General features: G+C 37.4%; 43 protein-coding genes, 12 tRNA genes and 1 pseudogene. 37 read left to right on the forward strand and 19 right to left on the reverse strand.

All coding sequences use genetic code 11. From position 1 onward, the window contains the following. Window positions 1-25 precede the first annotated feature (25 nt). The 13 genes and pseudogenes from AAHB15_RS27805 to AAHB15_RS30345 all read left to right on the forward strand — a co-directional run. Window positions 26-99: transfer RNA gene (locus tag AAHB15_RS27805), tRNA-Met, on the forward strand. A 3-nt stretch (window positions 100-102) separates the two neighbouring features. Then, window positions 103-179: transfer RNA gene (locus tag AAHB15_RS27810), tRNA-Asp, on the forward strand. Between the two features lie 50 nt (window positions 180-229). Further along, window positions 230-305, forward strand: a tRNA-Phe gene (locus AAHB15_RS27815). A 31-nt stretch (window positions 306-336) separates the two neighbouring features. Then, window positions 337-421 (forward strand) — tRNA-Tyr (locus AAHB15_RS27820). A gap of 4 nt (window positions 422-425) precedes the next feature. Next, window positions 426-499 (forward strand) — tRNA-Trp (locus AAHB15_RS27825). A 14-nt stretch (window positions 500-513) separates the two neighbouring features. Beyond that, a tRNA-His gene (locus AAHB15_RS27830) sits at window positions 514-589 on the forward strand. A gap of 24 nt (window positions 590-613) precedes the next feature. Beyond that, window positions 614-688 (forward strand) — tRNA-Gln (locus tag AAHB15_RS27835). A 7-nt stretch (window positions 689-695) separates the two neighbouring features. Beyond that, a tRNA-Cys gene (locus AAHB15_RS27840) sits at window positions 696-769 on the forward strand. A 12-nt stretch (window positions 770-781) separates the two neighbouring features. Beyond that, window positions 782-855 (forward strand) — tRNA-Gly (locus tag AAHB15_RS27845). A 7-nt stretch (window positions 856-862) separates the two neighbouring features. Further along, window positions 863-939, forward strand: a tRNA-Ile gene (locus AAHB15_RS27850). A gap of 17 nt (window positions 940-956) precedes the next feature. Then, window positions 957-1,031: transfer RNA gene (locus AAHB15_RS27855), tRNA-Asn, on the forward strand. Window positions 1,032-1,142: 111 nt separating this feature from the next. Then, window positions 1,143-1,216 (forward strand) — tRNA-Arg (locus AAHB15_RS27860). A gap of 475 nt (window positions 1,217-1,691) precedes the next feature. Further along, window positions 1,692-1,766, forward strand: a pseudogene (locus AAHB15_RS30345) (nucleotidyltransferase domain-containing protein); the annotation flags it as partial. A gap of 99 nt (window positions 1,767-1,865) precedes the next feature. Here the strand turns inward: AAHB15_RS30345 and AAHB15_RS27865 are convergent. Both AAHB15_RS27865 and AAHB15_RS27870 read right to left on the reverse strand, forming a co-directional pair. Further along, window positions 1,866-2,303 (reverse strand): VOC family protein, encoded by a 438-nt coding sequence (locus AAHB15_RS27865; RefSeq protein ID WP_342043749.1) that lies wholly within the window; start codon window positions 2,301-2,303, stop codon window positions 1,866-1,868. 307 nt (window positions 2,304-2,610) lie between these two features. Further along, window positions 2,611-3,450, reverse strand: coding sequence for a DUF2935 domain-containing protein (locus AAHB15_RS27870; protein WP_335574740.1), 840 nt, complete (start codon window positions 3,448-3,450; stop codon window positions 2,611-2,613). A 315-nt stretch (window positions 3,451-3,765) separates the two neighbouring features. Here AAHB15_RS27870 and AAHB15_RS27875 point away from each other — a divergent pair, with 315 nt between their 5' ends. Further along, complete coding sequence (locus AAHB15_RS27875) at window positions 3,766-3,954, forward strand: hypothetical protein (RefSeq protein ID WP_342043750.1); 189 nt, start codon at window positions 3,766-3,768, stop codon at window positions 3,952-3,954. A 94-nt stretch (window positions 3,955-4,048) separates the two neighbouring features. On the opposite strand, the gene AAHB15_RS27880 is transcribed toward AAHB15_RS27875, so the two are convergent. After that, the gene (locus AAHB15_RS27880) at window positions 4,049-4,540 is read right to left on the reverse strand and encodes an RrF2 family transcriptional regulator (protein WP_342043751.1); all 492 of its coding nucleotides are present in this window, start codon (window positions 4,538-4,540) and stop codon (window positions 4,049-4,051) included. 205 nt (window positions 4,541-4,745) lie between these two features. On the opposite strand from AAHB15_RS27880, the gene AAHB15_RS27885 reads away from it, so the two are divergent. Both AAHB15_RS27885 and AAHB15_RS27890 read left to right on the forward strand, forming a co-directional pair. After that, window positions 4,746-5,399, forward strand: a complete 654-nt coding sequence (locus AAHB15_RS27885; RefSeq protein WP_342043752.1) for an FMN-dependent NADH-azoreductase — start codon at window positions 4,746-4,748, stop codon at window positions 5,397-5,399. 29 nt (window positions 5,400-5,428) lie between these two features. Continuing rightward, complete coding sequence (locus AAHB15_RS27890) at window positions 5,429-5,872, forward strand: carboxymuconolactone decarboxylase family protein (protein WP_335574737.1); 444 nt, start codon at window positions 5,429-5,431, stop codon at window positions 5,870-5,872. A 589-nt stretch (window positions 5,873-6,461) separates the two neighbouring features. Here AAHB15_RS27890 and AAHB15_RS27895 read toward each other — a convergent pair. Then, window positions 6,462-7,091: a homoserine/threonine efflux transporter gene (locus AAHB15_RS27895; protein WP_342043753.1), complete on the reverse strand. Its 630-nt coding sequence runs from the start codon at window positions 7,089-7,091 to the stop codon at window positions 6,462-6,464. A gap of 141 nt (window positions 7,092-7,232) precedes the next feature. Here AAHB15_RS27895 and AAHB15_RS27900 point away from each other — a divergent pair, with 141 nt between their 5' ends. The 12 genes from AAHB15_RS27900 (at window position 7,233) to AAHB15_RS27955 (ending at window position 18,802) form a co-directional block, all read left to right on the forward strand. Beyond that, the gene (locus tag AAHB15_RS27900; protein WP_342043754.1) at window positions 7,233-8,060 is read left to right on the forward strand and encodes a TrmB family transcriptional regulator; all 828 of its coding nucleotides are present in this window, start codon (window positions 7,233-7,235) and stop codon (window positions 8,058-8,060) included. 456 nt (window positions 8,061-8,516) lie between these two features. Further along, a complete protein-coding gene (locus AAHB15_RS27905; protein WP_342043755.1) occupies window positions 8,517-11,291 on the forward strand; it encodes a sigma 54-interacting transcriptional regulator in 2,775 nt (924 codons plus the stop codon). 87 nt (window positions 11,292-11,378) lie between these two features. After that, the gene (locus AAHB15_RS27910; protein ID WP_342043756.1) at window positions 11,379-11,819 is read left to right on the forward strand and encodes a PTS sugar transporter subunit IIA; all 441 of its coding nucleotides are present in this window, start codon (window positions 11,379-11,381) and stop codon (window positions 11,817-11,819) included. Beyond that, on the forward strand, window positions 11,797-12,273 hold the full coding sequence (locus AAHB15_RS27915; RefSeq protein ID WP_342043757.1) for a PTS sugar transporter subunit IIB: 477 nt from the start codon (window positions 11,797-11,799) through the stop codon (window positions 12,271-12,273). The genes AAHB15_RS27910 and AAHB15_RS27915 overlap by 23 nt, the downstream gene beginning before the upstream one ends. Before the next feature lie 24 nt (window positions 12,274-12,297). Further along, window positions 12,298-13,092, forward strand: a complete 795-nt coding sequence (locus tag AAHB15_RS27920; protein ID WP_342043758.1) for a PTS mannose/fructose/sorbose/N-acetylgalactosamine transporter subunit IIC — start codon at window positions 12,298-12,300, stop codon at window positions 13,090-13,092. Then, a complete protein-coding gene (locus AAHB15_RS27925) occupies window positions 13,085-13,894 on the forward strand; it encodes a PTS system mannose/fructose/sorbose family transporter subunit IID (protein ID WP_342043759.1) in 810 nt (269 codons plus the stop codon). The genes AAHB15_RS27920 and AAHB15_RS27925 overlap by 8 nt, the downstream gene beginning before the upstream one ends. An 18-nt stretch (window positions 13,895-13,912) precedes the next feature. After that, on the forward strand, window positions 13,913-14,965 hold the full coding sequence (locus AAHB15_RS27930; RefSeq protein ID WP_342043760.1) for an SIS domain-containing protein: 1,053 nt from the start codon (window positions 13,913-13,915) through the stop codon (window positions 14,963-14,965). Between the two features lie 283 nt (window positions 14,966-15,248). Then, complete coding sequence (locus AAHB15_RS27935) at window positions 15,249-15,890, forward strand: helix-turn-helix domain-containing protein (protein WP_335574729.1); 642 nt, start codon at window positions 15,249-15,251, stop codon at window positions 15,888-15,890. A 36-nt stretch (window positions 15,891-15,926) separates the two neighbouring features. Further along, window positions 15,927-16,859, forward strand: coding sequence for an LCP family protein (locus AAHB15_RS27940; protein ID WP_342043761.1), 933 nt, complete (start codon window positions 15,927-15,929; stop codon window positions 16,857-16,859). A 45-nt stretch (window positions 16,860-16,904) separates the two neighbouring features. Then, entirely contained in the window at window positions 16,905-17,654 is a 750-nt protein-coding gene (gene tatC, locus AAHB15_RS27945; RefSeq protein ID WP_342043762.1) for a twin-arginine translocase subunit TatC, read from the forward strand. Between the two features lie 182 nt (window positions 17,655-17,836). Then, window positions 17,837-18,442: a sporulation membrane protein YtaF gene (gene ytaF / locus AAHB15_RS27950; protein ID WP_342043763.1), complete on the forward strand. Its 606-nt coding sequence runs from the start codon at window positions 17,837-17,839 to the stop codon at window positions 18,440-18,442. 234 nt (window positions 18,443-18,676) lie between these two features. After that, window positions 18,677-18,802 carry a hypothetical protein gene (locus AAHB15_RS27955; RefSeq protein WP_342043764.1) on the forward strand — a complete coding sequence of 42 codons (126 nt, stop codon included), beginning with the start codon at window positions 18,677-18,679 and terminating at the stop codon, window positions 18,800-18,802. Window positions 18,803-19,111: 309 nt separating this feature from the next. Here AAHB15_RS27955 and AAHB15_RS27960 read toward each other — a convergent pair whose 3' ends face one another. After that, window positions 19,112-20,743, reverse strand: a complete 1,632-nt coding sequence (locus tag AAHB15_RS27960; RefSeq protein WP_335574725.1) for an SWIM zinc finger family protein — start codon at window positions 20,741-20,743, stop codon at window positions 19,112-19,114. 206 nt (window positions 20,744-20,949) lie between these two features. On the opposite strand from AAHB15_RS27960, the gene AAHB15_RS27965 reads away from it, so the two are divergent. The 4 genes from AAHB15_RS27965 (at window position 20,950) to AAHB15_RS27980 (ending at window position 23,157) form a co-directional block, all read left to right on the forward strand. Then, complete coding sequence (locus tag AAHB15_RS27965; RefSeq protein WP_342043765.1) at window positions 20,950-21,084, forward strand: hypothetical protein; 135 nt, start codon at window positions 20,950-20,952, stop codon at window positions 21,082-21,084. Window positions 21,085-21,573: 489 nt separating this feature from the next. Then, window positions 21,574-21,762, forward strand: coding sequence for a DUF2187 family protein (locus tag AAHB15_RS27970; protein WP_098532512.1), 189 nt, complete (start codon window positions 21,574-21,576; stop codon window positions 21,760-21,762). A 155-nt stretch (window positions 21,763-21,917) separates the two neighbouring features. Further along, entirely contained in the window at window positions 21,918-22,154 is a 237-nt protein-coding gene (locus tag AAHB15_RS27975) for a hypothetical protein (protein WP_335574723.1), read from the forward strand. Between the two features lie 235 nt (window positions 22,155-22,389). Then, a complete protein-coding gene (locus tag AAHB15_RS27980) occupies window positions 22,390-23,157 on the forward strand; it encodes an SH3 domain-containing protein (RefSeq protein WP_342043766.1) in 768 nt (255 codons plus the stop codon). Between the two features lie 21 nt (window positions 23,158-23,178). Here AAHB15_RS27980 and AAHB15_RS27985 read toward each other — a convergent pair whose 3' ends face one another. Next, a complete protein-coding gene (locus AAHB15_RS27985; protein ID WP_335574721.1) occupies window positions 23,179-23,457 on the reverse strand; it encodes a hypothetical protein in 279 nt (92 codons plus the stop codon). Between the two features lie 243 nt (window positions 23,458-23,700). After that, window positions 23,701-24,252, reverse strand: coding sequence for a MerR family transcriptional regulator (locus AAHB15_RS27990; RefSeq protein WP_335574720.1), 552 nt, complete (start codon window positions 24,250-24,252; stop codon window positions 23,701-23,703). A 296-nt stretch (window positions 24,253-24,548) separates the two neighbouring features. Between AAHB15_RS27990 and AAHB15_RS27995 the strand changes: the two genes are divergently transcribed. Then, the gene (locus AAHB15_RS27995) at window positions 24,549-24,914 is read left to right on the forward strand and encodes a putative zinc-binding protein (RefSeq protein ID WP_342043767.1); all 366 of its coding nucleotides are present in this window, start codon (window positions 24,549-24,551) and stop codon (window positions 24,912-24,914) included. A 445-nt stretch (window positions 24,915-25,359) separates the two neighbouring features. Here the strand turns inward: AAHB15_RS27995 and AAHB15_RS28000 are convergent, their stop codons facing one another. Both AAHB15_RS28000 and AAHB15_RS28005 read right to left on the reverse strand, forming a co-directional pair. Further along, entirely contained in the window at window positions 25,360-25,539 is a 180-nt protein-coding gene (locus tag AAHB15_RS28000; protein ID WP_342043768.1) for a small acid-soluble spore protein H, read from the reverse strand. A gap of 372 nt (window positions 25,540-25,911) precedes the next feature. Continuing rightward, window positions 25,912-26,523, reverse strand: a complete 612-nt coding sequence (locus tag AAHB15_RS28005; protein WP_342043769.1) for a hypothetical protein — start codon at window positions 26,521-26,523, stop codon at window positions 25,912-25,914. 491 nt (window positions 26,524-27,014) lie between these two features. Between AAHB15_RS28005 and AAHB15_RS28010 the strand changes: the two genes are divergently transcribed. Further along, window positions 27,015-28,835 carry a M48 family metallopeptidase gene (locus tag AAHB15_RS28010; RefSeq protein WP_342043770.1) on the forward strand — a complete coding sequence of 607 codons (1,821 nt, stop codon included), beginning with the start codon at window positions 27,015-27,017 and terminating at the stop codon, window positions 28,833-28,835. A gap of 376 nt (window positions 28,836-29,211) precedes the next feature. Then, window positions 29,212-30,357, forward strand: a complete 1,146-nt coding sequence (ftsZ, locus tag AAHB15_RS28015) for a cell division protein FtsZ (protein WP_335574715.1) — start codon at window positions 29,212-29,214, stop codon at window positions 30,355-30,357. An 86-nt stretch (window positions 30,358-30,443) separates the two neighbouring features. Here ftsZ and AAHB15_RS28020 read toward each other — a convergent pair whose 3' ends face one another. From AAHB15_RS28020 to AAHB15_RS28035, 4 genes are all read right to left on the reverse strand, one after another. Beyond that, the gene (locus AAHB15_RS28020; protein WP_306418582.1) at window positions 30,444-30,881 is read right to left on the reverse strand and encodes a hypothetical protein; all 438 of its coding nucleotides are present in this window, start codon (window positions 30,879-30,881) and stop codon (window positions 30,444-30,446) included. 256 nt (window positions 30,882-31,137) lie between these two features. Beyond that, complete coding sequence (locus AAHB15_RS28025; protein WP_144567851.1) at window positions 31,138-31,464, reverse strand: hypothetical protein; 327 nt, start codon at window positions 31,462-31,464, stop codon at window positions 31,138-31,140. 448 nt (window positions 31,465-31,912) lie between these two features. Next, window positions 31,913-32,050: a hypothetical protein gene (locus AAHB15_RS28030; protein WP_335574714.1), complete on the reverse strand. Its 138-nt coding sequence runs from the start codon at window positions 32,048-32,050 to the stop codon at window positions 31,913-31,915. A gap of 92 nt (window positions 32,051-32,142) precedes the next feature. Beyond that, window positions 32,143-33,420, reverse strand: coding sequence for a C40 family peptidase (locus tag AAHB15_RS28035; protein WP_342043771.1), 1,278 nt, complete (start codon window positions 33,418-33,420; stop codon window positions 32,143-32,145). A 256-nt stretch (window positions 33,421-33,676) separates the two neighbouring features. On the opposite strand from AAHB15_RS28035, the gene AAHB15_RS28040 reads away from it, so the two are divergent. After that, on the forward strand, window positions 33,677-34,486 hold the full coding sequence (locus AAHB15_RS28040) for a C40 family peptidase (protein ID WP_342043772.1): 810 nt from the start codon (window positions 33,677-33,679) through the stop codon (window positions 34,484-34,486). Between the two features lie 302 nt (window positions 34,487-34,788). Here AAHB15_RS28040 and AAHB15_RS28045 read toward each other — a convergent pair whose 3' ends face one another. The 3 genes from AAHB15_RS28045 to AAHB15_RS28055 all read right to left on the reverse strand — a co-directional run bounded on the left by AAHB15_RS28045 (window position 34,789) and on the right by AAHB15_RS28055 (window position 36,714). After that, on the reverse strand, window positions 34,789-35,220 hold the full coding sequence (locus AAHB15_RS28045) for a hypothetical protein (protein ID WP_342043773.1): 432 nt from the start codon (window positions 35,218-35,220) through the stop codon (window positions 34,789-34,791). Between the two features lie 285 nt (window positions 35,221-35,505). Continuing rightward, a complete protein-coding gene (locus tag AAHB15_RS28050) occupies window positions 35,506-35,949 on the reverse strand; it encodes a CBO0543 family protein (RefSeq protein ID WP_335575326.1) in 444 nt (147 codons plus the stop codon). A gap of 270 nt (window positions 35,950-36,219) precedes the next feature. Then, complete coding sequence (locus tag AAHB15_RS28055; RefSeq protein ID WP_342043774.1) at window positions 36,220-36,714, reverse strand: DUF1572 family protein; 495 nt, start codon at window positions 36,712-36,714, stop codon at window positions 36,220-36,222. Between the two features lie 565 nt (window positions 36,715-37,279). Between AAHB15_RS28055 and hpaB the strand changes: the two genes are divergently transcribed. Then, window positions 37,280-38,725, forward strand: coding sequence for a 4-hydroxyphenylacetate 3-monooxygenase, oxygenase component (gene hpaB, locus AAHB15_RS28060; RefSeq protein ID WP_342043775.1), 1,446 nt, complete (start codon window positions 37,280-37,282; stop codon window positions 38,723-38,725). Window positions 38,726-38,864: 139 nt separating this feature from the next. Here hpaB and AAHB15_RS28065 read toward each other — a convergent pair whose 3' ends face one another. The 3 genes from AAHB15_RS28065 to AAHB15_RS28075 all read right to left on the reverse strand — a co-directional run bounded on the left by AAHB15_RS28065 (window position 38,865) and on the right by AAHB15_RS28075 (window position 40,337). Next, window positions 38,865-39,101: a hypothetical protein gene (locus AAHB15_RS28065; RefSeq protein WP_342043776.1), complete on the reverse strand. Its 237-nt coding sequence runs from the start codon at window positions 39,099-39,101 to the stop codon at window positions 38,865-38,867. A gap of 500 nt (window positions 39,102-39,601) precedes the next feature. After that, complete coding sequence (locus AAHB15_RS28070; RefSeq protein ID WP_335575321.1) at window positions 39,602-39,775, reverse strand: hypothetical protein; 174 nt, start codon at window positions 39,773-39,775, stop codon at window positions 39,602-39,604. A 151-nt stretch (window positions 39,776-39,926) separates the two neighbouring features. Continuing rightward, window positions 39,927-40,337: a DoxX family protein gene (locus tag AAHB15_RS28075; RefSeq protein WP_342043777.1), complete on the reverse strand. Its 411-nt coding sequence runs from the start codon at window positions 40,335-40,337 to the stop codon at window positions 39,927-39,929. Window positions 40,338-41,072: the final 735 nt, after the last annotated feature.

The raw sequence follows: 41,072 nt of genomic DNA on the forward strand, positions 1-41,072 counted from the left end.
CTCCAAACTTAATAATTTTTACTATCGCGGGGTGGAGCAGTCTGGTAGCTCGTCGGGCTCATAACCCGAAGGTCGTAGGTTCAAATCCTGCCCCCGCAATATGGTCCGGTAGTTCAGTTGGTTAGAATGCCTGCCTGTCACGCAGGAGGTCGCGGGTTCGAGTCCCGTCCGGACCGCCATTTTTATCCCAGTAGGTTAACTCTACTGTTGATATATATATAGATTGTGTGGCTCAGTAGCTCAGTCGGTAGAGCAAAGGACTGAAAATCCTTGTGTCGGCGGTTCGATTCCGTCCTGAGCCACCATTACATTTAATGCTGTACTAATCCTATATTTGGAGGGGTAGCGAAGTGGCTAAACGCGGCGGACTGTAAATCCGCTCCCTCAGGGTTCGGCGGTTCGAATCCGTCCCCCTCCACCATTTTAGGGGTATAGTTTAAAGGTAGAACGAAGGTCTCCAAAACCTTTGGTGTGGGTTCAATTCCTACTACCCCTGCCAGAGAAAAGAATATGGCGGTTGTGGCGAAGTGGTTAACGCATCGGATTGTGGTTCCGACATTCGTGGGTTCGATTCCCATCAGCCGCCCCATTTTATTTTTTTTAAAAAAACTATTGGGCTATAGCCAAGCGGTAAGGCATCGCACTTTGACTGCGACATGCGTTGGTTCAAATCCAGCTAGCCCAGCCATTTTTAAGGCAGCATAGCCAAGTGGTAAGGCAGAGGTCTGCAAAACCTTTATCCCCGGTTCAAATCCGGGTGTTGCCTCCAAATCTTTATATTGCGGGTGTAGTTTACTGGTAAAACCTCAGCCTTCCAAGCTGATGTAGTGGGTTCGATTCCCATCACCCGCTCCACCAATATGGGCCTATAGCTCAGCTGGTTAGAGCGCACGCCTGATAAGCGTGAGGTCGATGGTTCGAGTCCATTTAGGCCCACCATAATAATATATTTTTGTTCCGCAGTAGCTCAGTGGTAGAGCAATCGGCTGTTAACCGATCGGTCGTAGGTTCGAGTCCTACCTGCGGAGCCATTTTTTTTTTATGGAGAAGTACTTAAGAGGCTGAAGAAGCGCCCCTGCTAAGAGTGTAGGTCGGGTAACCGGCGCGAGGGTTCAAATTCCTATTTCCACCATTCATATAATGCGCCTTTAGCTCAGCTGGATAGAGCATACGCCTTCTAAGCGTACGGTCAGAGGTTCGAATCCTCTAAGGCGCGTAAAAAAATTAAAAGGTATAAAAGCGCTTATATAAGCGCTTTTTTTGTACTTTTTTAACTTAGCCATCCCTAATTTATCTATTATTTTCATTATCTTATTATAAAACAAAAAGGAATCTGATTTGTTACCACAAGAAAGATTGTGTAGTGTTTTACTTAAAGTGGGGGGTTCTTTATTTACATAAGAGTAAAGCATTTTTTGTTGATCCACTAACGTCTCAGTTATATATAGTATCCGTTTCAAATCATTGATATGGTGCAGAATAGTTTTATTCCTTATACAATTGTCCGTACAGCTTGTTCCACGGCTTTGTTGACTCTTTGTTTTTGTCAAAGCCTGTTTTTAAGAGATATTTTATCCCAGGAAACATCAAATTTCAAAGCGCGGATGTAGGTGAATTCGCCAATCATTTAATTAGTTTAATCAATAAACCTCTTTAATGGCAGGATTTAATAAAACGTGGGGCATTGTTCTGAAACTGGTATTCCTTATCTAAATCCAGAAATTGCCCTTTTATATAAGGTGAAAAATATAAGAAAGGACCATCAAGCCTGTTGTGACCGTCTAGTTAAATGACTTGGTTTTTGCTAATTTAGAGACACTTAAATGGAAATTAGAATCTAAATCATTTAAAGTCCCATTCGATATTTATCTGATTTTTTCCGCCAACTCTAAAATAATTCCCTCAGGACCACGAACGTAGCATAACTTATAACTTTCTTCATATTGCTGTATCTCACTAAAGATTTCTGTGCCCTTCTTTTTCAATTTTGCAACAATAGCTTCAATATCTTCAACAGCAAAGCAAATATGTCGGATACCCAGCGTATTTGCAAAAGGTTGCTGATTATCTTTTTCATCTGACGGCGTATAAAATTTGACTAGCTCTATCCATGCCTGACCATCTGGCATCCCCAATCCTACACATGCCGTTTTAACATCATTAAGCCCAACTATTCTGTCCAACTGTTCTCCATCCAATTCCCATTCCGCTTGCACTTCAAGTCCTAAATCAAGAAAAAACGCTTTAGCCTCTGAAAGATCATTTACGTTTATACTCACATGATCTATTCTATTGATCTTCATTTCTCATACCTCCTATGTTCCTGTTATTTCAATACCTGTATTCGTTTAAGGCTTGTTTGTAGTTCTAATTCGCTTAAAACAGAAAATATCCTTCTGCAACAAACCTGCCAAGTTAGTGGAACAAGAAAAAGGAGCCGCAACTACAACTCCTTGTTTCGCTCAAGCACCCTTTACTTTAAGTGCAACTCATCACAATCTTGTAAATATTAATAAAAAAAGAGCTGCCGACGCAACTCGAGATTTAATTCAAGCACCCATGTTTTATTAACTCAACATGCACATTCTTTAACTTTTTCTGTTATCTAGGTTATCGAGTACCGCCTGTAAGATGTGCGTCAAACATATCAATGATTTCAAGGAACCTATCGGCTTCCCTGAAAACATGGTCTGCTAATAGAGGATGAATAATGCTTTTTATTTTGCATTGCTCAATTAAATCACGGGCTGTTTTCTTGAAGTCCCTAAGAGATGCGACCGACACCCGATTTTGATCAAGGAATTGATCTAAAAGAGGAACTGTTTGAGATTGTGGCTTCATAGATTCTAAGTCCCTTGCTTGATACAGTAATTGATCAAAATCATTGCTGAAATTCCGTGCTAGATCAACTAGTTTTCTTTCTGAGGGATCAAGAAGATGACCAATAAATTTGGCATGGTCTGCCATAATCCTTAAGAAGAAGACATTTTCTTTAATAATGGCATCTGGAAGCGCTTGTAATTTTCCTTCATTTAATTCAATTAATCGTTTTCTAAAGTAATTAGCCTCCCTACTTGTATGGTCAACTAATAGTGGGAAATTATTTTGCCCCGGTAATTTGCATGTGAGAATTAGTCCTAATACTTTCCGTTTAAATACGAAAATATTAGTTGCAGCTTGTTGTACCTCTGAATTAAATCTTCTTATTTGTTCGGGGTCTGTTTGATTATTAAAGGAGTGCGCAGTTTGTTCGATGTGTTCAAATAAGCGATAAAATTGATTAGCCTCTTGAATTAGTTGAGTATCTTCAGCTCTAAAACCCAATCGAAGAAATAAAGAATGTTCTTTCATGATCCTAGCCCAAAAACGAATTTCATTTAAAGAACGCTCAACAAACAATCCAGATGTAACACCTGTATCAGCATGCAAAGATGTATGATCCCCGTTCATTATCTAACCTCCCCGAAATAATCCCTTTGCTCTATTCATATTGACAAAGTAAATTGAATATGCCTTAAAGCAAAAGCTCCGTATTACTTTTGAAAATTATGAATAGAGAGGACTATCTTTGTTCTGCCTATGATTATCGTTAAAAAAATCTTTATTTCCACCAATTAAACTGCAACCATTAGCTCAAAAAAAGTCAAAATGAGCTCTGATCCTCAACTCATGCAACCGAGTAAGAAAAAGTACGTTTCTAACTGGAAAAAAGTGTACCAATTTATCAAGCAAAATTGTTTCATCTCTTTCAGAGGTCACAACTGTATGATAATAAAGGACTATCTCGCTAATGAGAAGAAACAATGGCTTCGATATGCGATAGAATTGAACGAATCAGAACATAAGTGGCTTCAATTTTTTGATAAATTAAAGGTGCCTGAGCGAAAGAAAGGAGCAGTCGTTTTGGAAGCTTTTCTTGTTGAAGTAACGGGGTTAGTTGAAGAGTGGTTCTAGTTATTATAGAAAATTGAACGATGGGTTTTCCTTGAAAATAAACAAAAAAACCTCTCTAAATTCCTGTTAATTAGGAATTTCACGAGAGGTTTTTTTATATGTTGATCTTCGAAAAATATTTCCGAGTATCTTTACGTATTTGTATAGGTAAGACACGATCAAGCTCTTCATTTAACCATGCCAGTGTTTTACTACGCAAGTATTCACGCATTTTTTCTTCCGCAGACAGCATAACTAAATTGATGGTGCAAGAGGAGGGAACTGAACAGCAGTTTTCTCTATACAAATATCCATTGTCTTTGATATTTTTACACTGGAAAATAGGTTTAGGACCTTCAACTGCTTCAATTACATCCCAAAAGGAAATATCTTCTGGGGACATCGATAACCTGTATCCTCCCTTTACACCAGGTACAGAACTTACAATGCCAGCCTTAGATAATTTACCAAAAACTTTTGAAAGAAATGTTTCAGAAAGTCCTTGGAATTCTGCCAAATCCTTTATCCCAACACTTTCATTGGAAGGAACATCAATTAAATAAACTAGACAATGTAAAGCATATTCAACTCCGACACTATACTGCAATATAAACTCACCTGCTTTTGATTTTAAAGGTTATCATTTTTATCTTAGGAATATTTAGAGTGTTAGTCAAATAAAAGCAATCTTTTTTGGGTAAATCATATTCATTTGACAAAAATAATTACAATGTATATTATAGACTATGCTAATCGACGATTAATATAGTCTATAATTGTATCCTGAAATTCAACTTAAAGGGGAAATACAAATGAACAAAACACTAATTATTAACGCACATCCAAAAACAGATGATACTTCTTCAGTTAGCTTGCAAGTTTTTAACCACTTTTTGAAAGCTTATAAAGGATTAATTCATGATAGCGAAGTAATTGAACAGATTAACTTGTACAGTGATGTAGTGCCGATGATAGATAAAACGGTTTTAAGTGCATGGGAACAACAAAAAAAAGAACAGGAGCTAACTAGCCAAGAACAAAAAGTAACGGAGCGTATGTCCGAGATCTTGCAACAATTTAAAAGTGCAAATACGTACGTCATCGTTTTACCTTTGCATAATTTTAATATTCCATCAAAGTTAAAAGATTATATGGACAATATCATGATCGCACGCGAAACTTTTAAATATACTGAAAATGGCTCAGTGGGTCTACTTAAAGACGGACGAAGAATGCTTGTCATACAAGCAAGCGGAGCAATCTATACCAATAATGATTGGTATACAGAAGTTGATTACTCTAATAAATACCTGAAGTCAATGTTCAATTTCCTTGGTATTGAAAATTATCAAATCATTCGGGCACAAGGAACTGCTTTACTAGAACCAAATGAAGTATTACAAAAAGCATATAAAGAAGCTGAAGAAGCTGCTTCAAGATTAGCAACTAAATTAATACTGTCTTAAAGGAAAAGAAATATAAGGAGGTAATTAAATTGGAACAACGAGTTGATTATTACAATGTAGCACCAGAAGCACTTAAAATCATGATGGAAATGGAGAAGTATACGAAAACAACAGGTATAGACCGTAATCTTCGTGAACTTATCAAAATTCGAGCTTCTCAAATAAATGGTTGTGCATATTGTCTTAACATGCATTCAGCTGATGCTAGAAAAATGGGAGAAACGGAAAAACGAATATATTGTATTAGTGCTTGGAGAGAGTGCACATTTTACACAGATGCAGAAAAGGTAGCTCTTGAGTTGACAGAGTACGTGACTTTAATCCCGACAAAACGTGTACCTGATGAACTTTATCAGAGAGTACGTGAACATTTTGACGAGAGACAATATGTTGATCTTATACTAATAATCAATCAAATAAACAGTTGGAATAGAATCTCTATATCAATGGGTAATATCGCAACTGAAAAATAATTACTCACAACAAACATCTATGTCACAAGTTGTAACGGTGGGCGGGGGGTGGTTGTCCCCCACCTCTTACAACCCGTACTTACCTTTAGGTATAGGGCGGTTTAACTATAATAGTTCAATTAGGGAAGCAGAAGAAGGAGCTAAGAGGTTTGATAACTAAAATTTAATTAGGAGAGTAAAATGACCAAGCCAAAATTATGGACAAAAAATTTCATTAGTAGTGCAATCGCGAATTTTCTTACCTTTACTACATTTTACTATTTACTAGTTTCTTTACCGATATATGCTTTGAGCATTTGCAACAATTAGCGCATAAAGCCGAGTCCATTAGTGGAGTAAAACAATCAGGCAATGCTATTATTACGGCATTTGTATATTTCCATAATCCATATTTTGCAGACCGTTGGGATAATGAGTTTTATAAGGAAATGTTTGAAGATGTATGGAGGTTAGTTGCTAATAAGCTCCCAAATGTTTTTAGTTAAACAATAATGTTAGTTGCATGTTTGAAGCAATTGAGGACAAAAAAGAAAAACCGTTCAGTTGTCTGAACGGAGAAAGTTGAATTAGGAGTATTAATAAATGAAATTTAAATCGCTGTTTTAATGCCAAAACCTACTAACATTAAGCCAGTTGATTTTTGGAATACTTTCTGGAATTTGGAGTTATTCAACCATTTTTTTGCGTAATCAATTACATAAACAAGGGTTAGAAACCACAATACAGCAAGTAAAGTAAGGATGGATGCTAACACAATCAATTGCTGATTTACATTTCCGTTCAAATCGATAAAATGAGGCATGATAGTTATATAAACCAAAACAGTCTTTGGATTAAGAACATTACTTAGTAATGCTTGCATAAAGGACTCTTTATTATGCCGACTTGAAGAATTGGCAGGTGTATTCGCTTGTGCTTTAATTTCCTCTAAAGAAAACACACTTTTAGCAAAAAAACTTTTTATACCCAAATAAATTAAGTAAGCAGCTCCCAAATATTTGATTGTACTAAAAAGAATTACAGACTTTGCAATGACAACAGATAATCCAAGAATAGCAATAAGCGTCCAAAAAGAAAGTCCCGTTGCCATTCCGAGAACCGTATAACGTCCAGCTTTTGGACCATATCTGAGCGTGTTTTTCACCAGAAGCATAGTATCTGCTCCTGGTATAACAACCATCATTGCAGCAATTGAAATGTATGTTAGTAAGCTCTCCATGTTGTTTCTCCCTTCCTTTTTTAATAGTGACTACCAAAGTAACTACTTATATGAGTATATCAGAAGCATTTGGAAATAATCAACAGATTTTGATAAAATATTAGTTACTAAGGTAGCGACTAATATTATGTTGGAGGGTTTATGAAAGAAATCATTTTTGAAACATTAAAGAATCTAAATTTTACCGAATATGAAGCGAAAGCGTATCTTACCTTATTGGAGGAATCTCCATTAACTGGATATGCAGTAGCGAAAAATTCTGGTGTACCACGTTCAAGAATATATGAAGTTCTAGATAGTCTCGCCATACGAGGAGATATTCTGGTTAGTCCTGGAAACACGCCACAGTATACTCCTGTTCCTGCAAAGGAGCTAATTAAAAACCGCCGGAGGGAAGCAGAAGAGAATTTTGAACTGGCAGAAAAATCATTAGCGGAGTTCGAACGTTCTGCAAATGACCGTGAAAATATCTGGAATATCACGGGACGCAATGAAATAATCGATAAGGTAAAAGATTGTATATTATCTGCAAAAAAAAGAATTCTCTTAGAGGTTTGGAAAGAGGAATTTGAAGAATTGGAGTCTGAACTAAGGCAGGCAGCAAAAAGAGGGGTCAACGTAACAATTATTGCTTATGGGGAAATCGCCTCTGATTTTGCTAATGCTTACCTTCATTATATGGGTCATGAAATTACAGAAGAGTATGGTGGACGATGGATTGTTATTAGTGCAGATGATTCAGAAGTAGTAGCAGGTATTGTCTCGCTGGGGAAAGATAGCCGTGCAGCATGGACAAGGCATGTAGGTTTAGTCATGCCAATTACAGAAGTCATGATTCATGATTTGTATCTTATGGAAATTATGGAGAAACATAGAGAACTTTTAGAGGGAAGTTTTGGGAAAAACCTCGTGAATTTACGCCATAAATTCTCTATTCACCCAGATTTTAAAAAACATTATGTAAAATAAATATAGTTAAACAAGGAACTTGAAAGATTTCCACTAACTTCACCCCTGATATATTACCAATTTTAGATAATATTATCGATAACTGGTTTTCTAATAATTATCAAGAAAAGTATATACATATTGGAATGGGAAGAGGACGATTATAGTTCTTGATTCCCCCCTAACAGCGGAACAAGGAGATAGTAAAGCAATTAATAAAATTAGTGCTGTTACGAGCGCAGCCAGGTAGAAAAATAGCAGGTCCCTTTTATAAAAAAGCATCGTTTGCCGTTAGGAGAATGGCAAGCGATGCTTAATCTCCCTGCGTTTCCCCCAACGCCCATCTATGCAAGCAAACCCTCTCAAGAAATTCTTCTAAAAAATAACTCAAAAAATTTCAGGATTTCTGTATAATAAAAGCAAATTATTTAAAATTTCAATCTATTAGTACAATCAATCTACAGAGGAGGAGGAGCCTTGAATTCAGAGATTGTAGTATACATGAAAGACGTAACCTCACAATTTTCCTTTAAAAACGGAATAAAGCTGGAACCGTATCAAACAGAGACAATCGCTAATTCTTTTGGTATGGATCGGTCTCGGGCAAGCAGACTTTTAAATGAGTTAGTCAAGAAAAGCATCCTTTTGAAAGTGAACACACGACCTGTTTGTTTCTTACATAAAGAGACATTGGAAAAAGAGTACGGAGGCTTAAATCATCATCAATATGATAGCTTTGAAACATTAAAAAGCGAAGTGTATACCGATCACTCCGAGGATCTATTTAAAAGCTTGATTGGATATGAAAAAAGTTTAAAGGAGCCGGTTGAGCAAATTAAAACCGCGATTTTCTATCCAGATAATGGTCTGCCTTTGATGCTCCTCGGACCTACGGGGGTAGGGAAGACCTTCCTCGCAAAATTGATCTATGATTATACACGGATGAAAAAAATCATTGGAGATCATGCTCCGTTTTACGTCTTTAACTGTGCCCAATATGCCAATAATCCGGAGTTATTATCTAGTTTCCTATTTGGACACACCAAAGGATCGTTTACGGGCGCTGTTAAGGACCAAATTGGACTAATTGAACAGGCTGACCAAGGGATTTTATTTTTAGATGAAGTCCACCGGCTGAATAAAGAAGGTCAAGAAAAATTATTTACCTTTATGGATCAAGGAACGTTTACACGTCTGGGGGAAACAGATGTGCTCAGAAAATCGAAGGTACGCTTAATTTTTGCAACCACGGAAAGCTTATCTGTCTTCTTAGATACGTTCCTAAGAAGAATTCCCATTACTGTGAATGTACCAAGCCTGGAAAACCGGGGACAGGATGAAAAATGCCAGTTTATCCACTACTTCTTTATGGAAGAGAGTAAACTACTTGGAGTCCCGATTGAAGTAACAAATAAAACACTAGATATTCTAGATAAGTACCATTTTGTTGGGAATATCGGTGAATGCAAAAATATCATCAAGTACACCTGCGGCTTTGCCCTTACAAAAAAAACAAAGCTGATGGACAAAATCCATGTAACCTTACAGGACCTGCCAAAAAAAATATATCAAAGTTCACCTCACTTATTTGACCATTACGCATCAAAGGAAGGCAGCGTAGTATTTTTTCCAGAAAGTAAACAATTCCTCAGTCATGTGAATGAAATGAAGATTAACCTGATTGAACAAACCTTTCAAAATTGCTTAAACTATTTTCAGAAATTAGATAAGAGTAACTGGCCTGAAAAAGTCTTCATGGAGAAATGTACAGAAGAAATAACGGTTATGATGGACAAGCTGATTTTTGAAAGACCAAACGAGTTTAATAATTTAATGATGGAATATACCGTTTCGTCTTTACAGGATATCTTCAGGTATCTGGAAGTGAACTACAATGTTAAATATGATGGCAATAGTGTCTATACCTTATCCTCCTACCTGTTTTTCAAATCCAATCCGTTTAGTTTAACGAAACACGAAGACATTTTATCGAAAAAAATGCTCCAGTATCTGAGGGAACACTTCAAAATGGAGTACTCGATTCTTACAAAGTTGATGTCCTATTTTGAAAGGAAAATGGACCTTCATCTCTATCTTGAAGACATCATCATCATGGTCCTATTTTTATGCAAAGCAAAAATAATCCAAACGGATAACCGTGTCAAAGCGATGATTATTGCCCATGGATATGCTACAGCCAGTAGTATTGCAAACGTATGTAACAGGCTGCTCGGGGTAAATGTGTTTGATTCCATTGATATGCCTGTTGAGTCTACGGTTCTCGATATTACGAAAAAAATGCTTCAGTACATGGAGGATAATGATACCGCAAGTGGTTTAGTCGTCCTTGTCGATATGGGCTCATTAAATTTTATCCATGACAAAATAAAGGATTCGATTGATGGACCGATGCTTTTTATTGATCAGGTCTCTACTTCCTTTGCATTAGAAATCGGAAATTATTTGCTGCAGGGGAAAACAGTCGAAGAAATGGTCCAGCCACTAAAGCAATATGTCCAGCCAAACATTAATCTCTATTATCCGGCTAAAAATAAGGAATACGCGATTGTAACCTCTTGTTTTACCGGGATCGGTACAGCTACCCAAATACAAGAATTACTGATAGAAAGTATTGGAGATTTATTGAATATTAAGGTGGTTGCCCATGATTTTGAACGATTGAAAAAGAATGGGATGAATGAGGCACCGCTTAGGCTCTATGATGTCTTAGCGATTGTCGGCACTGCCAACCCTAAAGTGGAGGGAATCAATTTTATCTCATTAGAGGATATTATCTCAGGCAAAGGCGAAGCGGATGTGGTTCGTATTTTTGGGAAAATTGCTGATGCTGAAACCATTCGAAAAGTAAATGACAAGATTATCATGAATTTCTCGCTCAGCCGGGTCATCGATTCACTGACGATTTTAGACACAGAAAAAGTGATCCGCCAAGTCGAAAAGGGAATCATCCAACTTGAAAACCAAATGAGACAAAAGCTCTCTAACGACAAAAAGATTGCGTTATTTGTCCATGTGAGCTGCATGATTGAGCGCTTAATTAGGAAGGCGCCGATCACGGAGTACCCGAATCAAAAAGTATTCGAGCAAAAGCACACAAAAGAAATTAAGATGATCCAAAATGCCTTCAGTGTGCTTGAAGATAAATATAGTGTGCAAATCACACTTCCGGAGATCGGTTATATTTTTAATATTATTGAGGCTAAAACGTTGCGGCAGAAGGAGTTTATTTAGAGGATTTTCTATTTTTAAATAAGCATGTCACTAGTTGGCATGCTTTTTGCATTATAAAAGAGCGAACATCAAAAAGGAGGATGTGGGATGAAACATTTTTTAATTGCCACGCACGGGGAGTTATCCAAAGCATTCATAGAAACAGTGGAGTTAATAGCTGGTCAGACAGCAAATGTTTCTTACTTTAGGATGACGAAGATGAAATCGGGCGATTCGGCAAAGGAGGAATTGAGACAGATCTTAACATCGAAAAAGGGGGAAGAACATTTTATCGTTTTGACGGATGTGTTTGGAGGCAGCGTAACAAATATTTGTACCGAATTATTACTGGAACTAAATGATTTTGATATTATCTCAGGCTTAAATTTACCAATGATGCTCACGATGATTTTAGCAGGTGAGGAGCAAAGCATTGCCGCTACGATCGAAGAGGGTATCCAGGCGGCCAAAGACGGCATTATTCATGTTAATAAATTACTAGAAGCACAGAAGGGAAGTTTGGTGGATGATCTCATTATTACGGATTGATGACCGCTTAATACACGGACAGGTAGCCTATGGCTGGACAGCATCGCTTGGGGTGAATGTCATTCTTGTCGTAAACGATGAAGCTCAAAAAGACCAGATGAAAGCAATGGCTCTCAACCTAGCGAAGCCCGCCAATGTGAATCTATATATTCGCGGTGTTGAGGAATCGGGAGAGATCGTCCAAAAGTTCGCAGCCTCACAAAAAAATAAGGTTTTAGTCCTCGTGAAAAATACGGATGATGCGTTAGCACTTGTAAAAACTTCCGGAGGAGCCCTAAAGGAGATTAATGTGGGCGGATTGCGTTATTCAGAAGGAAAGAGGAAGCTAACCGATTTAGTAGCTGTCGATGAACAGGATCTCGCCAACTTTAAAGAAATGATGGAGCAAGGTGTTGAACTGGAATTTAGAATGCTGCCGCGCGATAAGAAAAAGGGCTTAAAAGACTTACTATAAAAAAATATAAAGGCGGGGGTTAAGATGTTAGCTCAGGCAATTATGTTAGGAATCATTGCCGGAATTTGTATTTTGGATAGCAGGATATTTGGGGTCTTAATGTTAGAACGTCCGTTAGTTACAGGTCTACTGGTAGGGTTGGTGCTTGGCGACGTCAAGCAGGGTGTCATTATTGGCGCACAATTGGAACTGATTTGGATGGGGATTGCCGGGATTGGCGCAGCAACACCTCCGGACGTGGTTACAGGCGGAATTCTAGGAACAGCTTTTGCCATCCTATCAGGTCAAGGTGCAGAAGTAGCGTTAGTACTTGCGGTTCCAATCGCCGTCTTAGCACAGTCGTTAGGTGTATTAGTAAGGATCGTTAATGGTTACTTTTTGCATAAGGCTGATAAATATGCTGCAAAGGCTGATTTCCGTGGTGTGACACTAATGATGTGGATTCCACCGGTACTATTCTTCCTAAGCGTATTTGTTCCAACCTTCTTAGCCATTATGTTAGGGGCAGAAGAAGTAAAAGCGTTAGTCAACGCCGTACCGGAAACCATTCTTGGCGGATTAAAAGTAGCTGGAAATCTATTACCTGCTGTCGGATTTGCGTTACTACTCGACATGTTGTTTTCAAAGAAATTGGGCGTTTATTTCTTCTTAGGATTCTTGGGTGCATCTTACTTAGGATTAAATATAACAGCGATTGCGTTATTCGGTGCTTGTATTGCGGTTATCGTTAATTTACTCATAAATAACCAAACGAAAGACGGTCAGGCTAATGATGTGAACTACAATAATCTAACGCAAGGAGAGATCGACTTTGACTAGTGAAAAGAAGGTTACGAAAAAAGAATTGCGCCAGGTTTTTTGGAGATCATTTGCCCTGCAGGGTGCATTTAACTATGAGCGGATGCAGAATTTAGGATACGCCTACGCGATGATTCCTGTTATTAAAAAATTGTATGACAATCATGATGATCAGATAAAAGCACTCAACCGCCACTTAGAAATTTTTAATACTACACCGGCTATCGGAACGACGATTATGGGGATTTCAGCCGCACTTGAGGAACAAAACGCGAATGACCCTTACTTTGACTCGAATTCAATTAGTGCGGTAAAGGCATCATTAATGGGACCGCTGGCCGGGATTGGTGACTCGCTATTTTGGGGGACCTTCCGTGTGATTGCGGCCGGTATCGGGATTTCACTTGCAACCGCCGGAAACATTTTTGGACCCATCTTATTCTTACTACTTTATAATATCCCTCATTTGTTTGTACGGGTTGCCGGTTTAAAACTTGGCTACAGTGTTGGGGTTAATTCATTGGAAAGAATCCAAAAAGAAGGCCTAATGGAAAAAATCATGGCAATGACGACCACAGTCGGGCTGGTCGTAGTCGGGGGAATGGTCGCGACGATGCTAAATGTCACCACCCCGCTCAAATTTAATATTAACGGAGCAAAAGTAGTCGTCCAAGATATCTTAAATCAAATTTTCCCTAATATGCTTCCATTATTAGTGACCTTCGCCGTATATGGATTAATGAAAAAGAAAGTCAGCATTACAAAACTTACTCTAGGAATTATCGCATTTGGTATCTTAGTTCACTGGGCTAAAATTTTATAATAAAAGGAGATTATAATCATGAGAATTGAAGATTACATGCAAGAAACACCAGTAAAAATGAAGGAAATCATTCAAAAGGCAGATCAGCTATTCGCTGAGGTGAGAACAAAGGAAATTAACCGTATTGTGGTGACTGGTTCAGGAACCAGCTTTCACTCTGGACTTCAAACGCAAAAATTAATTCAGCATTTTGCAGGAGTTCTAGTTGATGCATACTATCCATTTGCGATAAACACTGAGACCTTTATTGGAGATTCTTCGAAAACCTTGGTAATCGGTATATCCCAAGGTGGAAGCAGCTATTCTACCTATAATGCTATGAAAATAGCAAAAGAGTCTGGTTGTATGACAGCCTCGATGGCTGGTCAAGTAGATGCATTAATCGACGAAGTAGCTGATTTTATCCTGACTGTACAATGTGGTGAAGAAACGGCTGGTGCAAAGACAAAAGGTTTCTATTGTACGAAGTTAAATCTCACTTTGCTTGCTCTTCAGTTGGCACGTGAAACTGGTAAACTATCAGCCGATGACTATGCGAAGGAAATTAACGATTTAGAAAAGACAACAGATCAGTTCTTGAAAACCTATGATGCAGCCCTTCAATGGATTGAGATGAATAAAGAAAAGTTGTCTCAAGCGAAGGATATTCGCGTGGTTGGTACAAGTGAAATTTACGGTGATACATTAGAGAGTGCATTGAAATTACTTGAAACGATGCGTATTCCGGTGACTGGCTATGAGTTTGAGGAGTTTGTTCATGGCATCTATAATGCAGTAAATCAGGATTCTACTATTATCATTCTGGATACAGGTGTAGAGAAGCGGGTTGAAAAATTGATTGAGGTGCTATCCGGTTGGACAGAGAATATTTATGTGATTGGCCGTGATGTTAAGGAAAGTCCGCAAAATATGAAAGCGGAGTTCATTAATCATCCATTTTATAAAACCTATGAATATATCATTCCTGTTCAATTAATCTGTGCTCAAATTCCGCCGTTAAGAGGAGTGGATCCAAGTATCCCGAAGGATCCTAGGTTCCACCAGAAATTGGAAAGTAAAAAAATTAGTTAGTTTTCTATTGGAGGTACTAGGCCCGGGGGCTTGGTACCTTTTTTGTCAAATAGTAAAGGATCATTTCGATGGTTTCTGGAAGATGCACTTAGACCTTTTCCCTTCTCCCTATGAAATAATGGCAATAAGTAGAGCAAAAGGCTTTGACAACCAAAATCGAATGTTGACAAATTGTCAACGAATATATATATTTCTTAGGAGGACTTTTTAATTTCCTTTGAAATATTCCATATTAATAGTTTCATAAGTATTTGTTAAATAAAGAATGGAAAGGTAAGCAAAAATGTCAGATGAAAAAATAGATAATAAACTTGGTTGGTTTTTAAAGAGATTGTTAAAAGAACGTTCGTTATCCATGCGAAAGTTTAGTGAGCTTACTGGTATAGACACAGCCACGATCTCAAGGATTGTAAACGGCAAACGTAAGGCGAATACGGGTCATTTACAAAAATTTGCTGAACATTTAAATGTCCCTCTATCAGAGTTATTTGTGATTGCAGGTTATTCAATGAAACAAGAGGGATTACAACAATCCGATATTCTCAAGTCTGTTCAAAGTATTCAAAATTTACTTGAATCCTCAAATATAATAGATAATCAATTTAGTATTGTTAGTGTGGAGCGTCAATTAGCTCATTATGAACAATATGCACAAACTGAAGAGGGAAAAGGAAATATTCTTAATAATTTTGGTGAAAAGCTGAAGAAAATTGCCAGCATTGGTCCATTTATAAGTCAGCTTAAAGACTTGTATGAGAAATTCCGTTTGAATAGGGGAACATCACGAGAACTTGCGATAATAGGAAGTGCACTAATCTATTTTATTGTATCAGTGGATGTCATTCCAGATTACATATTTCCAATCGGTTATATTGATGATGCTATGGCAATCCAAATTGTAACTAATTTATTGAATGTAAAGTAAAAGACTTAATTTACAATAATACCTGGAAGGTGTTTTATGGAAAGAGCGGGCAGGAGAAGAAAAGTAAGATGGAAAAGGGTTATTTCGTTATTATTTATTTTAATGGTTGCAGGCGTGAGTGCTTATACAGTTTATCAATATAAACAAGGTGTATCGCTGGCGACAGACGGCAAATTTAAAGATGATGGAAAAGCAGCCAGTGCTTTTCAAGGGGAGGAAGTAAAGTTTGGCAGAATCAATGTGCTCCTCTTGGGAAGTGATTCACGTGGGGAAGAACACGCAAGAACCGATTCAATCATGATTGCCCATTATGATCAGGAAACCCATCAATCAAAGTTGATTTCTATTATGAGAGATACTTATGTCAATATACCAGGACACGGTGAGCAAAAAATAAATGCAGCGTATGCTTACGGTGGACCAGAGCTCCTTAGACAAACTATAAAAGAAAATTTTAATATTGATATAAATTACTATGCAGTTGTGGATTTTGAAGGGTTTTCTAAAGTCGCAGATATAATTGCACCAGATGGAATTGAAGTGGATGTTCCTCATGAAATGACGTATGGAATTGGAACAACCATAAACGCTGGCAAACAAAGTTTACATGGTGATAAATTATTAGGATATGTCCGCTTCAGACATGATAAATTAAGTGATTTTGGTCGCGTTCAAAGACAGCAGGAAGTCATTAGAAAGTTGAAGGACGAGGCTTTGAGTATGGGGAGCATTATAAAACTTCCCAAAATTTTAGGTGTTCTTAATCCTTACGTTGATACCAATATGGATACAGCTACTTTATTCTCAGTGGGAAAAGACCTGCTTACTAATAAATCAAATGACATGAAATCAATGCGTATTCCTGTCAATGGGTCATTTACGAATGAAAAATATGATGGTGTAGGTGCAGTGCTAAGTATCAACCTTAATGAAAATAGGACAGCATTAAATGAGTTTTTATCATCGTAATAAAGATGGAAAAGATAATACATTTCTTACAGGCAGGCGTGGCACGTGATGGATAAAGAACTGAATTTTGTTGAGCATCTTGATGAATTGCGAAAAAGATTAATTATTTCTGCGGTTGCTTTCATTTTATTTCTTGTTTTAGGACTCGTTTATGTGAAAAATATATATCTTTTTTTCATGGGTGATTTAGGATACAAGTTAATGATTTTGGGACCAAGTGATATTATGTGGATTTATTTTCACATTGCCACAGTTGTTGCGGTAGCTGGGACTATCCCAGTGGCTGCATGGCAAATCTGGCTATTTGTCAAACCAGCCTTAAAACCATTGGAAAGAAGAGTTACATTAGCGTATATACCTGCTATGTTTTTTCTCTTTGTAGGGGGATTGGCATTTGGTTATTATTTTATTTTTCCAAATATCATGCGGTTTCTCATTAATTTGGGCAAGGATTTAATGACCACCTCTTTTACAGCAGATAAATATTTTAGTTTTTTAATTAATATGACTTTACCTTTTGGGGTAGCTTTTGAAATGCCACTTGTCTCCATGTTTTTAACCACTTTAGGTCTGGTTAATCCCTACAAGATAGTTAAACTAAGAAAATATACTTATTTAATACTAGTATTAATTGCATCCATGATTTCACCGCCAGAATTTATTTCTCACATTTCAGTGGCTATACCACTAATATTGTTGTATGAAATCAGCATTTTGTTATCTAAAATAGTTTATAGACAAAAACAAATTCCTGCTCTAAATGTTGATGAAAAGAGGGACAATCATATTTATTAGCATTTTATAAAAATGAAAATAGTTATTAATTAAAAAGGGACTCAAATTGAGTTCTTTTTTTTGTCTTAATGGATTCTGTAGGGTAGGGACAAATACTTTCTTTTAACATATTTAAAACCATTTGAATATATAAATACACATAAAGAACGACTTAGACCAATGGAAACCATAGGAGGAAAAATATGCACCTTTTATCTGTTTTATTAATTGGTATTGCCTCCAATCTTGATAATTTAGGAATAAGTGTTTCATATGGATTAAGATCAACACGAATTCCGTTTATTTCTAACTTGATTATCGGCATCATTTCTATGTTATGTGCTTATTTTTCAATAATAGCAGGAAGATTGATTTCAGCTTTTATCTCTATCCAAATTGCCAATCTGGTAGGAGGATTAATAATCATTTGCATTGGAATTAAATGCATACTGGAATCCTTATTTGAAAAAAATGAGACGGGTGAAGTGAAAATTGATTCAAATTATTCACAAGTGATAACTCATCCCGATTTAGCGGATGTAAATGATGATCAAGTTATCTCATTAAAAGAGTCGATTTTTTTAGGATTTGCGTTAGCTATAAATTGCCTGGCGATGGGACTAGGGGCAGGAATAACAGGAGTTTCTCCAGCTTTAACAACATTTTCGATTGGATTGTTTTCGGTTATATCCATTTGGTGTGGATTAAAACTTGGGAATAAGATTTGTGGGAAGAACATTGGCAAATACTCAAATATTGTGGCGGGGTTCCTGTTAATAATGATAGGTGTTTATGAAATGATTGTCTAAAGAAAAGTGAAGCCCAAAAGCCAAACAATTTATCCAGCCGGATGCTCAAAAAAGTGCGATGGTGTCTTCACATATTCAAGTGTTTAAACAGCGGAATAAGGAGATAGTGAAGCAGTTATTAAAAATAAAGTGTTTTGTGAATTGAGTTAGGGTGAATTGTGCCCGTGAAATAGAAAAAGTTATGGCGGTACGGTTACAATAAAGAAATAATTGTGCCCGTAGAAGGGAAAAGTCATGGCGGTACGGTCGCAAAAAGAAATAATTGTGCCCGTGGAAGGAAAAAGTCATGGCGGTACGGTTGCAAAAATAAATAATTGTGCCCGTGAAATAGAAAAAGTTATGGCGGTACGGTTACAATAAAGAAATAATTGTGCCCGTGGAAGGAAAAAGTCATGGCGGTACGGTTGCAAAAATAAATAATTGTGCCCGTGGAAGGAAAAAGTCATGGCGGTATGGTCACAAAAATAAATAATTGTGCCCGTGGAAGGAAAAAGTCATGGCGGTACGGTCACAAAAATAAATAATTGTGCCCGTAGCAAGAAGAAACCATGGCGATACGGTCACAAAAAAAGAATATTTGTGCCTATAGAAGGAAAAGGTCATGCAGGTTGGGGCAAAAAAAGCCAGTGACCACCGAAAAAATACCGGATAGCCCACTGGCAACCTTTTTTAAACATCCACCAACTTACTCCGCCGGCACTCCTCATGAAAAGCACGCAATCGTTTCGTCCGATCCATTAGCGTCTCCAGAAAATACTCCCAATCATCCACACGCTTCAACTTCTTATACAACGTCCGCAGCTTCTTCAAATGCCGCACCGCCATCTTATAGCTCGACCGGTTCTTCTGATCAATCTCCCGCTGCGCCGTCTGATGAAGCATCCCCAGCAGCACCTCAGGCCGCTCCTTCTCAATCACCTTCAAGCGATCCTTCGGCAAATCATAAAAATCCAGCCCAACAAACGCCTGAAGCTCGCCCCAGCGATCATATTGCTTGCGCTCAAACAACAAATACTCATACTCCCCAAAACTATATGGCAGCATCACAAGCAAAGCGCGCTCATACAAATCGAACCGCTCATTCTCTCCACAATAATTGGTCACACTTTTTATCGCACTTCGGGCAAACGTCACACAGCTATGATAACCGCCTAACGCCGCCAAATACGCCTTCACTTTTTGCAAAAATAACTCAATCAAAACTCCAACCCGGCGCCACGCCTTCAAAACGGACAAATACTCAATCCAATAAAGCAGATAAGGAACAATCTCCTCATCGGTAAACTGGCCGATCAGCTTCAGCGCCGCCTCATCATTCCCGATGAGCAGATTCAGATGAACCCCGGCCACCATCAGTACCAGCGGACTCTCCCAATCCTGAAGCCCTTTCAGTGCGGCCTCAATCTTCGTCAACTCAGCCTCACGCCAAGCCTTTTTTTTGAAAAATACCACCCACAAATGCCGGTACAAATGAATCCGCTCAAGCTCCAACCCATTCGCACACCGCAAGAGGTCAAACGCATCATCCTTCAGCCGCTCAATAAACTCATCAAACGCAAATGGCAGCGACTGTACGCCAATTTTAATAGCGAGTTCTTCCGCATCATCTAACAAATTGTGAAATAAGTGAAGATAGGCACGCCTTACCGTATCCTCATCATGCCCAAGAGATTCACTTAGCGCCGCCAGTTTTCGGAATGACACCACAATCGCAACCATTTCATATAGCAACCGCCATTCTTGCTCAACTGGCGCGCCCGCATGGATACGCCGCTCATAAATCCCGTACAACTCTGGAATCACATAAGGGCTCGTATACTTTTTCGATCCAAGCAGCGTGTCAAAGCTCACCTCAAACGACTGCACCCAACGGCTGTAGTCTGGCTTCAAGATACCGTTCGCCTTAATCAAATCCTTGGCTGTCTGCATGCCCCAGTCGGAAGCCTCCTTCTGCTCGCGTGCAGGCTCTCGCCACGCTGTTACCCAGTCCCCAACACTGCCAAACTTGGAAAAAGCAGCGAAAAAGGTCGCAATCTGATGGCGGCAAAAGCCCTCACCAGGACACGAACACGTACTCATCGAAGCGAACACCAAATCGAGCTTCACATAGCAAGGCGTCACGTCTTGGACGGTAGACGTGATTTTATCATTAAATATTTGTAATTGCTTCACCACCCCTTGGCGGTACAGCATTAATCCCTTTTGGACAAGCTTCGCATCCTCTGTATCTGTGGGAACGAGCATCTCCCGAACTTGTTCCTCAAAATATTCCATTTGTTCACTAGCAGGTGTGGACTCCAAGGCCGCAACCTCCTTTTAAAAAAATCCATATTCCTCTATTATAACCAAAAATTCAAGATTAGGTAATTCGTCTATATTCACACAAACCAAGTTTTGTTAATTTTTGAATGAAGCTCGTAGGGGAGAACACTAGAAATAATGAAAAATCCCACCTTTATGGTGGGATTAGTTAGATTTAACTGAATTTGATTCTTAGAGATTATAAAGTGGAAAAAATCGCTGTATTAACTCGTTGTTTGGCAGATGAAATTAGTTTTACACTTATTCGATTGAACTCCATTGCCAGTATCTTCAAATGGCTGGCGATTCTATACGCAAGAGAAATTACCGTAACAATCTGATTGAGAAGTAGACTCGAGGGAATGTTGCACAACATGATGCTTGATTTGAATGAAAGTGGTTAGCTCCATAGGGGAGATATGGAAAAAATGAGCTATTACCCTTCCATTAATCTGTTTCTGCATAAGCTTCTATTGTTGAGTCTCTGCACTCCCAGCATTCCACTCGATTCCTTTCCATAATCGCTAATTCTTCTCCACATTTAATACAAATATCCATTAACAATTCCTCCTTCTGTGTTTTTTGTAAACCTCCAACTTTATAATATATATAAGTTGTTAGAGTAATTATAACACAAAATATTCAGATAATAAATATTAATTAAGTTACAAAAATTGCAGTTATATCACAATACCATGGGTCGTTAAATGACAAACTTTACTTTTCTATTAAAAAAGACAAAAACAATAGCATGGAATAATTGTTTTTATTAGAATGGGGTCAAATCAAGATTCTTTAGTGGAATTAATTTCATTTGGAGGGGGATTCATATGTTATTCAAAGCCAAAAAGAAAGCAGAAATAGGCGACCGTATCTTTTTTAAAAATGGAGTCAAAGGGATCGTTGAGAAGGTTTATGATAATTCTGTGATTACGAAGATAACTGAAAATAATACCGAATTGGAGTTTAAAGAAAATATAACAGTCATTGCACACAAAAATTATAAAGTTTTGGCATAGATGTGCTGGATAGTCTTAAAAGGCTATCCAGTTTTTATTACCCAAGCTTTTTTTTACCAGGAGAAAAGGCTTATTTTAAAAAAAACGAAGAAGAAAAAAGGAAATAGACAATTATCCGAGAACTTAATTTGTATTAATAATAAGGAGTGTGCGAATTGGAAAAAATCCATTTTTTAGTAAGTGAATTTTTCTTTAGTATAGCCTTATGTGTTGTTGCTCTGTTTTTCGCCTTAAGATCCGATGTTTTTTCAATAACAGTTGTTTTTTTAGGTTTGATTGCTGGGTCCTTGATTGATATCAATTTACGTTCTATTTATAAAAATAAGTCGGTTAAAATTAGCGGGTATCTTGAACATAAACAAAGAGTTGCTGAAAAAGAGACAAGTGTGTAATTTTCTTCAATGAATGAGTATTAAGATTTAAAGAAAGGCTGCCACATAATGGCAGCTTTTCCTATTGAGTAATGGTTTCATTCCTGACAGAAGCATGAGAACCGTCCCCATGCTCCAAAATGTTACAAAACTATTAAAAAATTTACAAATTCATTTATAATTCTAGTATTCTCTCTATTTTAACTTTGTAGTTGCTATAATGGAAAAAAAGAGAAATGCTGGAGGATACATACATATGAGGAAAATAATCAGTATGGCAGCTGCTGCATTTATTGGGTTTGGACTTTTTACGGCATCGGCTGAAGCGGCTACCGTTGTCAATGCAAATGTATTGAATGTACGTCAAAGTCCCGCTACGAGCTCTCTCATCATTGGAAAAGTAACAAATGGTCAGGCATTGGACGTGAAGAGTCGTCAGAATGGCTGGCTAAAGATTAGTTATAAAGGTAAAATCGGTTATATAAGCTCACAATATACAAAAGAAACAAGCACGACATCTAGTGGAACTGCAACTAGCGGAACTTATTACGTCAATGCCACTTCTCTGAATGTACGTTCCGGAGCTGGTACGAATTACGCCTCGATTGGCAAACTAAATAGGGGACAAGCTGTCAGCGTAAAACGTGACCTTGGAAACGGCTGGTATCAAATTAGTTTTAATGGCCGAACAGGTTATGTAAGTAAGCAATTTATAGTTAAAACCGCTGTAAAAGCAGCAGCAGAGTTCATTGTTGAAGCAACGGCTTATACACCGCTGGAATCCTCTAGTGGAATGACGGCTGCAGGCTACAATATTCGTAAAAATCCAAACATGAAGCTGATTGCGGTAGATCCGAAAGTAATCCCGATCGGTACCAAAGTCTGGGTAGAAGGCTATGGAGAAGCGATTGCAGGCGATACAGGTGGCGCAATTAAAGGAAGAAAAATTGATGTACTTTTTCCTACTGTAAAACAAGCACTTCAATGGGGCCGTAAAAATGTAAAAGTAAGAATATTAGACTAAGGTCGAAGCGCGGGGACGGTTCTATTGCTTCTTTGGAAGCAGGAGAACCGTCCCCGCGCTTCCCGTCATGATTAACATAAGAATTAAAATACCACCGCTTATGTAGTATTGAAAATTAGGTTTATATCCAAAGCTATCAAAAATAAAAAAAGAAAAGATGAACAAAAAAGATAAAAACAGCTCAAAAATAAATGTAAGGATAAAAAATACTAGATAGGGAATAACCACCTCTTTATTAGATACGTGTCGTAATGTTAAGCCCTCCCAACATAAATCTGCTAATTTATTTATTTTCCTCATTTTTACCACCTCTATTAATCCTCATATTTCACTTCTCAGTTTTGACAATATTATTAGTTTCATAACATTAAATTATTATTTTTTAACTGATGGTTGAGGCAGTGTGAAGGCATTATTGAAAACGACTAATATATAAATATGAAATAACTCGTCAAAAAAGAGCATTGCTCACGAAAGCAATGCTCTTATCTTTTAAGGGATTTATTTAATTTATAGTATGCTAAGATTTCGGCGATGTCGATCTCATTTCCACCACATCCACCATTTCTTCTGACTGGCGGCTGCAATCTGCATTCTTGTTTCTTCCTCTATTTTACTTCGTTCTACCACCCATTGCTCTGTACGTTTTACATAATTTAAAATTTGATTAAGTTTTTCTTCTAGAGAAGCTTCCCGTATAGCCTTTTCCTTCAAATGTACGAGTAAATCTAAGTTTACTTGCTCCAAATGTTCGATACGGCCTAATAGCTCGTCATGGTTACAATCCTGCTTGATATCCTGGTCATTAGTCGTCTCTAACGGTACTGCTTCCGTAACAGTTTCCGTACTATCTTTTTCAGAAACAATTGTCATCACAGATATAGCTGCCTGTTCTAAAGGCACACCGTCTTGCTTACTGAATTCTATTAATTGGCGGAGAGTATTAACATCTTTATCAAAATAGCCTCTGTGTCCTTTCGTATTACGGTGAATAGGATACCCATGGCCTTCCAAGAGGGTGGCATACTTCCGTAAAGTACTGCTATCTATTCCGAGCAAGTCTTGGACGTTTTTAGGTGAATATATTTCACTCAAAACATTACACCTCCGCTAGAAACTTTTAAATATACTATTTTTACTTTGGGCTAGATAAAGCCATTATAACAAAGAAAATTTTTAAAATTTGTCGAACTAATAGAGAGTAACCTATTTTTAAAAGGAATGTTAACTAGACTTAATAAAAGAACTAGACTCTCCCTTCCTTTTTTGAATTGATTGAAAAGTGACATTATTCACGGATATTAAATAACAAATCAATTAGAATGAATTTTAGTTATTAAGTTAAGGTTGTTTCATTAAAAACACCTAATCAAAAGAAGGGGGATAAAACGGTGAAAAAAAATGACTTACCGATTGTGTATTCATGCTCTGGATGTTCATCAGCCGCACAAACTGCTAACATGATTGCAATAAAAATGGATCGAGTAAAATTAGCTGAAATGTCCTGTATTGCTGGTGTCGGGGGAGATGTCAAACCACTTGTCAGAACAGCAAAGTCAGGAAGAGATATCGTTGCAATTGATGGTTGTCCCTTATCCTGTTGCAAAAGTTCTTTAGCAAGACATGAAGTTCAGCCCAAACATCATTTTGTGCTTTCTGACTTTGATGTACCAAAGATAAATGGTAAAGACCCTGACCATGCCCTGTATATAAGTGTATACCAACGTATTTTGGAACTTATTAATAATCCATCTTAATCGTTGATTGTATTTCTGAACAACATTATGGGACCGAGAAAGAAAACACAATAAAGAATAAAGTAATAGAGCCTGAAATATGCAAGTTCGTATGCACTTCTTGTATATTTTGGCTCTTTTTTCATTCAAAAAATAAATTGCCAACAACATTTTGGATTGCCGAAGCACACTATTAATTTAACATGTGCAATTTTAACTATTTTTAATTAAGTAGGTAGGACTTAACTGGACAGAGTGATGTAAGGTTTAAAGCGCCACAGGTATTATTATTACTTACATTGAAATATTAATATGAATTGACTTGATTTAAGAAGGGCAGTTGCCTATTGTTCAAATGATCTCATCAAATTTAACGGCAATAAAAAAGGAATAGACCCATTAAGCTCAGGTGTATTCCTTCCTTTTCTATTAAAAATTGACCGTTTTTGATTATCCCAACTACTTATTAATGTTCAATTAGGTTGGATATAGAAACACTTAGTTTATTATCTCGATTATCAAGATGATGAATTGTAGCTGTTCCATTTTGTTGATCAACATGTTCAATGTAGACCTGTCTTCCGTTACAGGTTACATTAGCCATAATTGGTGAACTTGAAATTTCTTGTGCTCTTTGTACGTCCATTTTATCTACCCCCTTTTTGATTTGGAACAAATATAATATTTACTTTTGAGAATTCGTTTATGTGAAAAATCCACTAAGAATGTTTTTATTGTCATTAACAAATAATAAAAAAGATAACTTAGGGAATTCAATCCAATACCTTGGAGGTAATCATGAATAAAGAAAAAATGATCGCAGATGAATTACAACATATGTTTTTAGAATATGGGATGGCATAACATAAAAAGATTTTTCAAAGTATCCATCCTAAAGATATCGCCGCCGCTAAATTCCAAACTTAGCGACAAAATAAAAGGTCGGTTAATGTTAACCGGCCTTTTATGTACATATTCAATTAGGATTTAGGTTTTTTAGATTTTGTTAGCGGAATGTTTACTTAATTATTGCGAAAGAAGAACCAGTGGATACATTACCACCGGAATACTCAAAACTATCAGTCCCCTTACCATCGATCGTTCCGGAAACCGAGACATTATTGTAATTTTTGAAAGTGCCCTTAGAAAGTTTGATGTACTGGTCGAAATCGATCTGGACATTTTTGTCAGTGTATTTTGAGGTAGAATAACTCTTAGAATTGAATGCCCAAGCAAGATTGATAGACTTAGTACCGGCTGGAGTTTCATCGCCAGTGCAATTTCCTTCTTCATCGCAAGTAAAATCAACTTTATTTACTTCTACTGTCTGATTCACTTTGGCCGTACCTTTGTTAATGTCAAAAACCACTTTGGATGCTGGTACTACCACACTGCCATAATAGTATTCGTCTTTTTCATAATCGTAGGTTTGGTAATAAAGGATGTAAGAATCCTTATCTTCAAAGTTAGTAGAAAGGTCTACAGAGGTATCGATAGTACCTTCCGACCCATAGAATGAAGCACCTTGAAAAGAACCTTTGTATACAGGGGAATTGCTTTGCGCCATTGCTGGCAGAGCCATAGTCAAAAGGAACACAACCGTCAGAATCAATACTTTTACTTTTCTCATTACGAACCTCCAGTTATTGGAAACCTAAACCACTGTAATAATTTTACAATATAGTAGAAAAAAAGTATTTAAGTAAAGTTCGACAATTTTCACACGTTAAAGAATTGATAACTCCAAAAAAGATAATCGTGATTGAAAAACAGGCTTCGGATGGTGAAACTTTCTTGTTGTACTTTTCTCTTAAAAGGTAAAAAGCCTCTTTTTTCAAAGCGAAGAGGAGGTATTAAAAGACATTGTGAAGAAATATACTTAAAGTGAACGGGTGCTTTAAGTTCTCAGGCTGTCATGGGGCAGCCTTTTTGTTATGGAGCGATCCGAGAGGTTTAGTTGAAGAAGGATTTTTGTTAATAACAGGCGAAATGATTAGGTATTCAAGAAGATTTAAAAGAGAGAAGACTAATAAGAGGAGGTAAATAGGCAAAAAGTTAAAATACTATCAGTGTCATAACCCTAGTTTTTAATAAACTAATATACAGAGAGGGAATCATTCCATGACGAACGAACAATTTGAGTCATTAGTCTTAAAGTTAGAACAGCAGGCGAACGAAAATCTGACATCATACCGGACAAAGGTAGTGATGCTTGCCCTACTCGGCTACGGATATTTATGCATAATTCTTGCCATTTGTGTGGCAGTGATAGGCTATTCCATTTATGCAATAATCCTCGAAGGTTTTCATTATGCATTAATTAAAATTCTTCTATTGGCAGGGGTGCTTGTTTTATACCTGCTTCGTTCTTTAATATTTAAGATGAATCCTCCTTCGGGTCGTATAGTATGCCGCGATGAAGCTGCTGGGTTGTTTGAAATCCTGGATGAGCTAAAGACAAAATTAAAGGCTCCAGCAATCGATACAGTAATCTTAACCGAAGATATGAACGCGGGAATTGTACAGCTTCCGAAATTTGGTTTTTTTGGCCCCAACCGAAACTACTTGCTGCTTGGCGTACCTTTACTGCTCACGTTAAGTTCAGAGCAAATGAAAGCGGTGCTTGGTCATGAAGTTGCCCATCTGACTACCGGGGACGGAAAGCTTGACGCATGGATTTACCGGCTGAGGCAGACATGGGGGACATTCATGGGGACTTTGGAAGAACGGCAGCAATTCGGAACATTTTTATTTCGGAAGTTCTTCTATTGGTACTACCCTATTTTTGATGCGCACGCATTTGTTCTATCTAGAATGGAAGAATACAGGGCAGACCGTGCAGCGGCAGAAGTTGCGTCTGCGAAAGATCATGCAGATGCCCTTTTGCAATTAGAAATCGCAGACCCTTATTTAAACAATGCATATTTTGATGAATTAATCAAAACACATGAGGATAAGGATGAAATGCCCCGGCCCTACGGGGATTTTCGAAGCAAGATTAACATGATTCCGGATGAAACGAAAAAATCCTACCTGGATGATGCGTTGGAGAGGAAGACGAATGCGGTAGATACGCATCCTTCCCTTTCAGACCGCTTAGCGGCGGTTGGTATAAATCCCTACATCCCTAAGATTAGTAACCCATCCGCTTTTGCAACATTCTTTAACGCTTCAGATGAAATTCTGAAGGAATTCGATTTAGAGTGGCGCGAAGAGAGAAAAGAAGATTGGGAAATCGCTCTACAAGAACATCGTGAATCACTAATGCGATTCGATATGCTAAAATCGAGCGAACCGGAATCATTGGAGGATTCCTTGGAGCTTGCGATTTTGACGGAGCAGTTCAGTTCAATGAAAGAAGCGATTCCGTTATATGAGGCGATCTTGGAGCGCTTTCCGCCTAACCTAGATACGGCTTATGCTTTTTTAAAAGTTGGAGAACACTATCTGATTGGTAATTCCAACGAAAAAGGAAAATCGTACCTCGAAACGGCCATGAAGTTAAATTGGGCATACCGGTTGGATGGGCTCTCCATATTGTGCCAATATTATGAAAGGAACGGAAATAAGCAGAAATTTGAGGAGTATTTAAGACAATTGCACGATTGGGAAGAAACATTGTGGGCTTCGGATGAAGAACGGGATTACTTTACTGCAAAAGATGATTACGTTCCGCATGATATTACTGAAGAGGTGTTGAACCCTATCGTTGCTAAAATTAAAGAAATTCCGGCGATTGAAGAAGTGTACCTTGTCCGAAGGATGTTGAAAGTCATACCGGAACGGAAGCAATATGTATTTGGAATAATAAGTCGCTCGGAAATCGACCCGGATGATTTTTTCAATGGTTGGGAAATTCTTAGTGCTTCGATGGTTTTATTGAATAAGCATCACGATATCAAAAAACGCCTTCAGAAAGTTCCAAATTCGAAGATTGTATAATTGTAGAACAACCGATTAGGTACTGATTCAAAACCATTATCATCTGTCAAAATGATAAAGACTCGCTCCATATTCTTAGGATCGAGTCTTATTGTTGAGCATAATGATTTCCGAATAAAGACTATTAATTAAACATGTGCTATTTTAACTATTTTTAACAAGTAGGTAGGACTTAACTGGACAATATGTTTAATGTTACTTAGACTAACAATAACCACGATAACCTCTTACATATCTTTACTTCATCAGGTGCTATCAGAGAACGTCAAAGTATTCTCCATTGCAATCTACTAGACTTAAAAAGTAAAAATTAGTTCTTCGGGTAACTTTGATTTGTACAAAAATCAAATCAATTTGGATAACGAGGAGGAGTAATATGTATATGGACCAATTGGCCACAATTAAAGTGATCGGTGTTGGCGGCGGGGGAAACAACGCCGTGAACCGTATGATCGAGGACGGAGTGGAAGGTGTAGAATTTATTGCTGTTAATACAGATGCACAAGCCATTCATCAATCAAAAGCAGAGACTAAGATGCAAATTGGAACATCCCTGACACGCGGTTTAGGAGCAGGTGCCAATCCCGAAATAGGAAAATTAGCGATAGAAGAAAGCAAAAATCAGATCGATGAAGTGTTAAAAGATGCAGACATGGTTTTCGTTACGGCCGGAATGGGCGGTGGAACAGGTACAGGGGCAGCCCCTGCCATTGCTAAAATGGCTAAAAAGCATGGTGCTCTGACCATTGGGGTAGTCACCCGTCCATTCAAATTTGAAGGCAAGAGACGGGCAATGAACGCGGAAATTGGAATTAACGCCATGAGGGAAGCTGTAGATACCTTAATTATTATTCCAAACGATCGCTTATTGGAAATTGTCGAACAGAATACACCTATGCTTGAAGCTTTCCGTGAAGCGGATGCAGTACTTCGCCAAGGAGTTCAAGGGATTTCCGATTTAATTGCGGTGCCAGGTTTAATCAACCTTGATTTTGCTGACGTGAAAACAGTTATGTCCCATAAAGGAACGGCCTTAATGGGAATTGGTATGGCTACTGGCAGCAATCGTGCTGCTGAGGCTGCTCAAAAGGCGTTAAATAGTCCGTTACTTGAAACGTCCATCAATGGAGCTCAAGGTGTCATTATGAACATAACGGGCGGTCAAAATCTAAGTCTTTATGAAGTACAGGAGGCAGCTGAAATCGTAGCTGCTGCTTCTCACGAGGAATTAAATATGATTTTTGGTTCAGTCATTAACGAAAACTTAAAGGACGAAATGATTGTAACGATCATTGCCACTGGATTTACTGAGCAAGAGGCTAAAGAAGAGAGTACTGTAATACAGAATACTCCCGTGCCATCAGAGGAAAAAATGTATAATCCATATCAGAGGGAACGACGTAGACAACCTAATCTGATAAATCATGGCGAACCCGTTCAAAGTTATGACCGACACTCAGAAAATTCAGCAAAATCTTTGGAAATTCCTACATTCTTGCGCAATCGAAAAAGACGATTTTGATCAACTTAATAAAATGCAAAAATTCCTGCTTACGACTAAAAGGCAGGAATTTTTTTTGGCTCTCCAAATTACAATTGTATTTTGTTTTAATAGTTTTTTAGCAGCATTTGGTCTATGGAACGTACTTTATCATAGGATTTTAATAATCTCTCAGGTACCAAAGTTCTGCCGAATTCCCAGGAATTCCTTTCTATTAAAGCTAGAAGCTGTTCTTTTTCTTCATCCTCACCATACTTTAGAGTGCGTAAATCATGTTTGTTTTTCTTGAAATCTAAATAATAGCCGAGCTGATGATAAAGAATAAGTTTAACACAGTCTTCATCTGTCTCTTTAATTTTAAAGTTAATATTGGCTATGTATCCATTTATCTGCAGGTAGTTAAACTTAATAGTTTTTGTAGATACGTTAAAACTCATCGGTGCAGGTAATTTATTGTTTATTTCATAATTAAGATCTAATTTGTGCTCTTGCAATGTATTTTTAATGATCTCCTCAATATCCCATATATAAAGCAACTTTCCCATCACTACCTTTCCGAAGAATTTAATTCACAGCAATTTGATGCCCTTCATATTTTTATTTTTAAAAAATGAAGTTGGAAAGTAAATCCTGCTTTTTTCCTTTAGCCTTTATACCTATGTCAGGACCGAATCATATTTTCTATTACATGTTTTGTGCCTAGTTGCAACCTGTTAAAATAAACAAAATGAAATACTCAAAAGGCATAGATTGGATGAAAGCAAAAGCTGCTATTTATCGCACATAAAAGAGGTAAGCACCCTAAGAGTGCTTACCTATTAAAACCTCATCCAGAGAAATGATTCTATGCTTTAATTCTTTATTCGAGTCTAGCACACCTATAACGATCTGGTTATCTTCTGTTATTGTCGCATATCTAAAAAGTTCGTCCTCATTAATGAGTAAAGTGGTTTCCTGTTTGGCCTCCATCTTTGCAAAGACATTCTCTGTGTATTCAAGTGGGAGGAAGTCATCTAATCCTTCTGTTGGTTCACCAACCCATCTAAATAGGAAATCCTTGATTGAAAATTGCTCAATCATCGATAATTTTTTCTTAAATGTTATCTTCTCTATGGATATTGTTTTCAACTTAATCACTCCTCAAATAGTAAGTAAAGTTTATACCTGTAAATGTCTAACATCAACTGTATTAGAGTGACAGAATATTTACATTTTGGTTTCAGAAATAGTTCAAAGGGGATTAGGCTTCCTCCCTTTGGGTAGTCAAGCGAGGCTATTGACGACCGGGATTGGAAAAAGAGAGGAGTTTGGGTAGTCAAGCGGGGCTATTGACGACCGGGATTGGAAAAAGAGAGGAGTTTGGGTAGTCAAGCGGGGCTATTGACGACCGGGATTGGGAAAAAAGAGGAGTTTGGGTAATCAAGCGGGGCTATTGACGACCGAGATTGGCGAAAAAAAGCATTTTGGGTAGTCAATGATTCTACAACAACAAAAAACACACTATGATTTCCTATGTGAAATCCAGTGTGTTTAAAATTGTTAGTGGAGAATTTGAGCTTCTAAAGTGAACCCGTTATTATAAGGCTGGCTCCGAATTAATATCATCATGGTTTGATAAACTAGAAAAATGCTCGAATAGATGAGTAAGATAGCTGTTCAATTCAAAACCGTCTTCATTAACAAACTCCGATAATAGCAGTAATTGATCATTCATATCTTCCATCTCCCTTTGAATGTCTTTACTACTACTATTCCCAAACTATCAATCTTTTATACATGAAAAATCTCCCAAACTGGGAGATTTTTTTAATAGAGACGCTTAAACGCTGCAAAGTGAGTGCTATAGTAGGTACTATTTAAATTCGAAATCATAATGCCATGGGTTCCATCAGCTTGGATGAATTGATTGTCACCAAGATAGATCCCTACATGGGAGATACCCTGCTTATATGTATTTTCGAAAAATACAAGGTCGCCAGCCTTCGGTGTGTTCACATAATAGCTGCGGTCATAATAGCCTGCTGCCGAGGTGCGCACGATCGATTTACCTGATTTATTTACCACATAATAAATAAATCCGCTGCAGTCAAACCCGGAAGTTGTGCTGCCGCCCCAAACATAAGGGATCCCTATTAAACTTTTGGCGGTGGAAACCATCTTTGCGGCTATATCCGACTCAGTAACCGGGGCTGGGGCTGTCGTAGTAACGGAATCAGCGGTGCCTGTAACCTTAAGCGTTTGCCCAACATAAATCCTGTCAGATGTTAAGTTATTGAGTGACTTTAATTCTTGGACGGTCATATCGTAGGTCACGGCAATTTTCCCAAGTGTATCCCCGCTTTTAACAACATAATTCCCTGTGGCAACGGTTGGTTGTGTTGCTGCTGGCTTAGCAGCCGTAGGAGCAGTTGTCGCAGTTGGAGCTGGAGCTGGAGTACTTGTTTGTTTCGCATAAACCTTAAGCGTTTGTCCGACATAAATCATGTCAGATTTTAAGTTATTGAGCGATTTTAATTGCTGGACGGTCATTCCATACTGATTGCCAATTTTACCTAAATAGTCCCCGCTTTTAACGGTATAAGTAGTAGTTGCTGTCTGGGATGTAGTGATAGTAGTTGTTTTATTGGCAGCCACCGTCGTTACAGGCGTCACCGGTGCAGTGTTAGTTGGTGCGGTCACCGTAACCGTTTTTCCAGGAGCAGATACCTTTAGCGTTTGTCCGGCATAAATCAATGTACCCTTCAGGCTATTCCACTGCTGCAGCTCGCCGACCGTGACATTGAAGCGGTTGGCTATCGTAATTAAGGCATCCCCGCTGACAATTTTATAAGTTGTTTGCTGAACCGCCTGAACGGAAGCAGTAGGTGCGGTGGAGGAGAGTTGCAGCGTTTGATTTACATAAATTCGATCAGAATTTAGCCCGTTTAATTTTTGGATTTCTTGAACACTTGTGTTATGTTCTGAGGCAATTTTTGAGAGAGAATCACCTTTTTGAACCTTATATGTGGACGCCAGGGCGGAACCAGCAAAAAGCGTCGAAAAGAGTGCAGTTGTCGAGAGAGTGCGAACGATAGTTTTCTTCATCTAGGAAAAATTCACCTCATATTTTCATATTTTTATTAATTTTACCATAGTTTGCTAATGTTTTCAGAAAAATTCCCCAGATTTATCATAGAATTAACAATTTTGATGAATATTCTGTGTTTACCGTACTTTCGCTGATATTAAACGACAAAACGTTACAAAACTATTACATTTTTATAACGAATGTCGACATATTATGGCAATCTACCAAGATAGTCAGTAAACTGGCAATAGATATATAATTTTGGGGGAAAAAATGAAAAAGAAACTTTTAGCATTTGTAACCGCTACCGTATTTGGGACATCGTTATATAGCACTTCAGCCCTGGCCGCAACTGTAAAGGTAAAAAGCGGGGATACCTTATCGAAGTATTCCAAGCAATATAATATATCAGTATCAGAAATCAAGACTGCAAATAAATTATCAAGTGATCGACTCAAAGTAGGTCAGAATTTATACATTCCTGAAAAAGGCAAGGTTGTGGCTAAAACAAGCACCAGCCCATCTTCAACAGTATACACGGTTAAATCTGGTGATAGCTTGTCATCCATCGCCAAGAAATATGGGACAACGGTGACACAGCTTAAATCGTGGAATAGTCTGAAATCCGACAAGCTTAAAATAGGTCAACAATTAAAAGTGAATAGTGGTAATGTAACGGTGACGGCAGCGAAACCTGCGGTGGCAGCTAAACCGGCAGTGACCACCATTAATAAAGCTAAGTTAATACAAGATGCAAAAGCCGTGATTGGAGTTCCTTACAAGTGGGGTGGAATTACGGCAAAGGGGTTTGATTGCAGTGGTTTAATTCACTATGTGATAAACAAACAAAAATCCGCCTCCCGTCTTACTGTTGATGGGTATTGGAACACAACGAAACCAGTTTCTTCTTTATCAGCTGGTGATTTTGTTTATTACCAAACATATAAGAAAGGTCCTTCACATATGGGGATTTATGTCGGTAATGGTCAGTTTATTCATGCTGGATCGTCAAAGGGAGTAGAAATTACTTCCATGAATAATTCTTATTGGAAATCTCGATATCTTGGGGCAAGACAATTATAATGGAACGAACCTACATAACCCATCTTCGATTTGAAGATGGGTTTATTTTATCTGCTACAGCAGAATTAGTGGAAGCTAATCCATGAAAAATGGCTACTCATTTATATAGGGTTTCGTTTTGTTTCAAAATACGCTATTTGACACTAATATTATCATATAAAAAAGTAAAACCTCGTCTCAAAAATGAAGAGGCTTTAATATAATTAAAATAATATTGAGCCTTTGTTTAACAAACGCACCCGTTACTTTAAGTGCTATTGTTCACAATCTCTTTTACACTTAATATAACTCCTAATATAGGGTTAACTCTTGAATATAAATTTTTTTAGCAACAATCCTAATGTAATACCAAAAATCATGGTGCTGAAAATATGAGAATAATAATCATTGATGGGTCTAATATCGATATACTTACCTTCTATTAATGTTGTGAATAATAGTTCACATACTAACCAGTTAAATAAACTGCCAACGGTCGTTTTTATAACCAAATGGCATGAACCAACCTTTTCAAATATAAAGTAAAGTAAGACTGCAAAAACACTACTAACTAAAAAATCTACCATTAATCCTATGGTAAATACAGGTCTGTTAAATGTAATAATAAGACTTGATAATTCATAAATACCAAACTTTCCGAAGCCAAAATGTACAAATATCCTCGAAGCAATCTCTCCTGGTATTGTTGAAAGTACACCTAATATACCTATTCTTAACATCCTATCTTGGATCATATCATCATTCCTTAATCTTAATGTGGACAAATTTAGTATTTAAATTATATATAATTTTATACGTAATAAAGGACGTCACTTTTATATTTGAAATAAGGCACCAGTCTACCTAATGAACTTATAGTACCCACTTCTTATTAAACGATTCTGCCCCGTTAGAGCACAATAAGAAAAAGGCTGCCGCAGCAACCTGATCTTAAAATAAAGCACCCGTTTTGTTTAAGTGTAGTTCTTCACAAACCAAAACAATGTGATAAAAATCGAATAGAAAAGCATCTCTTTGGACTAGGTTTGCTTCTCTTTTTGTTCCTGATTTCGTCCACATCCAGACTTCTGCAAGATGACATCTACAATCTTTAAATTTCCAAGTAGAACTAAGTAAAGGAAGGGATAGGAGAAAGCGGAGTAAAGCAAGTGCCAGTCCTTACCATAATACATATATCCCATCTTTAGGAATGTCCATTCAAATCCAGTAGAAGCTACTGACCATACCAATATGTAAGTTGCTGCCCACCACTTGGGTTTATCGTATGGATAGAAGTTCAGCATGATAACTGCTGCCGCAGGATACAGACCAACGTTAACCAGTAAGGTTGGTGCATCGATAAACCATCGTGAAAAGAATCCATACCAGTCCAACCTGTCTGTCCATCGGTCTACTTTCGTTTGTATAAGCATGCTGGTCACGATAGTTGCATACATATCAATTGGCTTTAATTTCTTCTTCATACATATGGCAACCGTATTGAAGACAATAACACATAAGAATAAATACCAGTACCACATAAAAATACCTGGCTTCCCATGTCAACTGTTTATAGGATTTCCAGGTGTTTCTTTTTTTATTTATACTTCATCTTGTTCATATCGGTGTAACGGTCCTTTTCATCTCGAACTGCTTCTTCAACTAACCTGCCAGTTAGCACAAGAAGAAGCTGCCAAAAATGGCAGCTGGTTCTTCAACATAAGCTCCTGATAGTTTAGTCAACTATACATTAGTTACTTTTTCCGAGGAATAGTTAGTGTCTTCCAATTACTTGATTTTATATTTTTTGCTATATAAACGATTTGACCAACATGATAAGAATAATGGTACATTTGGCGTTCAATCGCTTCTATAACTGTATGGGGTTCATTTCGGATAGTGATTGTTTTTAATAGGTCATCTTCGTGAATATCTTTCAACGCAGTTAAAAAAGTATTCCAACCTAGCTCCCACAATTCGATAACCTGTTCTTTGGTATGTATATCTCCCACAAATTCATCATCCCGATTTCGAAAAGGTTTTTCGCCATCTGTAGTGAAAAAATCAGTCCAGCGAGAGACCATATTACCACTCATGTGTTTCACAATAATAGCGACATTATTGGATTCTTCATTCGGAGACCAAAATAATTCACTTTCGGTTAATTGTTCTATTGCTTTTTCAGCGTTTATTTTCATTTCTCTAAACCGTTGGGTAACTGTTTTCAAATACTCTCTACCTATGTTCATACAAATCACCTCGTCACAAAGTATTTTTTATTTATTCTTTAACTTATTAGTGAAGCCCTTTATTTTAGAACTTAGTTAAACTATCCTGCACTTTAGTTCAATAAAAAAGAAGGCTGCCACAGCAACCCCTAGACAATTCAATCCCCCGTTAGCCACACATGCTGCCGAGCCGCACCACAAATGAGTTGGAGAGTAGTGATGGAAGGTTACGATTAAATATTTCTCCATTTACTCAAATCGTATTAACAAATGGGCAACTCTTTTTATGAAACCCGGCGGACCGAGATCAAATTGTTATCTATGAACCTGCCACAAAAAGTATCCAAAACCACACCCTATAGAAATATCGTTTTGTGTTAAACATTATTTTAGAAAATGCCTGTTACGAAAAGATCGTCGTCCATCCTAGGACATTTTTTTATTTATGCCAGATGAAGCGATACATTTTGCCCAATTTAAAAACAGGGCTTTTCCAATAAGAACAAGCAATTAAATCATCTAATAAAATGATACTAACTAAACTCGTACAATTCTTTGGACCTTCATTATAAGGAGACGGTAGAACATGAGTATCATAAATGGTAAGGAATTTATTGAACGTTTAAATAAAATGAAAAATGAAATTTGGTTTGATGGTGTAAAAATCAAAGGGGCAATTTCAGACCATCCTGCCTTTAAAGGAATTCTTAAGTCAAAGGCTTCCCTTTATGATTTGCAAAATTCTCAGGATCTAAAAAATGAGATGACTTTCTTTTCTTCAGAAAACGAAAATCCTATTGGACTATCTTACTTACAACCCAAAACGAAAGAGGATTTGAAAAGAAGAAGAAAAATGATTGAACATTGGGCAAGACAAACGCATGGAATGATGGGAAGAAGTCCTGACTATATGAATACGGTTGTAATGAGTTTTGCCTCTTCCGCCAATGTTTTAAGTGGTAGGGAAAATTGTTTTCCTGAAAACATTCAATCTTTATATGAAAGAGCAATGAAACACGATTTATCATTTACACATACCTTTATTACTCCGCAAGTGAATCGTTCACAAGTCTATTTGGGCTTTACCAATGAGCCAATTTCCGCTAAGGTGATAGATCGAAATGAAAAAGGATTGGTTATCAAAGGTGCCCGCTTACTTGCCACTCAAGGTGGTTTAACGGATGAAGTTTTAGTTTTTTCTGCACCAAGATTATTTTTTGATCCTAGCGAGGCGTTCGCCTTTTCCATTCCATCTAATACGAAAGGATTAAAATTTTTTTGCAGGGAATCCTTTGTGGGGGGAGAATCTTCGTTTAATTATCCGTTAAGTTCAAAATATGAAGAAATGGACTCAATCGTCGTCTTTGACAATGTTTTAGTTCCATGGGACCGCGTATTTTATTACGATAATGTAGATGCAGCGACAGATTTCCTTGTTGAAAGCTCTTTTTACCAATTTGCCTATCATCAAGTCATAACCAGACAAATTGTAAAAACAGAATTTTTTCTTGGAGTTGCTCAACTTCTTGTCGAGACAATTAATGTTGGGGAGTATCAACATATACATGAAAAACTCTCCGAAATCATCATCGGTCTTGAAACCATGAAAGCACTTTTAGAGAAATCAGAAAATGATGCAGAATTGGATGAATGGGGATCTATGCGTCCTAGTATTATTCCATTACAAGTGGCTAGTAACATCTTTCCTAAAATTTATCCCCGTTTCAGCGAAATTATACAAATAATTGGTGCTAGCGGAATGATATCAATACCAACGGAAAGGGCGTTTGATTCCGAAATTCGTTCAGAACTCGACCAATATCTTCAAGCAGATGGTATGAATGCCGAGGACCGTGTGAAACTTTTCCGTTTGGCATGGGATCTTACGATGAGTTCGTTTGGTACAAGGCAAACCCAATATGAAAGATATTTTTTTGGTGATCCTATTCGATTATCAAGTAATTTATACAAAAACTATATAAAAGATAAACACGTTGAAGAAATTAGAGGATTATTAAATATAAAAAATTAAGAGTGTCTTATCAAATTGTCAATGCAGTATCCTCCCAATTATAAATTCACAAACCAAAACCTTCACCATTTCCACCAAGAAACAGGCGTTTCTACTATTGTAGAACCCCTGTTTCTTTGGACTCTATTATCAGCAAATTTTAATATGGGTAGTAATAGTGGTGGTGGTGGTATGGGTAGTAATGGTGATGGTGGTACGGGTAGTAGTGATGGTGGTGTGGATAGCCAAAACCAAGACCTGGAGCTCCAAATCCAAGACCTGGTCCAAAACCAAAACCTGAACCAGGTCCACCTAAACCAAGACCCGGAGAGAAACCAAAACCTGAGCCTGGTCCACCTAAACCAACCCTTTCAAATGCATCATAATTAGGAATCATATTCATCCTCCTCTTTTATTTTTACAGTAGAGTTTATGCGCTTTTGGGTAAAAGTTCTTGGGTATTTATCATGGATCCTGATTTAAATTGGATTAATATTTGATGATCTATCCATTCGAATATTACATAATTAAATAAAAATCGCTAATATAAACTGAAGTTTTTTTCTTAGTAAAAGATTGGCCTTTTCTATAACTTTGTGAAATATTACACTTAAACTTAACTGCCCATTTAGTTCAACAAGAAAAAATGACCGCCGCAGCGATCATCATCCTTAACAAAAGCACCCAATTGTTTAAGTGTAATCCTTCACAATCTCTGCTACACCTTAATGTAACTCCAATCCCTAATAATTGTTGTTCCAGAATCAAGTACCATACAAAAAGACGCCTTCTTATTCAAGAAAAGCGCCCTTTAAGGGAACAACAAGGAACTTCTATTATCTGGTTTATTTATAGAAAAAAAGCGTTCCTCCGTTATAGATACATCGCACCCAGTGACTATTCCCCGGTTGGTTTTTCATTTTGATAAAATTCTCTTGGCTTTTCCAATTGTTCCTCATAGTCATTAATCAAACGGTTTCCAAAACTCGGGAGTGACTTCTCTTCTTTCCGTTCTCTCCTCTTTCTTAGCCATTCTCGAATCCGTCTACGCAACCTTGACAGCTTCTTCATCGTTCTTCACCCCAATTACCTTCATCTTTTTCCTTCGGCAATCCTATGGGTATCCATTATGCGTTTTTATTTGTAGTGTGTTACACCAAACGCGCCTCGATTGTAAAATAAAGAAACTGTTAGAACCTTCATCCGGCCAATATAACTGCTGTCAAAAATATGATTTGTATGATTGTTCGAGAAAATAAAGGAGTACTAGGTTTTCCGCTAAATGTAATTCCTTTTCTTGCAGCATAAATATTAGCTGGAAACTAAAAATAAGTAGCAATGCCAAACCAATTGAAGTAATTCTTGAAGTAAGTGGAATCAGTAAACCTATAGCACCAACAATCTCAAGTATTCCAGTAATGGTGACTATGAACTCTGGGTTCGGTACACCCTGTGGTACCATTTTGATAAGATCAGGACGTCTCTTCCCCCAATGAGCTGTAGCCGTTAATAAGAACATCAGAGCAACAGCAACTCGTAAAGAAGTATCCCACCGGTCAAAGTATAATATTCCTAAAACACCAGTTATGCGTAAAATCAAAAATGATAAGATCAGGACTATAAACGGAGCCATTTATGTTTCCTCCCCTTAACATTTCTCTTTAATTATTGATACTACTTTATTTTTATAAGTATTTCTATTCATTTGTAGTTTACATTAGCCCTCTTTACTAAACTTTAACATTGATATCCAATATCTTTAAAGGTGTTATCCACAAAATGGCCCGATTGTTGAACACAAGTTAAACACTTCTCTTCAACAAAACTGCCACGTTAGTGCTGTAAGTATAGATTCACAAATTTGTATAATTTAATGCATGTTTTGTTCAATTTTGTTTAGCCCTTAATCGTTTTAATTTTCTTTTATGAGTACGTATAGCGGTTTCCTTATCTTTTAAACTTGTGGTAACCACTCCATTGCTTTCTACTACCACCAAATTATTAATTCCTCTTTGATAGTTTTTATAGGAAATATACATAAATACCATCCTTCCTTCATGAATAATATTTGTCTTTCCTTATTTGTGGTTATTCATCCGGTTAATTACAATAATTCTAGCTTTTATTTATTTAGTTTGTATTAAAAAGCAGTAAAGTTTTCTTTAATTATTCTTTACAATTTGACCACTTTAAAAGGTAACTAAGATACGTCAACTGCTGCATAAAAGAAAAAGAGCCGCAGCTACGACTCTTTGTTAAACTCAAGCACCCGTTCGTATTATAAGGTCAGCCAGAAGATTTTTCTGGTTGACCATTTTTTATATCGATATATGATAGCTGTAGCCGGGGTAGAACGAAAGCACCCGTA

Origin of the sequence: Bacillus sp. OTU2372 (assembly GCF_038440275.1) — a bacterium.
Taxonomy (GTDB): Bacteria; Bacillota; Bacilli; order Bacillales; family Cytobacillaceae; genus Neobacillus; species Neobacillus bataviensis_B.

Coding starts and splice junctions, on each gene's coding strand:
- AAHB15_RS27865 (WP_342043749.1), bottom strand. CDS start 2,303: ATGAAGATCAATAGAATAGATCATGTGAGTATAAACGTAAATGATCTT.
- AAHB15_RS27870 (WP_335574740.1), bottom strand. CDS start 3,450: ATGAACGGGGATCATACATCTTTGCATGCTGATACAGGTGTTACATCT.
- AAHB15_RS27875 (WP_342043750.1), top strand. CDS start 3,766: ATGATAATAAAGGACTATCTCGCTAATGAGAAGAAACAATGGCTTCGA.
- AAHB15_RS27885 (WP_342043752.1), top strand. CDS start 4,746: ATGAACAAAACACTAATTATTAACGCACATCCAAAAACAGATGATACT.
- AAHB15_RS27895 (WP_342043753.1), bottom strand. CDS start 7,091: ATGGAGAGCTTACTAACATACATTTCAATTGCTGCAATGATGGTTGTT.
- AAHB15_RS27900 (WP_342043754.1), top strand. CDS start 7,233: ATGAAAGAAATCATTTTTGAAACATTAAAGAATCTAAATTTTACCGAA.
- AAHB15_RS27910 (WP_342043756.1), top strand. CDS start 11,379: ATGAAACATTTTTTAATTGCCACGCACGGGGAGTTATCCAAAGCATTC.
- AAHB15_RS27915 (WP_342043757.1), top strand. CDS start 11,797: ATGATCTCATTATTACGGATTGATGACCGCTTAATACACGGACAGGTA.
- AAHB15_RS27920 (WP_342043758.1), top strand. CDS start 12,298: ATGTTAGCTCAGGCAATTATGTTAGGAATCATTGCCGGAATTTGTATT.
- AAHB15_RS27930 (WP_342043760.1), top strand. CDS start 13,913: ATGAGAATTGAAGATTACATGCAAGAAACACCAGTAAAAATGAAGGAA.
- AAHB15_RS27935 (WP_335574729.1), top strand. CDS start 15,249: ATGTCAGATGAAAAAATAGATAATAAACTTGGTTGGTTTTTAAAGAGA.
- AAHB15_RS27940 (WP_342043761.1), top strand. CDS start 15,927: ATGGAAAGAGCGGGCAGGAGAAGAAAAGTAAGATGGAAAAGGGTTATT.
- ytaF (WP_342043763.1), top strand. CDS start 17,837: ATGCACCTTTTATCTGTTTTATTAATTGGTATTGCCTCCAATCTTGAT.
- AAHB15_RS27955 (WP_342043764.1), top strand. CDS start 18,677: ATGGCGGTACGGTCGCAAAAAGAAATAATTGTGCCCGTGGAAGGAAAA.
- AAHB15_RS27970 (WP_098532512.1), top strand. CDS start 21,574: ATGTTATTCAAAGCCAAAAAGAAAGCAGAAATAGGCGACCGTATCTTT.
- AAHB15_RS27980 (WP_342043766.1), top strand. CDS start 22,390: ATGAGGAAAATAATCAGTATGGCAGCTGCTGCATTTATTGGGTTTGGA.
- AAHB15_RS27985 (WP_335574721.1), bottom strand. CDS start 23,457: ATGAGGAAAATAAATAAATTAGCAGATTTATGTTGGGAGGGCTTAACA.
- AAHB15_RS28000 (WP_342043768.1), bottom strand. CDS start 25,539: ATGGACGTACAAAGAGCACAAGAAATTTCAAGTTCACCAATTATGGCT.
- AAHB15_RS28005 (WP_342043769.1), bottom strand. CDS start 26,523: ATGAGAAAAGTAAAAGTATTGATTCTGACGGTTGTGTTCCTTTTGACT.
- AAHB15_RS28010 (WP_342043770.1), top strand. CDS start 27,015: ATGACGAACGAACAATTTGAGTCATTAGTCTTAAAGTTAGAACAGCAG.
- ftsZ (WP_335574715.1), top strand. CDS start 29,212: ATGTATATGGACCAATTGGCCACAATTAAAGTGATCGGTGTTGGCGGC.
- AAHB15_RS28020 (WP_306418582.1), bottom strand. CDS start 30,881: ATGGGAAAGTTGCTTTATATATGGGATATTGAGGAGATCATTAAAAAT.
- AAHB15_RS28030 (WP_335574714.1), bottom strand. CDS start 32,050: ATGAATGATCAATTACTGCTATTATCGGAGTTTGTTAATGAAGACGGT.
- AAHB15_RS28035 (WP_342043771.1), bottom strand. CDS start 33,420: ATGAAGAAAACTATCGTTCGCACTCTCTCGACAACTGCACTCTTTTCG.
- AAHB15_RS28040 (WP_342043772.1), top strand. CDS start 33,677: ATGAAAAAGAAACTTTTAGCATTTGTAACCGCTACCGTATTTGGGACA.
- AAHB15_RS28045 (WP_342043773.1), bottom strand. CDS start 35,220: ATGATCCAAGATAGGATGTTAAGAATAGGTATATTAGGTGTACTTTCA.
- AAHB15_RS28050 (WP_335575326.1), bottom strand. CDS start 35,949: ATGAAGAAGAAATTAAAGCCAATTGATATGTATGCAACTATCGTGACC.
- AAHB15_RS28055 (WP_342043774.1), bottom strand. CDS start 36,714: ATGAACATAGGTAGAGAGTATTTGAAAACAGTTACCCAACGGTTTAGA.
- hpaB (WP_342043775.1), top strand. CDS start 37,280: ATGAGTATCATAAATGGTAAGGAATTTATTGAACGTTTAAATAAAATG.
- AAHB15_RS28065 (WP_342043776.1), bottom strand. CDS start 39,101: ATGATTCCTAATTATGATGCATTTGAAAGGGTTGGTTTAGGTGGACCA.
- AAHB15_RS28070 (WP_335575321.1), bottom strand. CDS start 39,775: ATGAAGAAGCTGTCAAGGTTGCGTAGACGGATTCGAGAATGGCTAAGA.
- AAHB15_RS28075 (WP_342043777.1), bottom strand. CDS start 40,337: ATGGCTCCGTTTATAGTCCTGATCTTATCATTTTTGATTTTACGCATA.